Here is a 57,671-nt window from a genome sequence, read left to right on the forward strand (position 1 = left end):
AAAGCGGATGCAACGCAATTAGAACTGATCGATATCGACCTGCCTAAACAAGTCGAAGATAACGGTTTTTTTACCGATTTCTCCCGAATTTACCGCGAAAACAAGCTAACTTTACCGTCTTTACCCGCAGTCGCTCTAAAACTCAAACAAGCGATGGAATTCGAGATTGATATCCGCGAAGCCGCCAAAATCATTCAAATCGACCCACCAATCGCAACAAAACTAATCCAAGTCGCCAACAGCCCGCTTTACTCGCCGATATCGCCGGTGACCAATTGCCAGGAGGCGGTCACTCGCCTTGGCTTGAACGCTACGCGTCAGTTAGTGATGGGCATCGGGCTCAAGCAAATGTTTCGATGTCAAAACAAACACTTGCTTAACGTTATGCAATCGCTGTGGAAAAACAGCCTGTACATCTCGAGCCTTAGTTTTATATTGGCTCAGGAAAGCGGCAAAGTGAATCCTGAAGACGCCTTGCTAGCGGGGCTCATCAGCGATATCGGAATTATCCCCTTGCTCCATTTTGCCGAACAACATCCTGAGCATTATAAAAATCGCTCGGAACTTGATGAGGCTATCCCGGTATTAAGGGCGCCAGTCGGTAAATTGGTATTACATACGCTCGGTTTTTCCGAAGAACTTGCGCAAATTCCGCATCATGCCGAAGACTGGTATTATGACAGCGGCGATAAACTGACGCTGACCGACATTGTCATTCTGGCTAAATTACACAGCTATATCGGCATTGAACATGATAAAAAGCTACCCTATATCAATTCGATTCCTGCATACACGAAATTAAACAACGGCAAATTGACGCCGGACTTTTCACTGCATATCCTGCACAAAGCGCAGCAGCGCATCGATGCAGCGATGCAAATTCTTTCTTGATCGATATCCAAAACACATGAATAACCCATTACTGACCGATAACACTCTACCTCATTTTTCCGAAATCAAACCCGAACATGTCGTACCCGCCATCGAAAAATTACTGGCAGACGCGCGCGCCAAGGTCGATTGGCATCTCAAGGCCGCCGACCAATATAGCTGGGAAAACCTGATCGAGCCGATTGAAAACGCCGAAGACAAGCTCAACAAGGCCTGGTCTCCGGTTAGTCATATGAATTCGGTAGTCAACAGCGAACCGCTTCGCGAAGCCTATAATGCCTGCTTGCCGATGCTCAGTAATTATTCGACCGAAATGGGCCAAAACGAAGCCTTGTTCAAAGCCTATCAAGCGATCGCACAAAGCGACGAATTTCAAAGTCATGACAAGGCCCAGAAAAAAATCGTCGCTAATGCCTTGCGCGATTTCAAACTGTCCGGCATCGACTTGCAACCGTCCCAAAAACAACGCTACAAAGAAATCAGTCAAGAACTGTCGAAGCTGACTTCCCGCTTCGAAGAAAATCTGATGGATGCAACCAATGCCTGGAGCAAACTGATTACCGATAGCGACGACTTAGCCGGCCTACCGAAATCGGCATTGGCGCAAGCCAAACAAACCGCGCAGGCCAATCAACAAAACGGCTGGATGATTACGCTGCAATTTCCGTCATTCCAAGCCGTAATGACCTATGCCGACAGCCGCGAGCTGCGCCGAGAACATTACGAAGCCTTTGTCACGCGTGCATCAGATCTCGGGCCGCACGCAGGTCGCTGGGACAATAGCCTAATCATGGAACAAATCCTGGCGCTGCGCCATGAACAAGCGCGCCTATTAGGTTATGACAATTACGCCGAATTATCCCTGACAACTAAAATGGCCGATAACCCCGACCAGGTCATCGGCTTTCTCGAAGACTTGGCTGATAAATCGTGGCGACAAGCGCGTAAAGATTTATACGAATTGCGCGAATTCGCTTCGAAAAACTACGGAATAAAAGACTTACAGCCTTGGGATATCGGTTATTACTCGGAAAAAATGCGCCAGCACTTTTATCAACTTTCACAAGAAGAAGTAAAAACCTATTTTCCGATCGACCGAGTCTTGCCCGGCCTATTTGCAATCGTTGAAAAACTCTACGGGCTAGACATCAGCGAAATCGACAATTTCGACAGATGGCACGAAGACGTCCGTTTCTACCAGATTCTCGACCGCGACGGACAACTTCGCGGCCAATTCTATACCGATCTCTATGCCCGTCCGAAAAAACGCGGCGGCGCTTGGATGGACGTTTGCGTCAGCCGCAAGAAATACCAAGGCAAAGTCCAAACGCCGGTCGCGTATCTGACCTGTAACTTCACACCGCCGACCGGCGACGACCCTGCCTTGTTGACCCACGACGAAGTGACGACGCTGTTTCACGAATTCGGACACGGTCTGCATCACATGCTGACTCAGGTCGACCATCTCGGCGTTTCAGGCATCAGCGGCGTCGAATGGGATGCGGTGGAATTGCCGAGTCAATTTATGGAAAACTGGTGCTGGGAAAAAGACGCGCTGGAATTAATTTCAGGCCATTATCAAACCGGTGACAAACTGCCGGACAGCCTATTCGATAAAATGCTCGCCGCGAAAAATTTTCAATCCGGCATGATGATGGTTCGGCAGCTCGAATTCAGTTTATTCGACTTGAGAATCCATAAAGAATACGATCCGGCCAAGGGCGGGCGTATCTACGAAATTCTCGAGCAAGTCAGAAAACAAGTCGCCGTGGTTACGCCGCCGTCTTTTAACCGCTTTGCTCACAGTTTTTCGCATATCTTCGCGGGGGGCTATGCGGCAGGATATTACAGTTACAAATGGGCCGAAGTACTATCCAGCGACGCCTTTTCGATGTTTGAAGAACATGGCATTTTCAATGAAACCATCGGCCATGCATTTTTGACCAACATTCTCGAACAAGGCGGCAGCGACGATGCAATGGAATTATTTATCCAATTTCGCGGACGCGAGCCTGAAATCGATGCACTGCTCAGACACAACGGAATCGCTGCATGAAGTATCACGACCTGCGTGATTTCATCGCGCAACTGGAAAAACAAGGCGAATTGAAGCGAATTCAATACCCGGCCGACCCGGTGCTCGAAATCACCGAAATTTGTAATCGCACATTACAACAAGAAGGCCCTGCCCTGCTCTTCGAAAACCCGAAAGGTCATTCGATACCGCTACTCGGCAACCTATTCGGCACGCCGCACCGAGTCGCGATGGGCATGGGCGCCGATTCAGTCGAGTCCTTGCGCGAAATCGGCAAACTCTTGGCTTATCTTAAAGAACCGGAACCGCCAAAGGGTTTCCGCGATGCATTAGACAAAATTCCGGTATTCAAGCAAGTATTGAACATGGCGCCGAAAATCGTTAAATCGCCGCCCTGCCAGGAAGTCGTGCTCGAAGGCGATGAAATCGACTTAGGCAACTATCCGATACAAACTTGCTGGCCAGAGGATGCCGCACCCTTAATCACTTGGGCATTGGTTATAACCAAAGGACCCTACAAGGAACGTCAGAACCTGGGCATTTACCGGCAACAAGTCATCGCAAAGAACAAAGTCATCATGCGCTGGCTCGCGCATCGCGGCGGCGCTTTGGACTTCAAGGAATGGCAAGAGGCTCACCCCGGCGAGCCGTTTCCGGTTACGGTCGCGCTAGGCGCGGATCCCGCGACGATACTAGGCGCCGTCACACCGATACCGGATAGCTTGTCCGAATACGCCTTCGCCGGATTACTGCGCGGCAGCAAAACCGAACTGGCAGAATGCTTATGCAATAACTTGCAGGTACCGGCCAGCGCCGAAATCGTATTGGAAGGTTTCATTTATCCTAACGAAACCGCACCCGAAGGTCCTTACGGCGATCATACCGGCTATTACAACGAAGTCGACGAATTTCCGGTGTTTACGATCGAAAAAATTACACAGCGCCGGGATCCGATTTACCACAGCACCTACACCGGCAAACCGCCCGATGAGCCGGCCGTGCTGGGCGTGGCATTAAACGAAGTTTTCGTGCCGATCTTGCAAAAACAATTCCCTGAAATCGTCGATTTCTACCTGCCGCCCGAGGGTTGTTCTTATCGTCTAGCCGTGATCAGCATCAAAAAACAATACCCCGGTCACGCCAAACGGGTCATGCTTGGGCTTTGGTCGTTCCTACGCCAATTCATGTACACAAAATTCGTCATCGTCGTCGACGACGACGTCAATCCGCGCGAATGGAAAGATGTCATCTGGGCGATGACCACGCGTATGGATCCAACCCGAGATTTCACGCTGCTCGACAACACGCCGATCGATTATCTCGATTTTGCATCGCCGGTATCGGGATTAGGTTCGAAGGCAGGCTTCGACGCGACGAACAAATGGCCTGGCGAGACCAACCGCGAATGGGGGCGGCCGATCGTGATGTCCAAGGAAATTATTCAGAAAGTGGATAGTATTTGGGAAGGGTTGTTTTAACGGAAAAAAGAGCAGTTGAGAGCCTCAAACTACCGTTCGCCCTGAGCCCTTCGGCTACGCTCAGGAGAGCCCTGTCGAAGGGTGAACGGTAGCTTGAGGCTTCACCAGGCCGGTGAAAGTGTTGTAGACCGTTCATGCTTCGACTTGGCTCAGCACGAACGGTCTACAACACATGCCAACTGCTCTTTTCAGGTTTAACGCCTTCCTGCGGGACGGTTATTTACCCCGTCCCCAACGTTTCGGATTGGCCTAACCTGCACTCTTCTGCGCCCAAGCAGAGCAATTGGCTGTTATCGAACCCAATAGTGCAAAATTTGTGTAAAAGTACCGTCTCCATTGTTAACAGACTCCATTTGCCCGCTGATGCCCGAATATCGGCCTGTACCGCCAACAATCGCTATAGCTGACGTTCCTGTATCGAATTCACGCCCGGCTACCTGAATACTGCCGTTCTTCATGGTCAAGGTCCATTGACATTGGAAGCTATGGCCAACGCGCGTGCGTATGCACATGCCGCTATTGCTGCCGATCCGTGAGCCTTGTTCATCGAGTAACGGCTGATCGAATGTCAGAATATCCCCTTCGGAATCACCTGGCACACCAATGTCAATGAAGTTAGACTTATGCGCTCTAGCATCCGCGATGGTTATGACCGTTTGAGGCGCGACATATGTGCAGGCAGTGATACCAAAGAGGCTGGCGATTAAGATACGACTCAAAGAGTTAGACGCCTAATTATCCACACTATAAAAACGTAGAGAACCGAGACATAAATCGAACCTAAAATCTCGGCCAATAGCGACCAATCCGATACGTTTCAGATTACGTTGAAGAAATTTCTGTGATGTTTTATAGGCATCAAAATTAGCAAAAGGAATACGAACGGTTTGCCATTCGTCGGTCGCATGGAATTCGGCACGATAAGATTGCCAGGGGAACCAAAGGTCCGAAGTGCGAAAATGAATATTGTAGTCTTCATTATTACCGGCTACTTCGAAGACAATACCCTCAAAGGCCGATGCATCGAAGTGGTCTTCATCAGACAAAGCCATTTGCACAAAGCCACCATTTTGTTCGGTTGAAACATCGCCCTGCATACGCAGGCAATCTCTTCCTTTGTGAGTATCTAATTTTAGATTTCCCTTGGAAACTCCACCCATGACCTGATCGCTGACCAGTCGCCACTCCATACCAAGGTTGGATTTCAAATTGCCACTGCTACGATCATCGATTACAAACTCGCCTGCCAACATTGTTTTCATGACTCCAAGGCTTATTACTAGGAACAGTCTTGCGCTGAGTTTTCTAAAATTCATCCTATTTTCCAAACATTAGTCCTAAAAATGCAGATGAGTGTTTTTTTACTATGAAAGTTCGTAGATTAGGACTCTTTATCTCATTTTTCGATATGAAAAACAATTCCGGTTCCGAAGAGGGTGCGGTTACTCGACTGAGAAGCGATAGCAGATTCATTTATGATCGAATCAGTTTGATCACATGAAAGTGCCGCTAGTAAAGGATGGGCATGAAATAAGTTACGCAACTGACAGAACTTTCTGTTCGTATTCAAGACTCGCAAATAGGCGAATCACATAGACTGTGTAACGAAGAAGACGGACAAAAGAGCGCGTCAGAAATTTGAAAAAGAATCGTGCGAAGTACGATAGTCACGAGCTATGCTCATTTAACAATCTAGCTTCTAGCGGAACATGAAAACGTCTTAATGGAATCGTTGCGAAATCGGTTGCAACTGATAATGTAACAACATCAAAAGTTCACTAACTTATTGATTTAATGGTGGCGATGGGTGGACTTGAACCACCGACCCCGGGGTTATGAATCCCGTGCTCTAACCAGCTGAGCTACATCGCCATTGAAGAGGTCTTGCAAAAGAGCGGGCATTATAGAGACCCGCTCTTGTTTTGTCAAACGTTGAAGCGAAAATGCATGACATCGCCGTCTTTAACGACATAATCTTTGCCTTCGAGACGCCATTTACCGGCATCCTTTGCGCCCTGCTCACCTTTGTAAGTAACGAAGTCTTCATAGGAAATGACTTCGGCGCGGATAAAACCTTTTTCAAAATCGGTATGAATGACTCCTGCGGCTTGCGGAGCCGTGGCGCCGACGGGTATAGTCCAAGCCCTAACTTCTTTGACGCCCGCCGTGAAATACGTCGATAAATTAAGCAGCCGGTAACCAGCACGCACGACTCGATTCAAACCCGGCTCGTCCAACCCTAAATCATCAAGAAATTCTTGTTTTTCGTCTTCATCAAGCTGCACGATTTCCGCTTCGATTGCCGCGCATACCGGTACGACCATGGCACCTTCTTTGTCGGCGAATGCTTTTACTTTGTCCAATATCGGATTATTTTCAAAACCGTCGTCTTGTACATTGGCGATGTACATAGTGGGTTTAACGGTTAACAAACACAAGTCTTTAATTAGGGCCATATCGTCTTCGGATAAATCCATCGCCCTAACCGGTTCGCCGGTGTTCAAGTGTTCGTTGACTTTTTCCAATACGACTTTTTTAGCCAGTTCGTCTTTGTTGCCGGATTTCGATGCCTTAGCCGCCCGCTGCAAGGCTCTTTCAACGGTCGCCATATCGGCCAACGCTAATTCGGTATTGATGACTTCGATATCGGCTATCGGATCGATTTTTCCGGCGACGTGAATGACATTGTCGTCTTCGAAACAACGAACGACATGTGCTATTGCATCGGTTTCGCGAATATTGGCAAGAAATTGATTTCCTAGTCCCTCGCCTTTCGAGGCACCGGCAACCAATCCAGCGATGTCGACGAATTCAATCGTGGTTGGCAGTACGCGTTGAGGCTTGACGATTTCAGCGAGTTTATCCAAGCGTGGGTCCGGAACCGCAACAACACCGACATTGGGATCGATGGTACAAAAAGGGTAGTTTTCGGCGGCGATTTCCGCCTTGGTTAAAGCATTGAACAAAGTCGATTTACCGACATTAGGCAAACCGACGATTCCGCAATATAGCGCCATAGAGGCCTCTGAAGTGAATAAGCAATTGAGATAGTTGCTTTGATTGTTAAAAAAACCGGTAATTATACAATTCTCGGACGAATTGATGAAACAACATTCACTTGATATTTAAGCAGTAAGCCCTACAGTAGGCACGAACATAAAAAATGCTGCAAGAAAAAGCTCGATCTCTTATTCTTCGGTTGAACCGGTTATTTTTAGATATACGGTTAACCTTCGAAAATCGATTTCGTTCATGGCATCGTTAAATATGACCTGATAATGGTTTTTACCTTGCAATTCATAATGAAAAAAAATCGCAAGCGGCGTCAAGACCGTTGACCCGATAATCCGAATTTGAGCGAAGCTATCCCCTGTGAAAAGCTGCCAGCCGTAATCTTCGGAATATCTGAGCAAGCGTTCGGTATTGCCAATAAAATAGCGGCGGCGATAGACAATGCTACTAAAGATAACAAGCGTAATTAATAGCCATTTAACATAAGGTTCGATAGCACTGAGCGCAATTGCAAGCAAAGCTATCAAATGCATGAGCAATAGAATTTTTTTCTCACGCTTCGATATGCCGATTCGCAACGTTACCAACTCTAAATGTTTCATACAATAACAACCATGGTTTGATATTTTTTAAGCATTAAACAGACAGATGTATAATCGGAAACTTTCAATCAACTCTAGCGATAATTCATGAATCAAGCTTGGAAATCCTTTCTTATTGAACAGCAGACTCGAATTAATACCGAAACTGCCCATATAGAAAAAACCGACGACTTAGACAAACAAGCCGGGCAAGTTTGTCCTGTCATCGATCTAGCCGTGTTGAAAGTCACCGGCAAAGATGCCGCTCGATTTCTACAAGGTCAAGTCACTTGCAATATCAACGAACTCACTGAAAAAACTTGCAGTTTTGGAGCATTTTGCAATGTTAAAGGTCGCGTTATCGCCAATTTTCTTGTACTCAAGTCGAACGACGATTTCCTTCTAATCTTACCTACCGAATTACTCGACAGCATCACCGAAAAACTACGAAAATATATTTTACGAGCCGATGTGCAACTGATCGATAGCCGCGATGAGTATTGCCTAGTTGGGATTAACAAAAGCTCGTCAGACTCTTTCTCTTTTTCGCCGGTTCCGGAGCATGAACTTCACATGGTTAGCGAGCCCTTCCGCTTGCTAAAACTGCCTTCATCGAGATCACGTTATTTAGCCGTTGTACCGGCGGAACAAGCCATCGAACTCTGGTCCTTACTTACCCAAGAACAAAGCTACCATGCAAGCAACCCAGAGCAATGGCGGCTATTCGATATCGAAGACAAAATACCGTGGGTCGATAAGGAAACTAGCGAAGAATTTATTCCGCAAATGCTGAATCTCGATCAATTAGGCGGCATCAGTTTTACCAAGGGTTGTTATACCGGGCAAGAAATCGTAGCGCGCACACATTATCTTGGAAAAACGAAAAGAATGCTGTTCTTAGCCGAATCCGATGCTGCGGAAGTGCCGCCTCCGAAAACGGCTATTCTCGACGGCAGCGGTCAAATAATAGGAAAAGTGCTGCGCGCTCAAAAGGAACGAAATACCATTAAGCTGCTTGCGGTTCTTCCAAATTGCGAACTCGATAGCGAAAACATAATGCTTGATACAACGACTAAGGACAAAATCAGACTAATAACGCTATAATTCTATGGAATTGGTGCTGGGTGATTGCGTCCATGCTTGACGTTGGATGTCGAAATTTACCGATTTTCATGTCGGATAAAATGACTGGGTTATGGATTTTAAGTAAATAACTGGCGCTTTATCCTAAAAAGCTTTTTTAGGTTTATAGCTTATGAACACCAACAATTTCAAAAATATTTTGAGTTTATAAAGTGTTAACACAGCAATTTAGGATTTGGTCATAAATAACTTCTCTATTTTAATGCAAGGTAAGCCGGTTCGGTAACTCGATTGGCAGGTGTCGGCGGCAGGGCAGATTTTTGCTCCTGCAAAATCTGCATTCACGCCTTCCATGGCGTTTGCAGATTTTTGCTCCTCGGCAATTGCTGAGTTACATGGATGTAATGAATGCAGAAAATGCAGGAGCATTTTTCTGCCCTGCATCGCCTAAAGCGCCTACTGTTGGTGCCCTAATACACGGCATCCGTGGCATAATGCAAAATATGCATTCATGCCATCCATGGCAATCAGTCGCCGCCGTCAAGCCTACACGGACGTATTCACCCAGCACCTAAATTCCATAGCCCATTGGCTATGGTTAACTATCTTAGATAATTTAGGTGCTGGGTTCACGGAGTCCTGTCAAGCGAGCTACCGAACCCGCTACAAAACTCATAGCTCCGGGAAGTTATTTTTCACGAAATCCTTAGCTAAAAATGGTTTTTTCGAAAACTTAGGCTTGACGGCTGCTTTCCTACTTGGACAGCTATTTGAATTTAAACTGTAAATCTTTGATGGGAACTTGAACTCGAATGCAATTTAAATCAGTCCAGGCTTTTCTTGACCATGTTCAAAAAGAACTGGATGCCAATCGCCTGATATTGCCAACTCTCCCTGACATTGCGTTAAAGGTTCGCGACGCAGTAGCTAAAGGCGAAGCAACGGCACAGCAATTAGCAGACATGATTGTCACCGACGCAGCCTTGTCTACGCGCTTGATTCAAGTCTCTAACAGCCCTTTATATCGCGGAGTCAACGAGATCAAGAGCATTCAAATGGCGGTCACGCGTCTAGGGCTTAAAACCATTAGCTCATTGATAAGCAGCCTGGTAATGCAACAAATGTTCAGCCCGACTTCAACAGTGCTTGAGCATTACTTCAGACAGTCCTGGGAACAAAGTGTCAATGTCTCGGCCATCAGTAGAGCATTGGCAACATGCACCCGGCATCTAAATCCCGATGAAGCCATGCTGGCAGGGCTCATTCACCAAATTGGCAAATTGCCAATTTTGATGCTGGTAGAAGACATTCCGGAATTCAGAGATAGCCCTTCACGTCTTGAAAAATTGCTGGAAAAAGCCCATCCGGCCGTTGGAAAAATCATTATGGATACATGGACCTTTCCCGATGAGTTAAAAGCCGTGCCGTATCAATACGTTAACTTTGGCTATGACTCGGGTGAAAAAGCCGATTATGTTGATCTTGTACAAGTGGCTTTTTTACAAAGCATAGCCGGGACCGATCATCCTGCAACACGGGTTGACTGGTCTACCGTGCCGGCATTTGCCAAGCTGGGTCTGTCTTCCGATGCTGAAATTCTGGAAATTGAAGGATTATCCGAAGAAATAGAAATTGCACAGTCTATGTTTTCCTGATTTTCGCTCCTGCATTGCCCTACTACACAACATCCGTGGCGTAATGCAAAACCCGTACTTAGGCAGCGTCTAAATCCCATAAATCATTGTCGATGTTTCAAAATCATAGCTACTTTTGGAACAATACTTATGACGGACAATCCGGTGCCGAGATTCGGCTAGCCAAAAGTATCACTGATATCCTCTCAAAAACTTATAGATCACACCAATGATTGATATTGAAGCCGCACTCAGGTTCAGACGCATCGGAACCATTACCATTTTCGCTGTTTACTTCTTGATCCTGGTCGGAGGCATCGTTCGCGCATCCGGCGCCGGAATGGGTTGCCCTGACTGGCCGACTTGCTTCGGCAAATTGATTCCCCCAACCGACATTTCTCAGCTTCCGCCGGACTACAAAACCATCTATGCCGAACGAGGTTATCAAAACACCGATTTCAATCCGGTTAAAACTTGGACCGAATACCTTAACCGCTTAACCGGCGCCAGCATCGGCATTCTGATTTTACTGACAGCCTGGTCATCCCGTATTTATCTCAAGTCCGACAAGACGGTATTTTATCTTTGCTTAGCGGTGGTTTTTATCGTCGGCTTTCAAGCCTGGCTAGGTTCCGTGGTTGTCGCCAGTAATCTAAAGCCGCTGATGATAACCTTACATATGCTATTGGCATTGTTCATCGTGGCTTTGCTAATTTACGTGATAGCAAGATCGCAGCGGGAGTTTTTTCAAAGCCTTGATACACAGTCACTGCCCCATGTTTTTAAGGGCGTGTTGACCGCGGCATTGGCCATGACCTTAATTCAAGTCGCGATGGGCACACAAGTCCGAGAAGCCGTCGATCTAATTGCTAACGAACATGCTTATATCGACCGTCAATATTGGCGCGATGACCTACCCATCATTTTTTATGTGCACCGCTCGTTTTCGTCGATTATCTTGTTCACAAACCTATGGTTGGCCTGGAAACTGTATCGCTCGCCTGCTCAAAATAGATTATTACATACCCTCGGTATAGCCTTGACCGCCATGGTCGTCACCGCAATTCTTGCCGGTGTCAGCCTCGACAGGCTCGGTTTCCCCGCAGCCGCGCAACCGATTCATTTATTAATGGCCAATCTAATTTTCGGTACGCAGTTTTTTATTTATATCTGCTTGATCTATTCCAGGCAGAAAGGTTAAGCCGCCAGATTTAGGATTAAGCACCAACGCATTCGCCGATATCTTCAAACCAGATATGCGGCGATTGCTCGATAAAACGGCGCATTAGCTCAATACAATCGGCATCGTGCAACTCGATGACATTGACTCCTGCCTCCCTGAGCCAATCCAAATGCCCTGAAAAATTGACCGATTCGCCGACAACAACGGTGCCGATATTAAACTGTCGAATCAATCCGGAGCAATACCAACAAGGAGCCAAGGTCGTAACGAGAATTTTATCGCGGTAGTTCGTTTGCCGCCCCGCTTTACGAAATGCGTCGGTTTCGCCATGTATCGATGGGTCGCCGTCTTGAACTCGCCGATTACGCCCCCGGCCAAGCACACGACCTTCGTTATCGAATAACGCAGCACCAACCGGAACGCCGCCTTCGCCAAAGCCCGTACGGGCTTCTTCCAAAGCCACGGATAACATTTCCGAATATTTCATCATCAACTCCTAGTGAATGGTGTTTTAAGTATAGTGTTCCCACACGTTTTTTTAACCCCCTAGCGTTAGGTGAGGGGCGACGAAGCCGCTATCGCTCAAATACCAATAGCCTTTCGGACGACACAGCAATCTAGCGCTCGGTCGCTACGTTTTGCACAAGTAGGTATATTTATACTTGTGTATAACGGCGAGAGCTGAGGCTTGGGAAAGAGTGCCCTCCTTTTTCAAAAGGGGAAGAAGGTTTAGCTTAATGGCAGTGACGCAGGTTCCTGAAAACGAGTAATAACTCATCTCTTCAAACAACCGTGTAAAAATAGATCGACGGCGTGTCCGACCCATTGGTCGATTTCGGACTGTTCCGGAATCGTCGCAAGACCTAACTGCAACTTCTGAAAATGTTCGTTTCGCAGACAACTCAAATAATGATCGGCCAAAACGCGAGGATTCATTTGTGCGAAATGACCGCCTTGCTGTTTCTTTATAAAAAACTCAACCAGCGCATCCCGTGCGCGTTGCGGGCCTTGCTCGTAAAACTGCGCTGCCAATTCCGGAAAACGCAACGACTCGCCGATCAAAATCGTCCTGATACGCACCGCATCGGACCGGGTAATCAGGTGAACATAGTGTTTCGCGAAAACAGTCAGTGCTTCTTCCGGCTCGAGATTTTCGGGCAGTCTGTCGACGAACTGGTCGCTGCAACGCTTGATCACGGCGCCGAATAACCCCGCCTTATTACCGAACTGACTGTAAATCGTCCGCATCGATACATGGGCATCCTTCGCGATCGTTTCCATGCTCAGATCACCGTAACCGTGTTCCAGAAACAGTTGCAACGCGCTGTCCAACAAGCGCTCGCGGCTTTGACACTCCTGCCCTTTCGGCGGCCGTCCACATTTAACCATGCTGTCTTACTCATAAAATACATTGACAAGAACGACGATCATACCTAAATTAAACGGTAATTTGTATTACCTTTTAATCCGCAGCGATCGAGGTCGCCTTACCAATGAACCCAAAAACCGAATCAGCTCTTGCGATATATCGCCCCTCCGTCAACGAAGTTTCGCTTACAACCGGTGGAAACATTCCGTCTTTGTCGCCAAGACTACTGACATTTTGGGTCATCACGGCTATTGCGATCGCGCTGACCGGTTGCGGCGACAAGGCCGAAATCCAAGCTCCGCCGGCGGCCAAGGTCAAAATCGCGCACCCGCTGTCCCGTGATGTCACCGAATGGGACGAATTCACGGGCCGCATCGAAGCGATCGAAGCAGTCGAGGTCCGGGCGCGGGTCGGCGGCCATTTGGAGAAGGTCAATTTCTTCGCCGGCGAAAAAGTCAAAAAAGGCGATTTATTGTTCACGATCGATCCGAAACCCTATCAGGCTCAATTGAATCTAGCCCAGGCCGAATTGGAAAGAGCCAAATCCAAACGAGAACTCGCACAGAACGACCTCGAGCGCGCGGAAAACTTATTAAAAGCCAAAGCGATATCCATCGAGGAATACGACGGGCGCAGCAAGGGCCTTCGCGAAGCATCCGCCTCGGTGCAAGCCGCTGAAGCGAACGTTTACCGAGCCAAGCTCGATCTCGAATACACGCGCATTCATGCGCCGATCGACGGACGCGTCGGGCGCGAATTGATCACGGCCGGAAACCTCGTCAACGGCGGCGGTGCCGCGACGCTGCTGACCCACATCGTCTCGACCGATCCGGTCTATGTCTATATCGACGCCGACGAGCGTTCGGTATTGAAATACAAACGTCAACTCAGCGGCCGCGAGAATCTTCAAGGCATGCCGATGCAACTGAACTTGACCGACGAAAGCGATTTTCCGCATCGCGGCACGCTCGACTATATCGCGCCGAGCGCCGATACCGATACCGGCACCGTGACTCTGCGAGGCGTTTTCGAAAATACCCATAATCTGTTGAGTCCGGGCTTTTTCGCCCGCGTGCGCATACAAGGCGGAGCCCCCTATCCGGCGCTATTGCTGCCGGATCGCGCTATCGGTACCGATCAGGCGCAACGCTTCGTCTGGGTATTGAATCAAGACGATCAGGCCGAATACCGCAAGGTGATACCTGGCGCGCGCATAGACGGCTTGCGCGTCATCTCCGAGGGCTTGACGGCCGAAGACAAAGTCGTGATTGAGGGCCTGCAAAAAGTCAGACCCGGCGCCAAAGTTGCGCCCGAACTCATCACGTTTGGCGGAGAATAAAAAATCATGTACCGATTTACGCATTTTTTCATCGACCGTCCGATCTTCGCGTCGGTCCTGTCGATTCTAATCGTCATGGTCGGCGGTCTCGCGCTGATCGCATTGCCGATCGCTCAGTATCCTGAAATCGCGCCGCCGACCGTGATGGTCAGCACCGTTTATCCCGGTGCGAATGCCGCGGTCGTCGCCGAAACGGTTGCGACGCCGATCGAACAGGAAGTCAACGGTGTCGAGGACATGCTGTATTTGTCGTCGCAATCGACCAACAGCGGCAATATGGCGCTGACGATCACGTTCAAACCCGGCACCGACCTCGACAAGGCGCAGGTCCAGGTGCAAAACCGCGTCGCGCTGGCCGAACCGAAACTGCCCGAGGAAGTCCGGCGTCAAGGCATCAGCGTCAAGAAACGCAGCCCGGACCTCAGCCTGGTCGTCAACCTGATCTCTCCGGATCAACGCTATGACAGCGTCTACCTGAGCAATTACGCATTATTGCAAATCAAGGACACGCTCGCTCGGCTGCCCGGCGTCGGCGAAATACTCGTATTCGGCGCGCGCGATTACAGCATGCGTCTGTGGCTGGACCCGGAAAAAATAGCCGCGCGCAATATGACGGCAAGCGATGTCGTCAATGCCGTGCGCGAACAAAACATACAAGTCGCGGCTGGCGTCGTCGGCCAACAACCGTCTCCGGAAGCGACCGACTATCAATACACGGTCAGCACCTTGGGCCGGCTGACCGATCCGGAACAGTTCGCCGATATCGTCATCAAGCAAGGTTCCGACGGAAAAATCACGCGCCTCAAGGATGTCGCGCGCATCGAACTGGGCGCGAAGGACTACAACTCCAGTTTGTATTTGGACGGGGAACAAACGGTCGGCCTGGCCGTTTTCCAATTGCCCGGCTCGAATGCCTTGGACACCAAAAAAGCCATCGAAGCCGAGATGGAAAAATTGAAGACGCACTTTCCGGAAGGCCTCGACTACACGCTCGTCTACGACACGGTCGTGTTCATTCAGCAATCGATCGACGCGGTCGTCATGACTTTATTCGAAGCGCTGCTGCTGGTCGTCGTCGTGGTTATCGTCTTCCTGCAGAACTGGCGCGCCGCGATCATTCCGCTGCTCGCGGTGCCGGTGTCGTTGATCGGCACTTTCGCCGTGATGGCCGCCATGGGCTTGTCGTTGAATACCTTGTCGCTGTTCGGATTGGTGCTCGCTATCGGCATCGTCGTCGACGACGCGATCGTAGTCGTCGAAAACGTCGAACGTCATATCGCCGAGGGCATGAGCGCCCGAGACGCGACGCGCAAGGCGATGGAGGAAGTTCTCGGGCCGATCATTGCGACGACGCTTGTACTGGTCGCGGTGTTCATACCGACCGCCTTCATCACCGGCGTGTCCGGCGCGTTCTACAAACAATTCGCTTTGACGATCGCGGTTTCGACGCTGATCTCGACATTGAACTCGCTGACCTTGAGCCCGGCGATGTGCGCATTGTTGCTGGACCGCGCGCACGGCGACAAGGATGCCTTCACGCGCTTGCTCGACCGGCTGTTCGGCTGGTTTTTTGCCGGCTTCAACCGCTTTTTCGATCGCTTCGGCGAAGGCTATGCGCGCCTGGTCGGCCGCTTGATCCGGATGACCGCCTTGGTATTGACGCTCTATGTCGGACTGAACGGCCTCAACTGGCTGGCCTTCGAAAAAGTGCCGACCGGTTTCATTCCGCAACAAGACCAAGGCTATCTGATTCTGTACACGCAACTACCCGATGCCGCATCGCTGAGCCGCACGCAGGACGTGGTCAAGGAAGCCACGCGCATCATTCTCGATACCGAAGGCGTCGCGCATGTGATCGCGTATTCCGGCTGGTCGGTCCTCACCGGAGCCAATCAGTCCAATGTCGCGACGATGTTCACCCCGCTGGACAGCTTCAAAAATCGCGCCGGCAAGCCCGAACTGCACGCTAACGAGATCATCAAAAAACTGCAGCAACGTCTCGCGCAAATACCCAATGCGCATATCGCGGTATTCGCGCCGCCGCCGGTGCGAGGCATGGGCTCGGTCGGCGGTTTCAAACTGCAGATTCAGGACCGTACCAGCGCCGGCATCGATGCCTTGCAAGACGTCGCCAATGAGATGATCGCCGAAGGAAACCAACAGCCCGGACTTGCCGGATTATTCACGACCTTCCGGGCCAGCGTGCCGCAATTATTTCTCGACGTCGACCGGACCCGCGCGAAAGCAATGGACGTACCGTTGAAGGAAGTCTTCGAAACGCTGCAAATCTATTTGGGCTCGATGTACGTCAACGACTTCAACAGCTTCGGGCGGACCTACCAAGTCGTCGCGCAAGCCGACGCCGAATACCGCATGCATCCGGAAGATATCGCCGAATTGAAAACCCGGAACGCGGCCGGCGGTATCGTGCCGCTCGGCTCGCTCGTAGACATCCAGGAAATCACCGGGCCGGACAAAATCACGCGTTACAACATGTATCCGGCTGCCGAAATCAACGGCGGCACCTTGCCCGGAATCAGTTCCGGCCAGGCCATTGACATCATGAGCCGATTGCTCGACCAACAACTGCCGCCCGGCTTCGGCTACGAATGGACCGAACTGAGCCTGCAGCAAGTCTTGGCCGGCAACGTAGCGTTCCTGGTGTTTCCGCTCAGCGTCGTGTTCGTATTCCTGGTGCTCGCCGCGCAATACGAAAGCTGGTCATTGCCGCTTGCGATCATCTTGATCGTGCCGATGTGTATCTTGTCGTCGATGGCAGGCATCTGGCTCAGCGGTATGGACAACAACATCTTCACCCAAGTCGGTTTCATCGTGCTGGTCGCGTTGGCCAGTAAAAACGCCATTCTGATCGTCGAATTCGCGAAGCAGCGCCAGGAAAGCGGACTCGATCGCTTTACAGCCGTTATGGATGCTTCGCGCGTCCGGTTGCGTCCGATTCTGATGACATCGTTCGCATTCATCATGGGCGTGTTGCCGCTGGTGCTGGCGCAAGGCGCCGGCGCCGAATCCCGCCGCTTGCTGGGCACCGCGGTCTTCAGCGGCATGATCGGCGTCACACTGTTCGGCCTGTTGTTGACGCCGGTGTTCTATGTCAGCGTGCAGGGACTGGTCCAACGTCTGTTTTCTTCGCGGAAACCAAATCCGCAACACTCTACATCGGATTCTGAATGATGAAACAAGTCATTTTTACGAATAGCGGCCGGGCGCGGTCCAATCTCGGATTGGGTCTGACTTCGTTATGCCTGACATTGCTCAGCGCCTGCGCAGTCGGTCCCGATTATCGACTGCCCTTTATCGAAACGCCGCAAGAATTCGGCCAGGCCGTCCATCCCGAATTTTCCAAGGAAGGCATCGAGCTTAACTGGTGGACCTTGTTCGAGGATAGCCAGTTAAATGACTTGGTTGAACAAGCCGTCGAGCACAATTACGACCTGAAAACGGCCTATGCCAATCTCGAGGAAGCGCGCGCACTGTATTTGGAATCCGGTCTGGATCTTTTGCCGGCGATCACATCAAAAGCAAGCTATACCGACCAGAAACGCAGTTTCGGCGCGATGAATAACCGTAACTTCGCGCCGCGGGAATTAAAATTGTATAACATCGGTTTCGACGCCTTTTGGGAGCTTGATTTGTTCGGTCGCGTTCGCCGCAGCGTCGAAGCCAGTGACGACGAAGTCGACGCACAAGAAGCGAGCCTGCGTGATTTGAGCGTCAGCCTGATCGCCGAAGTCGCGCGTAATTATTTCGAGTTACGGGGCTTGCAAAATCAATTGGCCGTCGCGCAAAAAAACGCCGAGAATCAGGCCGAAACTGCCGAAATCACGCAGTCCAGGCTCGTCAACGGTCGAGGCACCGAACTCGACACATCGAGAGCGCTTGCCCAACTCGAATCCACGAAAGCCGGTATTCCGCCCCTAAAAAGTGCGATCCAAAAAACGATACACCGCCTGAGCGTATTGACCGGGCAATTTCCTGGCGCACTGACCGAACGATTGTCGCGCCCTGCCCCGTTGCCGAAATTACCCGAAACGATACAAATCGGCTCACCGGCAGAACTGCTGCGCCGCCGCCCCGATATCCGCATCGCCGAACGCACATTGGCCTCATCGACTGCACGCATCGGCGTCGCGACGGCCGATCTTTTTCCGCGCGTCACCTTCGTCGGTTCGATCGCACTCGAAGCCAGTTCCTTATCGGGACTCGCTACGGGCGGTTCGGACGCTTTTTCGGCGGGTCCGAGAATTACTTGGGCGGCGCTGGATCTCGGCCGCGTGCTGGCACGTATTGATGCCGCCGATGCGCATGCCGAAGCCGATTTGGCGCAATACGAGCAAACCGTTTTGAATGCCTTGGAAGAAACCGAAAACGCGCTGATCCAATACAACCAGGAGCGCGCCAGACGCAAACTGCTGGCTGCGGCAGCCGAGGCGAGTCAAAGAGCCCAAGAACTCGCTCACTTGCGCTTCAATGCCGGACTCAGCGATTTTCTGACGGTATTGGATATCGAATCCCGATTGTTGTCGGATCAAGATCGGCTAGCCCAAAGCGAAACAGCGACCGCAACCGCGCTCGCGGCGTTATACAAAGCCTTGGGCGGCGGTTGGGAAACGACTGTAGAGACTAATGATGACGATTAATTTAAAATAATTTTTACGAAGTTCATTAGACTTCGCTCATTCCCAAGCTCTTTGCTTGGGAATGCAGCACGGGAAGCTCCAGCTTCGCAAATTTGGCAAACTAGAGCTTGCGAGACTGAATACCAAGGAGTTTGGGAAACAATAAAATTTACCGCGTCTTGAACGGCGTTTGCGGCTATAGGCGTCATTGTTCGCTAATTTTCCAGGGAAATTACCTGACCGGATCGGCAAACTGCCTTCATCATTGCTCTCCTTGACTTACGACAACCATAACTAATCTGCGGTACATCATCAAAGCCATGATGAATACGCATGTTAGCCCCAACACGGCAGGGAATAGTACGGTTGTCACTGAATAGTGTTCAAGCGCCATAACAACGAATAGATTGCGGATAGCGAATAAAGCGTAAAAGTTTAACGGCTCGGATTGCGGCTGGTGATAGGCCTTGCGAATCGTAGGGCCGAAACCCAGCACATCCACTGTGGTGAGAATGACAACCGCCCAGAGCGGATCCGAGGTGAAGTACCATAGCGGTAAAGAAGATAATGCCGCCACCAGGAAAACTCAATCTGTTTTTGTGATCGTCACATCCCCTCGCTTTGCGAAAGCCAGTATGGCAATGAAGATCGTAAGAACCCCCGATACCCCGATTGGCCAAGCCCCAGCGCCGCCCTTGTTATTAAGTTGCGCCAGAAAAACCACGAAGGTGGTCGTACCCCAAATCACCCAAGAAAATACATGCGGTTTGGTTGCGCCTTTTAAAATGGAATATATGTAAGGAGCCGTCGCCAAAAACGTCAACGCGATGGCAACAATGCTCAATAGCTCTTTGTACGGTACGGCTTCCATTGTTCCTATTGCCTTAGGCCTTGCTAAAACTCGCGCGCTTTTTGTTCGTCATTTTTGAGCAATTCGTTACGCGTTTGTTTATCGAATCCGAACATGTTTGGATACTCTGCTCTCCAGTAGACGAATAAGGATGGGGTCCATGCGCTCGTAGTTATCAGGGATATCCAGAGAAATCAGCCTCTTATTTTTGAGGAGGTCGCGGTACTTTTTTTTCACCTTATTCCGGTGCGACTTTTCCATAACGAACACAACATCTGCCCACTCGATGAGATCGCCGCTCAATGGCGTCTCCGCATCGGCGTTGGTACCGCACCCAATCGCCTCGACCCCCTCGTATCGCGAGAATATCTCTTCTCCGGTTGGGCTTCGCAGCCTATTCTCACTACAGACAAACAGTAGCTTCATGTCGGACTCATGTACACGTAACGATCAATCTCAGCGACGCGGTTCGTCTTCGTCCGCTGGAACGCCTGGTCCAGGCATAGCACAGACCCAGTCATGCAGATAGCTCGTCAGCAAGCGCACGAAGCAGTTTCGCCCCATCCCCATGCCATGCGCTACCGTGCATGCATGCAAGCGTTGAAGGGTTTGTCGAGGCCAGACGCTCAAGCATCGCACGAGCATTCTTCGTGTGCGAGAAGTAGTCCATCTCGTGACGGAATGCCTCGCTCGGTCCCAGGATGTCCGACTCCGTGATAGGCGGAAGATCAGCGCCTTTCTGCGTGAACAAGTCGCCACATAGCAATGTGGACGTTAACTCTTCTGTCAAGAAGCCGCAATCCCACGCGTGCGGTAAATGCGGCGTATCGAACCAACGCACAGAGTGCATTCCCAAGGTGAGCAGTTCTCCGTCGGCAAGCGCACGGGGTGCCCGATCAGCAAGGTCATTAACCGATACCATGGCAGCAACTGCGCCGCACAGGGGTACCGACTGCGGAGAGATGGCGAGCCATTCGTTGAGCGATCCGCATTCGTCAGCTTCGACATGGGAAAACGCAATGTAGCGAAGGCTCTCGACCGCTAAAACGGTACCGACCGCTTCACGCACCAATGGAAACAATTTTCGTGGGCCGGTGTGGAAGAGCAATGGTTCATCGTCCACGATGAGGTATTGATTGAATGAGAACCCACCTGCACCTTCGATCACAATTGGCGTGTTGATGCGATAGATCCCATCGGCAATTTCATGCACGTTTGTACCGGATTGCTTGTTCGTAATGGTCATCAGATTCTCCCGGACACCGATTCAGTCACAGTGACGCTAAGCCCCAAAGCTTAATAAATAACAAAACTTCAAAAACCGCCATGAGGCGGCACGTCCCCTTTGAGCGCCATGTTAGAGCATCCGTAAGCCGCTGTACACAACGTAAGCGAGATTGGCTACTGCCAAACCGATCAGTGTAAAAATGGTAACTTGCATTCCCAGTATGCGATAACGAAGGCTTTCGGTCAGCAAGCCCCTTGCATGCAAGATGCGACTCACGAGCACGGCAATACTGCCGGAATGCACGAGGACTGCATGAGCCCCGCTTAATTCAAGCAGAACGAGCAAGATGAGAGAATTGGGGATATATTCTGTTGCATTTCCCTGGGCTCAGATCGCAGCCTGGAGTTCAGGTTCGCCTCCATCGCCGAGACGCACTTTCTTTTCCCGGCGCAACTTTATGACCCGAAGCGACAACCAGACAATTAATAGTGCCAACATCGCAGCATACAAAGAACTTATCATATTTCCTCCCAGTGATGTTCTAATGATTAAACTCAGGCGGCCGCTGCCGCATAGCGACAACAGGAGCGAGGCAGCGGGTCATCTGAAGTACCGTGTTAGCTTTCATGCTTTTCATATCCATTTTCGCCTGGCCTCCACTTGAACTGAAAACAGGCATCTTCTATTGTCTTTTGCGCTGCCTCTAGGTGCCAAGTATAGGTTCATTACTGCCAGCGAATACGCCAAAAATTGAGGCCACCGTCAGCGCGGACAATAGTATCCGAAGCGCTTGTCTGCTATTCATCCAGTTCACTTGCATCGTTGCTAAACATAAAGAAAAGCTAACCGGGCGCGGCACGGAAAACTGAAAAATAAAACCGTATTATAAACGCGCTCCGGTTAATCGTTTTGCTAGAATTAATTTTACTCTGCCCCCAGTTATTTGACCCCAGTTATTATTGTTTAATAGCGCAAGGTCATTTTCAGCTGCTGCCTTACATCAGGCAAGCGCAAAAATTTGCAGCTAACGGCGAGGGAGAGCCTCGCCATCAAGGCTGATTGACGAAATTTCTATGTATTCAGAGCTGAAATCACATTTTTACGCGCATATAAATGATAAAAACCACACTTTTACGCGCATAAAAGTGTAAAGTGATCTATAGTATTGCCCAGTTAAAAAATTATGGGGGTCAGACCTTACGTTTGACGCCAACACTTCCTTTTCCCCCTGTTTTACTGCGCGGCTCAAATCAGCATAGTTCAAATCAAAATATTCGCTCATTTGTGCAATTGCGGTAGATTATTTATTGAACACCTGCCTCTAACCGTTATATGGATCAGTGCTCTTGCAAATTCAATGCGTAAAGGCTTGACCATTTAGCTTTCTTGTTGATGTAAGTTGAGCTTAAAAATAGAACAAAAGGTCCGAACGTCAATTTCAAGGCCTGACCCCTTTCTTCGTGCAAGTTAACCGGCATACAAGGCTCTTCGGCACTAGAGCAAACCAATATCGTCATGCCTTTGTACTTTACTCAATATTTGCCGTTGAGGTGGTAACGGGTAGTAAAAGCGCGCTGCCCTTCACTGAGATGCTCAAAATCGAATTGAATTAAAGGTATCGCGTCAAGTTCGTCATTGGCGTCTAAGTCTTTGAAGAAATAGCTAACGCTCGAAAAGATTACCTTCACAAAGTCTCAACTGAAATCTGCGAAAACCCGACATAATGCGTTTGCCCTGGAAACTCCACCAGATAATTGGCGTTTTCCGCGAAACTATGGTTGCTTTGCAGGCTGGCGAGTAGCACATTCAATTTAGTCCACAGGTCTTGTTCATACTCGGCAAACTTGATGGCGGTGGGAAAGGTATTTTCGAAGAAGCAATCCGCCTTGGCCTTGCGATAGGCCACCACCAAGTCTTCGAGGGTTAGGTTCTGCCAGCCGGTAAATTTTGCCTGATAGCTCATATTCAATCCGTTGATTATTTAACTGTGACTTGGCCGTTCATTAGCATGGGGAGGAGCCAGTCGCGAAGTTGTATGAGCTTTTGACTCTCGCGAATATTGCCATTAATTGCTCTATGCAAAGGCCGAACTTTGTCATGAAATTAGGGGGGGGTCAGACCTTACGTTTGACGCCAACACTTCCTTTTCCCCCTGTTTTACTGCGCGGCTCAAATCAGCATAGTTCAAATCAAAATATTCGCTCATTTGTGCAATTGCGGTAGATTATTTATTGAACACCTGCCTCTAACCGTTATATGGATCAGTGCTCTTGCAAATTCAATGCGTAAAGGCTTGACCATTTAGCTTTCTTGTTGATGTAAGTTGAGCTTAAAAATAGAACAAAAGGTCCGAACGTCAATTTCAAGGCCTGACCCCTTTCTTCCTTTCATCTTCAGACTCAATGTGGCGCCAACAGATGTATAGCCCACGAATTTGGCAATCATCGATAAAGAACCCATCTGGCCCGGTGAAAGCGTCAATAATTGGCTTAACGCAATTATCGATGTCAGCTTTAGCATCAGTTTCGAATCTGCTTTTTGCGGGAAGAAGCCACGCTACGTTCAGTATTAGCTCGCCGGTTAGCAAATACTTGATATCTTTGAATTGGCTTCTGATCGATTGAAGATAGGCCTCGCGAACATCTTTCTTTGACTGTACGGATACCGGAGATCCCATCAGTGTGAACTCGGCTTTACCGAATGGAGACGGCGCTTCCCCTTTTTTCACCAGTTCCAATTCTTCCATTAATTCATCAGTCATTTCGGATTCGTCTTTCAGGCATAATGGCCGAGTTGATAGGCAAATTTGCGTGCATAATGGATGTAGCGTAGCGTAATCCGATTATGCAGGCCAATTTGGCCTGTCGAACGATTGGTTCTCAGGGAGCGAAGCGGACTGAGGGCCATTCGTTCGACAGGTTTCCTGTCAACTCGGCCATTCTCAGGGTGCGTAGCGCAGCGGAGCACCCTGAGAACTATTGATTCCCAGGCATATCTGCCCACACAAGTTGATATTACCGGTATTTTCAGGCACTTTTGCCTTGATATTTGAAAAACTGCGCATAGTTGCCTCGATAACTTGATATTAGCTGACAATCCATGCAGATTTGCCCGACTATTAAATTGCCGCTGACTTTAGATGGTACTGTTTTCGAAGTCAAGTTCAAGTTCGCAAGCTCTACCGGTTGTGGCGTGCGAAAGATCATGCGTCTCAAGCATTATTCCCTGTATACCGAACGGACTTACTGCGATTGGATCAAGCAATTCGTCAAGTTTCGCCGAATGACGGAAAGACAATCCTTATTTGAACACAGCGAAGCCAAATTCGAAGCCTTTTTGACTCATCTAGCAACGTAGTGTAATGTCACCGGACCTTCGTTGGCATTTAAAAGACGAAAAACGATGCCAGCATTTAGACCTACTACATCGCTTAGCAATAAAATTCCCTATTTTGAATGATCGGGTTTAAAAAAATTGGCCTTATTTCATTCTGATCAATTACGCTCGGTCATGGACAATTGCAGAAAATACTCAATTCCGATCCCGTTAACCCAAAAGCGTGCTGATTTGATTTGCCATTTAGTTACATCCAGATACGACACCATTAAACAAAAATTCAGTTAACTGTTATGAATCTTATAAGTTATGTTCCTCAGCCAAATCGCTTACTGTTGGTTTGGCAAGCGCCGGAAGGCAAGTCTCGTAAAAGATTTGTTGTCGGTGAAATACGCTTGGAGGGCAAGCATTATACGTTTCGCTATTTGGCTAATACCAAGGATTTTGCTGATGCCCGTATCGAAGGATTTGTTTGCTATCCGGCTTTTCGCAAACTTACTCAAGAATACAACGAAAGTGTTTTAGAGACGTTTTTGCGTCGTGTGCCACCTAGAAAACGGGGAGATTTTAATAAATATCTCAAGCAATGGAGGTTGTCGCCCGAAGTGGATATTTCTGACTTTGCATTGCTAGGTCATACAGGTGCAAAATTGCCTAACGACGGCTTTTCGTTAATAAGTCGATGGCATCACCGCACCCAATGAGTTTTATATTGAAGTGGAAGGTTTTCGTTATCAGAGACCAATCGCCTTAAAAGACATTTCGGTTGGAATGAATGTTGATCTTGTTGCTGAACCGGAAAATGAGCATGATCATCAGGCCGTCAGAATTGAAGCCATGGGCAACAAGATTGGCTACGTTAATAAAGTCCAGAGTCCGGCATTTATACGCTGGTTACAGGACGACAATACCATTACTGCTGTAATTGAACGTATTAATGGCACTGAAGAGCGGCCTTTGATTTACATTTATGGCCGTATTGGTGCTAAGGACATCAGTCAGATTGTGGCTTAACGAATAAGTTTAGATTTTGTGAGCAACGCGAATCATAATCTGAACCGTTTGTTGATAATAGCGAGCAAAATCTAAACGACCTTGCCTTCTTTGATAAATTCGCGCTGGATCGCGGTTTCCAGTCTTTTTAGGTCGAGCCTTGTGCTTTGCGCTGCCATGATTTCAACCGCGCAATAATGCGTGACATTTAAAATGCTTGCGCCCGACAACTCGTAACGGTTCGCTACCTGTCGCCAATCGATGTCGACATGGACCTCGAGCTGTTCGGGAATCGTTTTCCGCCAGATCTCGTAGCGCTCAATCGCCCCGGGCATTGGAAAATGAATAATAGCCTGGAAGCGACGCACGAATGCTTCATCAATATTGGCCCGTTGGTTAGAGGCCAGGATCACTAAGCCGTTATAGTTCTCGATGCGCTGCAATAAATAAGCGACTTCTTGATTGGCGTATTTGTCGTGGGCATCTCGTATGTCGGTGCGCTTGCCGAACAAGGCGTCGGCTTCGTCGAAAAACAAGATCCAATCCTTGTTCTCGGCCTTGTCGAACAGGTGCGACAGGTTCTTTTCGGTTTCGCCGATGTATTTCGATACGACGCGCGACAGATCGATGCGAAACACGTCCTTGCCGGTCTGCTTGCCGAGCAGCGTTGCGGTCAACGTTTTGCCTGTGCCGGGCGGTCCGTAGAATAACGCTCGATAGCCCGGCTTGATTTTTTTCTTCATGCCCCAGTCTTGCAGCAAGGTATCGTTGTGCTCGATCCAATGTTCGATTTCGCGTATTTGTTTTAAGGTCGACGGCGGCAATACCAAGTCGTCCCAATCCATTTCGGTTTCGATGTATTCGGCCGGAAAATCGATGCTGAAGCGAGGTTTGCTGACCGAGCCGAGCGTCAGCCATTCGACGATTTCAGGGTCCAGCACCAAGCGCCCGCTCATGATCGGCTCGCCTTCGGGTACCGGATCGAGCCGGAGAATTTTTTGTTTCGCGAACCAATGGTCGTCGCTGAAGATTTTTTGAACTTCGAGACGTTTTTCCAGATCGTCCCCGGCCAGAATGAATTGCGTGGTTTCGCCGGTCGGTAGAATGCCCCGATGATTGGCACCTTTGACGCCGCCGAATTCGGGGAAATCGCCACCTTCGGGAAGAAACTCGGAAATCAATTTGTTGAAGAAATGAGGTTGGAGGTGAGGAACGATAGCGAGTAACAGTGCAACAAACTCTTCCAAGCTCGGGTTGTATTTTTCTATGAATTCAGTCAACCACGATTCACTGTTATATAAATTCAACGATTTTATTTCAATCTCCGAGGGTTTTTTAAGGCGTGAATATAGGCAATCTTCAATAAAGGATTTCAACCATTTAAGCGCTATTTCAAGGTTAACGATGTCTACGTTCATTGAGTCATTTCATTGAATTTTATTGAGGATAAGGCCAGTAAAAAATGCCGATTTTTGCATGTGCCTAAGCACCGCATCCCTACTCAGGTCAAATCATATGGACTTGGTTAACATCGGCAGGGTTGCCATGGTACGCACAGCGTACCCTACAGGACTCGCTTCCACCGCTCCAGCGTGAGAATGCATACCGATCTTGTCTCGGCAGCGAAGGTATGGATTTCCACGGAGGACCGCTCATCGTTATACATAAGTATTGAATTACCCTTTTGCAATCTTAGCCAATGAGGCCTCGATACCATTTATTGTCGCTTAACACTCTCGGCCTCGAAATCGCGATCTGGGGATCGCTCCCACAAAGTATTCGGCCGCTTGTGGGAGCGACGCCTTCGTCGTCCCTCACCTAACGCTAGGTGAGGGAAAGCCATTGACTTTCAATATCCACTGATTTTCCAAACAGTACCGTTCCCAGGTATTCGATAACCTCTGTTCAGCACCTTTACCGGTACTTGTGTATAACGGCGAGCGCTGGACCACGGGAACTAGAAATCTTTTAGGCTATATCCCAAATTCCCGTTTGGGACATTCTGACGACAAGCTATGGATTGCCGGTTTCGATAAACTGGAGTTTCTCGGACTGCATTCCCAAGCAATGAGCAGGGGGAATTCGCGGAAGACTTATCGGAAAAAATGATTTTCTGCCTAAGCGATTCATCATGCCCCCGTTTTCACCCAAACGATCTTCAAATTTTTTGCATCAGGCCGATTTACTAGACTCTCAAGCATGGCTTGTTCATCCGGCTTTAAGTCTCTCGGACAAATTATCGTGTATTCAATTTGAGGTCCTGGCCCATATTTGCTTATCAAAGTCTCGATCGTATTAGGAATTTGAGCAAGCTTATGTCTTACCGGTCCTCCCGATTCCCCGCTAGTATCGGTCAGGTCGCGAATAGTTGTCACCTCAACCGCAAACACATGCGAAATTTTTCCTTTGCCACCCGGTTGTTTGATTTCAACACGGCCCTCCGGTCGCGGCCGCCGGCTTCCGACACGAAACGCTTTTTGAGTCTTGAATCTCGCCATATATTGCGCGGATTCCAATTTTTGATCGCTAGTCGTAATAGGAACTCCGGTTCTTTCTTCCCATTCGGGAATCAATTCTCCCAAAACTACATTTTGCATAGCGCCTCGTTCATATTCCGCCCAATCGTGTTCTGCCGGCGTCAATCTTTCCTGAACATCTTTTGAAACACCTTTTGATGTAACTTTTACCGAAGCCACTAACGGTCCGGAAGACTTCGATTTAGAAACTTTTCTTGAATTAAGCTTTGGATTAACCTCCCCACTCACATAACTGGTTTCCGAGTCTTGATTTTCCGACGCCTTGACGAGTGTTAGTGAGGTCAACTTGTACTTCTTTTTGATAGAAATTAGCTTTTTATCTAACCGTTTAGTACTAATCTTTGGGTTGTCGAGTAGAATTTCCGACTCTCGAATAGCCGACTCCAAATCTCGTTTTTTCTCATTTTCAGTACGCTTGTCATCCTTTTTCCCGAATAGTTTTGAAAACAAAGCTTTCGCCCTACCTACAATCCAGCCAATCAACTTATCGAGTGCCTTATCAATCGGCACGCGAACTTTATTGATCACGCCCAAGACTTTGTCGGCGACTTTGCCGAAACCGGCGAAGCCGGCGAGAAAACTGATCGCCAGCGACAATATGCCGGCTAGTACCGATTCGACACGCTTGGCTGCAGCGCCGATGTTGCCGGCGGCGATTTGTACGATCGAACCGATGAATGCGGCGCCGACCTGCGCGATTTTCGACAATTTCTGCACGACGACCATCACCAGGTCGTAGATGGACAAAATCGCCGATATGAAACCGGCACCCGGTATAAACATTGAAACGATTTTGGGAACAGCCTTTTTGACGACCATGTCGACAACCATGCTGATAATTCCACCGATCACGGTGTCCTTGAGATCCGAAAGCTGATCCTTGATTTTATCCCATGCAGCAGCGGGCCCCTGTGTGACCAATGTCTTGACGATGTCAAAACCGGTTTCGAGAGCCTGAACGGTTTTTTCGCCTAGCACCTTAACTAATTTGACGCGCATATTTTGCCAGGTCAATCCCAACACCGAAAATACGAATTTGGCAATCTCGCCCAGCGCGAACGAAGCCGGAATATAAACGCCCGGCAATGAACCGGTTAGCCATTCGAATAACCCTTTTTTGAGATGTCCTAGAAAATTGCCGGCGAATTGTTGGAAACCCAATTTACCGGCCGCCGCCAAATTACCGACGAAAGGTAAAGGATTTTTTAGAATCGCTTTCAGTGCACCGCCGGTACGCTTGACGATACCCATTACGCCGGGTTTAACGGTGTCAAAAATAATCTCTAGAAGATTCCAAACGGCGCTGCCCGCCCAACCGATGAATTGGCCCGCGAACGAGCCGAAGACCTTGGCCAGTTTACCGAACGCGAGCGGAATCAGAATAATATCCTTGATTTCCAATGCCTTGAACGCGGCAATAAAAAGCCCCGGAATTTGCGCCGCGAACGTTTTGACCGTTTGCATCGACTTTTTGAACCAAGCCATGCAGCGCGGTACCGCATTCGCTTCCTGAATTTTGGCCCAGACATCGCCCTGATTGATCAGATTCATGAATCCGCCAATCAACGCCTCGGCATCGTCCGGAGCCTTGTCGCCGGTAATCGGATCCTTACCGAGTACCGAACATAACAACGGATAAGCATTCGTTTGACTGCGCGCAAACTCGGCGATTGGCTTGAGGATCGCATCCTTGATTAAGTCGGCAATACCGCCGACGAGACCGGCGGCAAAAGATTTCACTCGGTCTATCGGTCCGGTAATGAGGCGCTTGCCCTGCTCCCATACAGCATCCAGGTTTTTGATATCGGTAATCGATCGCTCTTTGATAAATTGTTTAACGCTTTCCCAAATACCGCTCCCCATTTCCTTGAGTGCATCGAACTGTTGGTAAACCCAGTCGCTTATTTTCGAAAAGATTCCGTGATTATCCAAGGCCTGGTTGATAACCGGGCCGATTCCGGGCAGCAGACTGATGACTCCCCTCATGATGTTTCCCGGACTGCGATCGACAGCCGCGCCGGTCACCGGGTTCATGCCAATCACCACGGTCAACATCGGAAAGCCCGGAATCAAGGCTGCCTTTCTTGCAATGAAATCCCTCGGATCAGGCAAGAAGCCGCGCTGAAGAGCCGGCGGAGTCGCGGTCGTCGTGACCTGCGGGCTGCGCTGCACGGCGGCGCCCTGTTGTATCGTATGGGTTAGCTCGTGTGCGAGCAGTTGCTTGCCTTCGCCGGTACCGGGCCGGTATTGGTCGTGGGAAAAGAATATGTGATTACGGAAGGTGAATGCCTTAGCGCTCAATTGATTGCTTAAGCCCCCGGATTCAGCATCTCGATGAATCCGGACATTGCTGAAGTCGGCACCGAAGCGCGGTTCCATGAAGCCTCGAACATCGCCGGATAACGCCTCGCCGCCTGTGGTTTTATTATGAATCGCCGATTGGACTTGACTACTGACACCGGGCGCGCCGTCACCTTTGCGCTGCAGTTGTTCTTCTTCTTTTTTCCGGATCTCTTCGTCGGGTAATTCGGCTTTCTGCAGTTCTTCTTCGGGAGCTTTAGCCCTTTGTAAGGGCTTTTCCTCTTGCTTTTGCAACTTGTCTTCAGGAGCCTCCGCCTTTTGTAGTTTGTCTTCAGGCCTTTCAGCCTTTTGCAGTTTTTCGTCTTCTTGCTTTTGTATCGCTCGCTCGGGCTCTTCGGCTTTTTGGAGTGGTTCTTCCTCTTGTTTTTGGACTTTTTCTTCGGGAAGCTCGGCTTTTTGCAGTGGCTCTTCTTGTTTCTGAACTTTCTCCTCCGGTAATTCCGCCTTTTGCACTCGCTCTTCCGGCGCCGGCATCTTCATGACCTTATCGGCCATGTTATCGGCCTCATTTTCGAATTTGTCGCCGGGCTTGTTGGCCGTCATTTTCAATTGCACGGCCGGCGCCTTCGGTTCGTTCGCGGCCGCAAAAAATCCGCTCGAACCGGCCTTGGCAAAAAAAGCTTGATTGGCCGGTTTCGAAACAGTGCCGGATGATTTTTTTACACCGGTTTTCATAGGCTCCACTCCACCCAAAGCAGGTTTTGCATCCACGGCAGCTTAATCGTTGCAATGTTCCAAGGCAGGCTATCGAGTAAAATATCGCAGCTTCGATATTCGACATGCAGTTGCCAGTCGCCATCGCCGCGCCGGAGCAGTTTTCCGGGCCTCAGAATAAACGTTGCTCGTAAACTGTCGATCGAGGTATTTCGTAATACGTCCCAATGTTTCACCACGGCAGTCAATAATTCATCGGCTTCGCTTCGTTCTTCGAGATTCAGCTTCGTAAGTGTTTCAACCGGCACCGGCAAGTCGATATTGCACAGTACTTTGGGTAATACCAAGTCGTATTCGTGTGCAACCGTTTCTGCGGTTGACAGATAATGCAAAAGCGCCAAGGCCCTGCCGGTTTTAACGATTTTATAGTCTTGCAAACAAGCCGATGCGGTAAACAGTTGCGGCAAAAATGGATGCAACAGCACCAGACCGGCATTATCGACATAAACGCCTTCGGCGATGTCCGAATCATCGACCGGAAACAATGAATGTGCTAGCGGCTCGACTTCCTGCCGATGTGTCGCAGGTGTTTGAGACCGTGACGCCGAATCGCTTCGCCGAGAGTCTTGATGTTGCCACTTTACTTCAATATGTCGATCCGGCGCGTAGTCTGCGTCGTATCGGTCTTTAACAATTGCGCCTATTTCGTTCAGCATCGTTTGACTAACGGCTTGACCCGATGACAATATGACCAACAGATTCTGCACAACCGTTCTTAAGCGGTCGTCTTCGGCAATCGCGGGCGGTACGGAATCCGTTAAGCCTTGCCGTATTTTCTCGAAAACGACTGCGGTTTCCGGAAAATAGCGAACTAACAAGCGGGCAACGAAACCCGTCGAAAACTGCCGAAGCAAACGGACTCTAGCTGCATCGTTCCGTAAAACTCCGATCAGCGCCTTGCTGAAATGCCGGCCACCCAAGGCGGACTCGTTATCACGCCAGTTTTCGGTCAAAACCTGTTCCAAATTTTGACCGGCCGGCAAACGGAACGACCAAGGCAAGCGGCCGGTCATCAAAAAAAACAACAGGGCATCGTTTACGGTTTGTTGTCTCGATTGCCGATAATTTCCGCCGCCGGCAATTAGCGCCCTCGAATCGTCGACATTCGAAGCGCTAACATCGGCTAAGGCTCGTTCCAGATTGGCAGCGATTCTTTTCGGTAGCTCGCTTTCCAGTTGCGCCAATTCGAGGCTTCCGACATCGATCGACAAGCGGTCGAGATACAGATAATCGTTCGGCGACGAACAACGCTCCAAAACACTGTCGATGGTTCGAACGATTTGGTCGTGAGTCAAGCGAGTCAATAGGCGTTGTAATTCGACGCCGTCCGACTCGGAGCCGGTCGTTTCGGCATCGAGCGCATAGCATCGAATCACCGCGTTCATCAGAGCTATAAGGCCCGTTCGGCAACGTAATGGCAGCCGTTCGTCGTAATTACGGTAAGTCTTGCGCTAGGTCCTAGCTTCTCGAACTCAACCTCGACTTCCTTGCCGGCATACAACGGTTCTGAGGGCTGAGCAGACGGAAAATCCCATATCCAGGCAATGATTGGAGACGATGCACTGCCTTCGATGCTTCCCGAAAAACTCATGCGATTCGTACCGATCGACTCGAATGCTATCGATGGTCGTATATCAGGGCCATCGCACAGTCTTCTAAATTCGCCGTCCACGCATTGGTTGCGTTCGCTGCAGTCGAAGGCCGGAACCCGGGTTTCTGTATTGCGCCTTCGGTCTCGTATGATCACACCGTTGAATGTATTGCCGTTAGGCAACGGCTCATTGCTATAGCGCACGCTAATTTCGAAGACCGGCGCCGGTTGCGCATAGCTCATACTCCATTCCAAACTGAAACGTTCGCAAACAAAATGCTCGATTCGCAATACCGCGAACGGTTCCTTCTCGTCCGGCTCGTATGAGACGATCACGCGTCCCCTACCCGCCTCGCCGAATTCGTCGACCAACTCTTCTTCTATCAATGCGTTCAGTATTTTAATGGCTCCGCCTATCGTATTATCGAAAGTTTGATTCAAATTCGCCGCAGTGACATCCGCAAAGACTTTTTCCGCGCCTATCTCGAAATCTTGATCATTGAAGCGGAAACGGATCAGGTTGCCGCTTAGTCGAACCACCTCATAAGACGTTTCCGGGCCGGGCGGTTGCAGCCATAAACGATAAGCGCAACGCCGCGACAAACCTCCGCACGGTAAATCGCATTCCGCTTCGCAAACGAAAACCAATTCGGTCGCGACGCTGCATTGATTACGGTCGATGACCTCGACCGGCAGCACTTGACCGCTCGCTGTCGGCGGCGAAACGAACGCATTGCCGCTTAACAATTCTCCGTTTACCGAATACGGAGGCGTGCCGCCGGTAATCTGCACCGTCGCGATATAGGCATCGGCATCGGTGCATCGATAATCCGGTTCGAGCAAGCGCAAAGGCTCTGCGATGACGATATCGCGCACCGTCGATTCGCTATCGTCGGCATCGATGATCCGAATGCGATGAACGCCCGCGTTCAATATCAGCGGCTTATCGGTCAAGGGCTCATAGGCTTGATCGTTCAATTGCAATCGATAAGGCGCTTTGCCGCTCAGCGGTATCACGGAAACTTCCGCTTGATTGTTAGGATTCGTGCAGCCCACTTCGATATCGAAGGTCGGCGGCGATTTCGGCAAGACGAATTGAATCGGCGCGCAGTCCGAACAGCACAAATAAGGCAGATAAAAATCGGCAATGACCGAACCGTCCGGCAATTGTCCGACAACCGCATCCAACAGTTTACTCCAGTGCGACGGCCCCCCTATCTCAGGGCGAAACGGTCTTCCGGTCACGGTTTCTAGTAGCCATTGCAAATCGTTATCGGCAGCCAACGCGGGATTGCTTCTCAGCCTTTCGGCAGCCGCCAAGGCTCTCGCATTCGTAACGGATGCCGGTATGCGTTCAATGTTTGAGGCAACGGCGGCAACATTATTCACTGCCGATACCGCAGGTTTCGCGTCGGTTATGGACGTCTCGTGATAGACCAATACGAATGTGCCGCCTATGGGTACGCCGGCTTTATGGCGAATACCCGGGTGTTTTTGTAAAAAATGGCTCAGAAAGCGTTTTTTCTTGACTTCGCGAATGCGCCGCAACCACTCTTCTTGTATTAGTTCCAAGGCTTCGAGCTTGCATTGATCGAGCATCGACTTCAAAACAAGAGCAAGCGTATTCCAATCGAGTTCGCCCGCAGTTTCATCGCCTTTCTGCTGTTTTTCGATTTCGGCCGTCCATTGTTTAAATCCCGCCGTGTTTTTCTGCAATGACGACCAGTCGATTTCGGCGAGATCCTCAACCAATAGTTGTTCGAATTTGTAGAGATAACCCACCGACCGAATCGCGGCATTCATCAAAGGCGGTTCGCCGATATCGACTAAATCGCACACATCCCGTCCCTGATATTTTTCGGCGAATAAAGCGCCCAAGGTACCGGGCTGCCGATCGAGCATCGCTATGCGGCTTTCGGCGGCGAGAGCTTGCCGGCCGATGTTTTTGTTCAACAAGGCCGATAGCGCCTTAGAAGACGCACAGGAAATTTCCCGCTTGTAGGCTCGGTAGAGCGTCAGTAAATCCTCGAAATAACAAGCATGCTCTTTAAGATCGACGCTTTCGGATTCGTCGAACTCTCCGGTACGCAATGCCATGATTTGTATCGGCAATCGGTAACGCTCTTTTTGCCGCAGTAGATTTTCCAGTACCTCCTGATAGGGTTTGCCTAAGTGTCCTTCGATGCGCAAAAAATTGTAGGGCTCAAGATCGAAACGTAGCGGTTCGAGCACGAACGCTTGCGACGCATATTCAAAGGCGCGATAGCCGAGATTTTGCGCGGCCCGGCCGCGCCGTGTCAAAACCGGATTCCATAAGCGATACAGCGGTAAATTGCCGGTTTGCAAATAATAGTAAGGGATCGCCTTTTCCGACAATGCGACTGCGCCCAAACGGCTTGGCGTTATCTTGATCTGCTGCGTTGCATCGTTCGTTAATGGCGGATTATGCGAAAAGCGCTCGACCATCTCGACCAAACGCGCGAACAACTGTTGTAGCGTTCGGGCTTGCTCTGTACAGGCGCCGACCGCAGGAGACGGCAAAAAACGATGCCGGTAATGGCCGGGGTCTGCGACGGCTTCGGGAAACAATAAACCCAGCATTAAATGCCGTGGAAACAACTCTGCCGGCGGGCCGCATAAACAAATCAACTCAGCCGCTTGCCAGCGGAATTCGTCGTAAGCGGCCAGTAAGTCGTCGAAGCAATCGTAATAATACGGTAGAAACAACACTTGTTCGGCCGAATCGGGTTGGCTATTCAAAAAGCCGAATTTCGCATCGAAGCCTTCGAAAGGGTCGTTCGGATAATCGTTCTCGACGAGCGGTTTAAAGGCTCGATACGCGGCCGATAAGGCATCGCCGACTTTAGCGGCCAAGCCGGAGGACGAAAAAACGGCGTGAAATGCAGCCAAGACCTGCTGCGAAGTCGCCAAGGACGTACTCGGCACGCTGATGTTCGGCAAACGAAAATCCGGCAGATTGAAACGTTCGGCCAATTGATTTTCCAAATCGGCGGAACTCAGACCCGCGTCGAGGCCATTGAGCGAGGCAATGATGTCGGCTAGGTCAGTGCGTTTGATCAACAAACGCCTAAGCGTGACCGTCACCGACGATCCCTTGTCGTCGCAATTATTCGGACTGCAATTGCGCAGCGGGGCCTTTTTCAACTCCAAAAAAAACAGCAGCGCCTTATCGTTCAGGAAACCGGACGGTTGATTCAAGGCTTGGGTGTTCGGCTCGCCGTTCGGGAACAGTTCCCAAAGCGGATAGCCTTCAAAAGGTACATACTCGATATCGTTGGGCAGCGTGTAGGGGCGATAGGCGCTCAGCTCGATATCGTCGGCTTCGCAGATCAAATAGCCTTCCGAAGTGATACCGATGCCTTTCGATAGCCGAATAACCGCTTCCGGAGCCGTCGTGTAGTCGAGTTCAAACCCGCACACGATACCGATACCGATCAGGTTCGAGCGCGTCAGCCGGTTTTGCTCGTCCAAGTAATTAAATACCTGATTCAGATGCCGGTTGCTCAGTACCTGATTGGCTTCGAAAATTGGAAATTGATCGTGTTCATGGGTTTTCAAAGGGCCGTGGTACGGCATTGAGCGAACCGAGGGCCGTTCTATCGAGCAGTACCGGATTATGATCGCTGCCGTCGTCGCAGTCGTGTAGAGTCGCTTCGGGATAGATAGATTTCAGATCGGCCAGCAAATTGACTACGATTCTCAGCCGGTAAGACACTTCAATGTAGTGTTGGTAATGCTTATCGAGCAAGGCTTTCAATTCGGTTTCGGTACCGGCTTTAAAGTGAGCATCGGAACATAACACGATCGGTGCCGGCTCGATCAACGTCAAATCTTCGGGCGGTTCAAAGCCATTTTCGACATAGCCGTTCAGCCAATCGGAAAACGACGTGCCGTAATCGGCAAGAATGCCGGCGGCGCATCGGCACAACAATGTTTGGTCTCCATCGAGCAAGGACTCGGCCAACAAAGCTTCGAGTCTTTCCTGCAGGCGCTGTTCGGTCCAATCGATCGAGGCGTTCGCTTCAAGCCACAAGCACCAAGCCGTTTCGAACCGTTCGAACTGCCGGCCGTAACGGGCGATTTCAGCAAAATGCTCGGCCAACCGCGACACGATAGCGATCCATGAAACGGCGCCGATCGCCAAGTTACATTCAATACCGCCGGGGTTCAGATTGGACTCGAATTCGCTTGCCAATTGCGCCCGCAAGACGTCCAGATCGAAATAATCCAAGGTTTTACCGTGATACCAGTCCTTGAATACTCGGCTGAAATCACTGTAAATCACTTTTGCACAGTCGCAGGCCTCCTCTTCCGTGGCCTGGTTTTGTTCGAGCAATAGCGCGGCCAACTCGTCAACGGCCGGTTCGCAGGGATTGTCGATAATACCTTTATTGCCGACCCAACAGATTTTGCTCAATAAGTGCGCCGGCGTTTCTTGGCGTATCGTGCGTTCGGCAAACGCTCGCAAGTCCAAGTTGACGTTATACGGCGAGGTCCAGCTCGGCATGACCCAGGTCAAACGAAACGAATAAGGGTCTTCATCGCCGCAGGTTTTGCAGACATCTTCGGAGCAAGCCGGATAAAGCGCGTCGCCCGGAAACTTGGGTCTGAGCAGCACATGTTCGACCAGAATCGTTCGTTGATGCGCGCTCCAATTCAGCAAAATAGCCTTGATCGTTTCCGCTTCGGCCGCTGTCGCCAAATCATCCGGATAAGCGGCACGCAATACGTTCGCATCATCCTCAAGCGTTAATTGATGAGTCTGCTCATTTATCCGATAAGCGTTAGGGTCGCTCATTTGCTTGACGACCGTGCGGTAAGCGGCGGTATTGGATGCAGCGTATGCGTCAAGCTCAAGCGTGCCGGCCAGCCAAGGTCGATTGTTCCAGTCCATCAATTCCAAGGCGATTTCGGTCTTGCCGGCAATGGTTTCCAATGGCGACAATGCCAAATTCAGATCGGCAATGCCCAGCAGAAGGTTCACGCGTTTTTTCAGAACCGGATATTGCTCGGGCGCGCAGGCTTCGCCGGTGTAATCGAACGACCGGTAACGGTACCGGCTAATTTCCGGAAGTGCTTTGAGCAGGGCGAGTTTGGTGTCGATCAAGGATGCTTGCGCTTTTTGGCGGCCGGCAAGGTCGGTGAGCAACAAGGTGTAGTCGGATAACTGTTCGCCGAAGCGGGCCAATAAATGATCGAGAAAACGGTTACGCCGCTGCAAAAATTCCGGTTCGGACTCGATCAGCTTTTCGAGTTTTTCCTTGTCCAAACCGGCGACCAGATCGTCGTAACCGTCGATGATATCTTGCGTTAACTCCTTGATAAAATAGGTTTGATGTATGCCGGGGTCCAACGAAAAACAATCGGCACTTTGCGCTAGCTGTGCTAGTTGATTGGCTAAGAATTGCTCGAATACCAGCAAATAGGCTTTCAATTGTTTGGCCTGAGCCCGCCGTATTTTGGACGCATGGCTGGGCAGGCCTTCGGGGCCGATGCCATAACTCTGCGGAAATTCATTTTGTATCGGAAAATAATGGCCGGGATTTCGGTATATTCCCTTCGGCAACGGCAGGTCTTTCGGCGTATTTTTGATCTTCGGGCGCTCTGCCTCGCCGCGTAATTGATGCAAGGTTGCAATGGCTTCGTCGTAGCGCGCTTGAAAAGGCAGGCCGTTTTTAAAAAATAAAAACCTCGATGCTTCGCGGTAAAATCGCGGCTGTTTGCGATCGTCAAGCATCAGCAACCAGGCCGCGCTGATTCGATCCGGATCGAACAAAGGTGTGCCGTCGTTTTGCCAAATCGGGTCGGCCTTGCCTTTGACGATTCGGCCTTGCGGATCATAGAGGGTTAACAGCAGGTTGTTGACCGCCAGAACGCCGTCGATCGCCATCAAACGTTTGACGATATCGGAGGTTCTGATTTCCGATTTCAACTTTGCTCGCTGCAGGTCTTCGGATTTGATGAAACCGTTGTCGAGCGCCGGTCCGTTAAAAATGTCTTCGACCGCCAAGCCTTCATCGCGCAATTCCTGCAAACTGTAAAACGGGATCGGCGGATTCAGGTAATGTTCGATTTCCTGCCAGATGCGCGCTTGCACGCGATCGATATCGGCATCGGAGGCCACTTCGACATCGGCGCATAACGCAATTTCGGCCAACGCTATGCCTTCGATACGGCAATAATCCTCATCGAGATTGCGCCTCTGATGCAATGACCTTTTGGCCTGTTCGACGGCTTGAGCAATCTTGAGTGCTTTGCGCCGGTAAAGCCCGACGATTCCCGAATCCGAAGCGTCCAGCAGCAACTCCACCAGTTCGTCCAGCGTCGTTTCCGCCTGTGCATCGGCATTGCCGAATACGCGCAGCGTAGCATTGTCGATTGCCAGCGTTAATGCTTCCGATGTCAGCAGAAAATCCACATGGAACAATTCCCGCCAATGTCTCTTTAAATAACGCTCCTTGCCGGCCTGATCCAGCGTCGCATCGGTCAAGACATCGTAGCCTTTGGCCGCGCCGATTCGGACGCTGATCTCATAATCGTGGAAATCATCTAAAAAATCCTGCCATTCGTCCGCTGCGGACAAGGATAAATCAGGGAAACGCACTTCGACGACCCGGGTCTGTACTCTGCCTTCGGCGTCATAAAAAAGGCGTGTTTTCTGAATTTTGCGGGCATTCAAGTCGCCCAACTCAGGATCGGATTCCAGTTCTAGCAGGACCTCGTATAACCCAGATACCGCCACTTTTTTCGGGTCTAAATCGCCTTGCTCGGGCTTCCGGTAGGACAAAACCAAACGATCTTCGTCGCATAGTGCGTAATAATCGGTTTCGCAGGCGCATTGTTTACAAAATACCCAAGCATTGCGCACCGGCTCCAAATCGATTAGCACGCGCCTGAAATCGTCCGGTGTGACGGGACCGCTCGTTAGTATCTCGCGTGCAGTATAAAACGCTTGAGCCGGGAACGGGTCGGCAGCGGTCGAGAATTCTCGGGTCAACAGGTCCTTGATATCCCAACCGCTTCGGTATGCGATATCGGTCAATGTATAACACAAGGCTTCCAGGATCGTGATGCCCGGATCGTGGGTGTTATAATCGGTCCAATGCCGACTGCCGGCCTGCTCGATATAGCCGATGCCTTCGCGGCGCAACGCAAAAAAGTCCTCCCTAGGCTTTTGCGAATCCAGTCGAGGTAAGAAAACGGCTGGCTCTTTCATGGCTCGCACGGACAGGTTTCGCCGAGTTCATGCACTGCGGCGGGTTTAATGACATCGATTTGGTGTTCGCCGGCCGGCGCCGAAACCAAAATCGATGCCGCAGTCGAACCTGCCGCATCATGGACCGCGACGTCTCCTGCCGCCCCGCCGCTATCGTGATACAACACAAAGTCGGTCAAATAATCGACATAAGTCTGCTCTTCGACGAAACGAATCAATACCGATTGATGAATTTTTCCGCCGAAAAAGGGCTTTGCATCGTTCGCAAAAGCCCAGGGCGACAAAAACCGGGTAATCGCTTGGCGCAACGTATTGCTATAAAATGTCTCGTCGAAGCCTTCATGAAAACGGACTTTACACGAGCAACGCACGGTCTCGAAGAGCGGATTACGGACATGCAAGTTGACGAAACAAGACACGCGCGCGCTCAAAAAATCCTTGATTTCATCGAGCAAGCCGAGACTCGTATAGGGTTTGAGAGGATCGCGAAACGTTTGGAATTCCAGGTTGGGAATCGCAATCAGCGTAACATGGCCCGGTGCGAGTTCCCGGTAGACGAAATCGCCGTTTTCGCCGGGCTCGTACTGAGTATGATTCAGGCATTTGACGCGATAAATTTGCGGAAAGGCTTCCAAAACCAGGTGCTCGTAATCCCAAAGCGCGACCGCTCTGTCCTTATGACGCAGACGTTCGCTGACGCGCGCATAAAAAGCCGCCGGCGTCTCGGCGCCGCGTCCGCCGAACGAGGAAAAAGGCTGCTCGATCTTTTTGACGACCGCATCCGGCCGCTCCAACTGACTTATCGTGCCGGCTTTTAGCGGTTTCGCCGAGAAGCCGGGATTGTTGCCTCGGTCACTAAAGGTCGCCTGTAAGGCTTGCGCGGCAACGGCTTGCAAACGGCAAACCGCTTCGCTGTGCGATGCCACCGCCGCCCTTAGCCAATGCATGCCGGCCGGTAGAATCGAGTTGTTGTTATCGGCGTCGTTCGGCAGTGCAAACCTGATGATGCCGGAGTTCAATAAACCGCCCGTGCCGTCTTCGACTTCGTCTGTCTTGAAAGCGATCCATTCGTTGCCGCGTAGATAGCTCCAATGGATATGCGGGTCGGGTTTGATCGTCAACGGATCGGCCGTGCCGTCCGCGACTTGGAACAGCAGCGACAGGTTTTGCGGCGGAACTAGCCCTGTTAGACCGATGTAGAACTCGGCGCCGCTCATTATTTCGCCATGGTCTTGTTGGAAACGAAAACCCGGTATCAAATAAACCTTACGCGTCGAATTAAGAAACGGATGTTGTTCACATTGACCAAACGGCGCCAAATGAAAGAAAAAGGCTTGCCTATTCCGCCAAATGCCTGAATCGGTGCTATCGAGCGCAATCATTTGCTCATCCGTGGCGTAGTCAAGAGTCAACTCGGTCATCCATGGACCGGTCGGCGGCTTGGGCTTGATAGGCTCGCCACCTAAGACTTCGCCTATTCCCTCAACCATCGTCGAGACACCGGCGACAAGGCCGGCAACGTTATTATTGAATTGAACGATTTGGGCACCGAAATTCTCAATAAGCTGACTACCGGCCGACATAACGACCGATGTCTTTTCAGTGACCCATTTAGCGGCATTATCGAGCTTGATCATTTCACTCGCTATCCGATCGATATCATCATAGGTATTGTCTACGAGACTCAAGAAAGTATTGACTGTTTGAGTTAGATTGGCGACCCCCGTTTTTTTTTCTATTTCTTTCGCGATATCAACGACCGTATCTTTCAAAGTGGAAAGCCTGATTACCGTTTGATTCAATCGACCGATGAGACTAGGAACTCCCTCACTAGCATCGTCGGGAATAGATAACGCTGTGAGATTACTCCAGCCATTGACGACATCCAGGTCTATTCCTACGTCAGGAAATTGTTGCAGTAAATTATTGATAACAGTTTGGATTTCCGTTTCCGCTTCGCCATAAACATGATTGATTTTTTCAAAAACTTTCTCCGTGTTTTCGATCACTTCAGGAACCTTTTCAATCAAATCATTGGTAACTTCAGCCATCTGAGTGGGTAATTGACTGAGATTTTCAATGACCGAATTGTGCAAATCATTGAATTCTTGCACCCTAGTATTGATTTGGCCGATAAAATCGACTGAAGCCTGAACACCCTTTGCCAATTCCTTATCGTTATCCATCAGCTTTCTGATGTAATCGATCAACGCTTTTTCATACTTGTCTTGCCCGAAACTTTCGCTCGTCGAAAACCGCACAAAGCCATGACGCGAAGCGGAGTTATAAAACACAGGCTCATTGAAGTCGGCGGCATCAACTATGGTTTGATTGATTTCGCTATCAAGCGTATAGGAATCGCTTGTAATCGCTTTGGTTTCGCTAGTCGCTTGTTTCCACGTTCCCGACTGTAAATAATCGACGTTGATATTGACCTGGGTATCGAAAGGCTCGGGAGGATTTTGCCATTGCCAATTGACTTTCGCTGAAAGCAGTTTTTTTTGAAAGGCTTCTTTGGAGCCCAAGATCAATGAACTATTGGCCACAGGAGATGGGCCGAATGGCTGGAAAGGCTTAGAGGTGACTACCGAACCGAAATCATTGGAAACCTTTAAGCTTCTGAGTCCTTTGACGGCAACGTTCAATCCGATTTTATCGAGCACCGCGTTGGCGAGTAATGCCGCCGGATAAAGGCGGTCGCTTTGATGCCGAAACTTAACTAATAAAATCGGCAAGTTAGATGAAAAACCAAAGCCATGAACTTTAGGGCTATACGCCGTTATTGCAGGATCGGCCCCGGAAAGTTTGATTTTCAATTGAAGCCTGCCTTGCACGCTTTCAAATTTCATTGCCGACTTTTCGAGCCAACCTTCTTCGGTAGACAAAGAACAAACAAGATCCGCTTTCAAATCGCCGGGTAATGCATTGAAAGCAATATCACTCAGATAAAATTCGACCGTCACGGTCCGCTCGCCTTCGGCCAACCATAAATAGTGCGAAGCAATCGCAAAACCCAGTTCGGCCTCGGGCATCGCAATACTTTCCAGTTGCGTATTGCTATAGCGTTTATTGAAAAACGGATGCCAGGATTGTTCTTCGTTCGCCAGTTTCGCGCCTAGTCCGTCTTCGGAATCGGCAACCGGCGATGCATAGTAACGGCCCGACTGTTTAGCCGCGTTGACACCCAATCCGGTGACCGCTTCGCCGTCATGACGGTATACAGTTTTCAGCGCCGCAACCTTCGCTTTATTGGCGATGAAGTCGCGTTCGCTCGTGAAAAAGGCCTCGATGCCTGAATCGTCCTTTCCTGCCTTGAACGATACGCCGCTATCAAACCGGTGACTGTCGGCATGTTTAGCCAATTCGGCCAATAAATGGACCCGAGGCGGTTCGGCGGGTTTTTCCTTGAGCCGTAAAATGTCCCGGTAATAAAAATCCAGGTGCCGGCCTGTCAAGGTGTTGATCTCGGCCCGAGTCCCTTCGAACAAACGTAAGAAAGCGATCAGCAGCGCATAATGCGGTTCATGATTGCCGTTTTGAATGAACGAATTTTCCAATTCTTGTTTGGCTTCGATGACGATGCGCGCATAGATTTTCAATAACTCATCGAATAGCGATGTAAAAAGGTTGTGGCTCGCGACCGGATTCAGGATTGAAAACCAATAGTTCGGATCGGACGGGTCAAGCAGCGGGCCGAAAACCCCCGCATCCTTGACGATGCTGTCGATGTAATGCGGCCAATCCGGAAAGTCGCCGATGATCCAATCTTTCGAAAAGGGGCTTCGATAGATATCGCCGAAGGCTTGGGCTTCTTGACCGAATATCGTCAATTCCGCAGCAACGTCCAGCTCGTCGTCGGTCAATCCGAAATCGCTCTCATAAGCCTTGTAGTAAGCGATAAGCCGTTTGAAGCCCGGCGCCGACTGCGATTGTATACGGCTTTGCAAAAGATTTTTCAGCGCCGTATCGACCGGCAAGTTTTCTTTCAAGCGGTCTAGTTGCTTGGCCATGGTCGCCGCGATACTGAACAAGAAACCCAAGCGTTGTTTGAGCGCTTCTGCTTGCGATCGATTATTGCTATTGTTCAAAAAATCGAAACAGGCTTTGACTGCCGAGCGATACGCGTCGACGTCTTGTATCGCGGCGACAGCCAACAACACCGAGACATCCTTATCGAAAAAACTTTGCCAATCGCCGGTGACGCTGTTGTTCGGGTCATAATAATTGAGATAGGCCGAATAGGCTTTTGCAAACACCAGGCCGTATTCCGGTCCTCGTTCATTGACCGGCACATGCCCCGGATCCAAAGCCTTAGGCACACGCAAGTCTTGGCTGCTGCCTTCATGCATTAGCCTCGAGGCATCGGTGTTTTGTTTGCATTCGCTCGAATTGGTCATGATTCAATCGCTATCGGGCAAGAGGTTGACGGCTGCGGTTAGATTAATATCGGTACCCTCCGATTTGTAATAGGGATAAACGAAATTGAAACGCGAGTTCGTGGCCTTGACGCGGTAGATCACCTCGATCAATACCACGCCCACCAACTCCAAGCTATCGTCGAGCCGAACGCTTTCCAGTTCGACACGCGGCTCATGATATAAAATCGCCGATTCCACTTTGTCCGCCATCAAGGTTTTCATGCGGGTATCCAAACTTTCGAACACCAACTCCTGCAAATTGCAGCCGTATCTAGGCAGCATCGTGCGCTCGCCTTGCGCGGTACTCAGCAGAATTTCGAGGCTCGAAGCGATGTCCGCTTCGGCTTCGAGCATCGTAACGCCGCCGATTGCCCGGTTGAATGTCGGTGGAAAAGACCAGCCGCGTCCGAGAAAACTCATGTCATCCTCCTATCAATACTGTCGGCATGCCGGGCGGCAGGATCGCGCCGCCCGAAGCGCTTGAATCACCGACACGCGCGGCCGGCATGCCGCCGATCATGACCGTCGCCGAGCCTTTGATAATCGCATCGACTCCGCACGAATCTCCCAAGCGCGCCGCCGGCAAACCGCCGATTAAAACGGTCGGTTCGCCCGGCGGAATAATCGGCACCGGTGCGCCTTGCGTCGCGGTGCTGACGATCATGTCGGTGATTCTGGCTGCCGGTAACATCGCTTCATCTCCTCAATTGATCTGCACGACGCCGCCCTGAATCGTGGTGCTGGCGCTGCCCTTGACCGTGGTGCTGGCGCCGGAAATTTCAGCCGAACCGGAACCCGAGGCCTTGAATTCGGCTTGCGCGCTCAGTTCGGTATTGATGCCTTCGATCTTGACGTCGCCGGCAGCTTTTAATATCAAGTCTTTGATACTTTCGAGCTTGATGCCGTCGGCATTCATGGTGACTTTATTGCCGCTCTGATCCTCGATCACGACAGCCTGCTCGTCTTCAGACAAAATCAGGCGGTTGCCGCCCGGCGTTTCGAGCACGACGACTTTGTTTTCATCGTCGAAGGTCAGAGTCATCTTTTCGCGGCTGACATAGCCTTTCAAATGATTGTCGTCCTTCGCGGGCTCCGGCGCCGGTTTCGCGCTGCTGTGACACATGCCCAACACGACCGGATAACGCGGATCGTCGCCGAGAAATCCGACCACGACTTCATCGCCGATCTCGGGCCGAAAAAACGTTCCTCGCCCATCGCCGGCGTCGAGCGTTGCAAGCCTTGCCCAAATGCCTTCATCGGCCGTGCCGACCAGCGGCAGCCGAACCTTTATTCTGTCTTCGCCTTTAGGATCGTTTTCCAATACCGTCACGATCCCCATTTGCAGTCCGCAGACCGACGGCAATAATCCCGCCGCCGGCAACGGGCGTAAGTTGTAGGTTTCGGCGAATAGATCGGGGTTTAGGCCCAGTTGCGCATCGGTTTCCCAGTTGCCGCCGGAAACGCAATGCCGCACGCCGGACACATAAAACAGTCCGGCAAAGCGCTCGCCGATGCCACTGACTTCGATCACGGTCCCCGGCATGACCTCGGCAATGCCTTGAAATTTCGCCCGACCTCTGATTCTGGCTAGACGCTCCTTCAGCAAGCGTGCATCGGCCCAGGTTTTCAATTCCGGCTGACTCAAGCCGCCGCCATGGCGTAGTTCATGTATTTCAGTACCCAGTATCGCCGCCAATGTCTCAGCATCGATATTGCCGGCACTGGCGGATTCCGGTTCGGAAGCTTCGGCTTCGAGCAATTCCTGATCGGCCGCATGCCAGGCCGTGGCCTTGATTCCGGGACTTTGCAAACGCGCATCGATTTCGGCGTCCAGTTCCAAAAGAGTCGAACCGTAAGCGACCTTCACGACCGATTCTTCACCGGTTGCGGGTTTGCCGACGGCAATCGCATCGTCGCCGACATTGACGACGAAACCGTTCGCTTCGGCCCGGCATAGCATAAAATCCCAATCGGTCGATTCGAATTGCACGACCTCTTGTAAATCCGGTTCGGTCGTATCGCTCGTGCCAGTCAAGCCGTAACCGCCGAATAATGTTTCGATGATGTCGCCGTCTTTTTGTTCGGTAAAGTAGCGGCTGTGTATGCCGGACGTCATTTTGACCGCTTCATGCCGGCAGTCCAGAATCAAGAGGCTTTCGTTTTTTCTGAGCTTGATACTATGCTTGACGATCATACCTTTAAATACCGTGGCGTTTTGCGAGCGGTAACCGAACTGAATTTCGATCTTTTGACCCGGAATGAACAATCCGGTATTACTGGCGGGAAAGTCGGCTTGCGCCGCCTCGCCATCCTTGATGTGAATCGTCGCCGACGGAATCCGGTTCAATTCTTTATTGACGCTGACCGAGAGCACCTGAAATTGTCCCGGAATTTCGGTGCCGTCGATTAATAAGGTCACCGTGCAAACATCGGGAGTGGCCGGCGTTGGAATGGCGGATTCGTTTCTCATGATCGAGCCGTTTTGCTGACCGGAGGAAACACGATTTCACGGCCGGGTTCGAGCGACCTGAAGTGATCCAAGCGGTTGATTTTTGCAATTTCCAAGTAATAACGCGGATCGCCGTAGATTTTGTAACACATCAGAGGCAATGTATCGCCGGCCTTGACTTTGCGGCTGTGGCTCAAGTCCGGTGAGCTTTTGTTTTCTTTCGCGGCGCGTTTTTCTTCCTCGATACTGCTTTTGAATTTAACCTTGACCAATGCCCGTATCGGCGTGCCGTCCGGTCTGAATAGTTTGTAGGAAATGCCGACTTCGACGACCCGCCCCTTAAAAATCGAATGCTCGCCCCAGACCAGCTTAAAATGACGCGGTTCGTGGGCATCGCCTTTATAGCCGGTCAACATGTCCTTGAAGGCTTTGATGTCGCCGGCGATCGAGTCGCGCGGTTTACCGTCGATGATGCCGGTATTGTCGAATAAAAATTCGAAAGAAATCTCTTCCGGTTCGGTATATTCGTATTTTAATTGTTGACCACTGGTACCCTGCCCTTGCCCGGATTCGGAAAACTTGAGCTTATAGTCGAGCGTATAGTTCTCCGGATTGATCAAGGCCTCGACGCTTTCGTCGGCCTCGAGCAAGCCGCCGCTTTCGGCTTTTTCCGAATCGGAGAAAGCCAGTATCAACATCTTTTCCAGTTTCCCGTTCTCGGCCATCAGCGCTCCGTCTTATTCTGTAGAATTTGCAAAACTTGTTCGACGCATTCGGCAATCAAGGCCTCTTTATCGACCGGTTTTCCCGCCGAGCCTCCCCTGCCGCCGTTATCCGGTTCTTGCCGTAGGCTCCCTGCTTCGGGCGGGTTGACCGTGACTTTGATATGCAGCTCTTTGATTTCAATCGGCATGGCGGGCTCAGGTTTGCACCGTGAAATAACGGTAGGTCAATTCGATCGTTTCGATGACGACCGCGCTTTCATTGGCGTTGAAATCGCCGATCTGCCATTTTTTCGGTATCGCCTGGGCGACTTTCCAAGTCCGTAGCGGCTCGCTTTTTTCATTCATCAAGATCACATTCACCGATGCGGGCTTAAACACACGGTCGCGAAAGGCATCGAGCAACCAATCGATCACGTCGGAATCGGTCAACATACCGCGTTTCAAGACCATGTCGGCATACTTGGTTCGGACCGGCAATTTATGCTCGAAGCGGTTTTCGCCGCCTTCCTTGAAGCTTTCATAATCGTATTCCACGGTGAGACCCGAGACCGACTGAAACCGGACGTCGTTACTCACTTGGCTGATGCCGAACTCCACTTTGTAATAAAAGCCGAGCGGCGGATAGTAATCGGCCATCGGCGTTATACTTTCATTAGCTTGAGTCCTTCGTGCGCGACCTCGATGGTTTCGATCGCGACTTCATTGGCGTCGGATTTCAAATCGGGCGCGGTCACCTTGACCGGAAAACAACGTGTCGCCGACCAAGCCGCAACCGGTTCGTGTTTTTCGTTCAATAAACGAATCACGACATCGCGGCGGCCTTCGACGCGTTCGTTAGCGATTTCGCCGAGCCAATCGTTATAATCGAAGTCGCCTTCGAATTTGCCGCGTTTCATCGTTATATTGCTCAGTTTGATCAGTCCGGGCATGCTGATTTTGCTGAAATCCTTGCTGTCGCTATGCCGGTATTCGACCTTTTCACGCTCCATCACAAGCCCCGTGACTTCGGTAAAACTCAATTTTGCACCGCCCCAATCCACTTGAAAGTGAAAACGCGGTAATGGATAGACTTGCGCCATGATGATTCCCTCTTGTTTGCTAAAGTATGTCGGCCTCTAAAATCAGGATTCGGGCATTTTGTGCGAGAATCTGAGAATGATGAATTCGGCCGGCCTAACCGCCGCCATACCGATTTCGATAATCATTCGGCCTTCCAAAATATCGAGCGGCGTCATCGTTTTACCCAAGCCCACCGCGACATAAAATGCATGCTCCGGCTTGATGCCTTGCAACGCGCCTTGCCGCCATAGCACAGTCAAGAAGTTTTCGATCATCGCCTGAACCTTGACCCAAGTATTCGCATCGTTCGGTTCGAAAACGAATTGTTCGGTCGCCTTTTTGGTGCTTTCTTCGACCATGTTGAAAAAACGCCGCACACTGACATAGCGCCATTCGTTGTCGTTGCCGGCCAAGGTTCTAGCCCCGAAAACTAATGTGCCTTTACCGGTAAAAAAACGGATGGCATTGATCGATTTGCCGCTATTGACATCGATATTGAGCGCATCGAGCTCGGATGCCCGAAACGAGTCTTTCGGGCCGATGATCCCGGATACGCTGACGTTTGCCGGCGCCTTCCATACTCCTCGGGTTCGATCGACATAGGCATAAATTCCGGCAATCGCACCGGAAGGAGGGATGCTGGTGTTGGTGTTTTGGATACCGGTCAATATTGATTTATATAGAGGAAAAGCATTGAGCAAGCCGTCGTGCTTTTGATTCTCTAATTCGTGAGCGATACCGACTACGCCGCTAAGCCACGCATTATTGATCGAGTCGAATAGTCCCCTTGCCAACGGTAATACGCTGTCCATTTTTGCCGCGTTGGTCGTTGCGCTACCCGGTATTACCGTTGAAGCATCCGGCGCGCCGGCGCCGAAAATGTCATCCCACTCAGCGGCGGAAGGCGGAGTGCCTGTTTGGAATTGTGGATTGTATGTACCAATTTCGTCGTCGAGTTCTTTATCGTAAGCGATCAATTCTGAATAGAATCCTTTCAGCGTCGAGGCAATTAAGTTTTGTAAACCGGTTTGTAAGTCGGCATTTTCCAGTGCATTACTGCCGGCACCTACCAACACATCGACAGAACGCGCAACCGAAAACAAAAAGTTAATCAGCTGCATGAAATTAGCGGGTGTCTTGTTCTCTAAATAGCCTCCTTCCAGCGAGGTAAATCGTTCTCTTAAGGTTTGCGCAGGATTGGCAAGGGCCGCATTTTCCGAAACGATCTTATCGACATCGTCGATGACTTGTTCAAATTCATCGAGCAAAACCTTTATCGCCGTATCGTCGGTTAAATCAGCCAAGTCGAAATGCGTGGAACCTTTAAAGATGACATCCTTGAAATGACGTAACTTGACATTTTTAGGGAAATTGACGGTAAGCCAAGGCGTATAAGCCGCGCCGTATTTTAGGTCCTTGATGCCTACCCCGGACCGAAATTCCGCACCTTTCGGGTCGTCGTCTTTGAGATGAAACAGCCCGACGCGATCCATTAAATTACCGCATTGTTGCAGTGCCGCGTCGTAGACTCCGTAAAAGTCGTTGCCGGTCGTCAATAAGGAATTATCGGGAAAAACTAAGATCGTCGGCTCATCGACTTTGTTGAGCGTATCCATGCCTTTTCCCGGCCCGGTAAAATCGCTGACTATCTTGCCGGCGGTCTCGTAAGTTCCGGTCGCAACAATAAAACAATCTCCACCGCCGTTCGTATAAAACAAGCGCAAACTGTCATACATGAAAAAACGATTATTAATATCGGCCGATTCAAAATTCTTGTTGTCATCCAAATTGACGTTGGCAATCGTCGATTCCGCGCCAATTCCGAAATAAGCCTCATATTCGGCAATCGAACCGATCTTCGTCGGAACATTGAGCAAATCGCCCGGCTTGATTTTATCCGCCTTTTCGGTGTAGCCGATAAACGCGGGAATCGCTGTTTCCACGGGAGCAATGGACGGAGGGAATTTCGGAATTTCCTCGATATAAACGCCTGGAGTTTTATACGCTGTAGCCATGATAATTACCGATTCCTATTAAAGATTACTCATAAATCTCCGAAACGAGTTTAATCACTCTATCGCCGCTTAAAACCGGCTTGACTGAGTTTTCGGAGGGTTTGCGGCGATTTCCGGCATTGCCGAAATAAGTTGAGGGCAACGGCTCGGCGGTTTCGAATTCCAAAGAACCGTTGTCCTGGTTTAAATATTGCCAAAATGTCGAACGATTTTTCAGTCGTACATGAAACGAAGGCGAGGCTTGTTTTGCCCTGCCCTGACTATCGATCAAACTGAATCGACCATCATCCAGTCTTTCGGCATGCAAACGAATCAGTGCAAATACATCTTTCGGAAGACTTGAATCCAAGGCAATACCGCGAAAAATTGCGCCCTCCATCTCCGGCACTTCCAGAACCGGAACATCGCCTTGGTGCACATAAACCGGCCAAAGCCCGGCTTGATCGGTAATCGTATGAAGTCGATCGCCCGGCTGGTCTGCGATAAGCTGTGTCAAAGAATTGCCCGATAAGCCCATCGCTTCCACGAGATCGTCATTGGCGACAGCTGGAAATTCCTTGGATAAAAACAGGACTTCATCGTCGCCGGAACCTCGGGAGGCACCGGTCAGATTCGATAAGACCGGCACGTTTTCCTTGTACAAATAACGCTTGCCTAGGTCGGCATCGTAAAGATCCATGATGCGCTGCCGTCTCAGCATCAACGCAGTGTAATTTATGAACACCGGGTTGCGCACGATAACCGCGAACTCGAAAAGCGCATCGCTTGCGATAATCGCCTCTTCCGGAACTGCCGCGATCAGGCCCAAAGCGCTATTGATCACAATAGCGCGATAGGCTTCCAGTTGTTTCTCCGTCTTTGAGGTCGGTCGAATCTCAAGGAAGGCGCGGACGTCATAAGAGGATAAGCGTTGTTGCTTTTTCAGCGGGTCATCGATCGAATCGAATAGGGTTTCGCCTTCGTCCAACCAATAGTGATGCAACACCTTCACTTCAAAGAGACGCCGATATTTAATGCGAATTTGTTCACTCATTGGCGACCGCCAACCCGGTTTTGTGCCGGAAATCGTGAACGACTTCGGTAATGACGCCACTTTCGCTTTTAACCGCACGGAATTTCAAATCCAACATGCGCAGTACGTAGATCGCGAAAGGGTATTGTTTACCGCCTAAGGTTCCCCAGAGGTGATTAACTTCCTCCATCGTCGGAGAATACAGATCGAAAATAAGTTTGAAAGACTGGAGTTGATCGAGCGGATTGGCGGGCGAGTTATTCGAAATCGACGCGGGGTCGACTGTATCCTGCGTAAAAACATTTTGCGCCTGAAAAAAGCGTATCGCCCGCGACAGCATCAACAAGGCATTGGTGTAATTACTGTGAGAGGCGACGATCAGTATTTGAAAATTGAGAAAGGTCGGCGGGTTTTCATACACGGTACGAAGCGTAACGTCGTTACGCGTGAAGTGCGGTACGTTCTTCAAGGTTTTTTCTTCCTTGATGTTGACCAGCGATAAATAAAGCACATCCCGCGGATTCGCGCCCGCACCGTTACCAAAGCCGTCGGCCAAGTTCCCCAAACGCCCGACATTCATGACGTCGGACCCGTAATGGTCGGTTAAATGCCGATTGAGTTCGTTCAAGACTATCGTCAGAGCATGTGCGATCATGCGGCGCTTCCTATTACCGAATTTATTCATGGAACAGCTTTTTCATGAATAAAAGGCAAAAACGGTGCCATACTCGACGAATCGATTAAAAATACAAATTGTTGATAAATATAAGAAAATATTAGATTGAATTAGTCACGTTTCGCTCTCTGTAACAACAGCCTGTTACAGAGAGCGAAGGAAGGCTTATCAATTAAATAGAATATGCTTTATTAACAGAGACTTGAAATCTGTAACATTAAGGAGTTACAGACTGTGACAGTTGTATTCGAAATAGGACTTAGTAACTCAGCCCCGAGCATTTCGAACAAAGCCTACGCAGATCTAAACGTTTGGAGCGGTTTGAACAACCCGCTAGCAATTCCCAATTTGAGGATAAAAAAGGGTGTGGAGCATGCTTGGCGAGTATGTCGGCGGCAGGGAGCCGCCGTCAAGCCCCATGGACGGGTTCACGGCGTTCCTCGACAGGCATGCTTCACATCCTAAACTGTGAAAATATCTTCAAACTGGGAATTGCTGACAACTCGCTCCATGAGTTGATTTTCAATAAAAAAATTTGTCCTGATATCGTACCTTTGGACAATTGACAGAATCTTTATTTAATCTCTATGATCTCATGAAGGATTTGGCCCGGGCGTTTACTAAGATTTAAATTTGTAACAATAACTTCGATTGAAATAAAGCGCCTTTAGGATGGTAAAGATTGTTAACAACCTACGATTATTTATAAACACTTACACCCCCCATTTCAGGGACGAAGTAAACTTTTTGGCTTTTTTTGAGAGGCGTAAACTATGAACCGAATAACCCAGCTTAAAGTTTCCTCCCGATTCGCAGCACTTAATTTAGGCTTGCTGTTAGCGATTGCTCATTTTCCACAAACGGCCGACGCGGCGTAGCTATAGCAACGATTGGGATACTGCTGGGCATACTCTTCCCAGAGCAATTGTTTGGTCACGCTTTTTTTCTTCAACTCCAGATGCACGTCAGTCCATACCGGTTCCTGGAATTTGGTTGAAGGCTGAGCATCCGAGCGGGGATAAAATTTCAGGACTAAAGTTTGATCATCCCAATCTTCCGGTAGCGGCCAGGATATTTTCAGTTGCTCGGCCAGTTTTAAGATGTTTTGAATGCTGCCGACACTGATTTTGGTGCTGGCACTGATTTTTCGGATGCTTAATCCGGTGCTGTAGCTAAGTCTGAGTACTTCTCGTAATTTTCGCATTGCTGTTCTCTTCGCTGACATTATCTTCTCCACAATAAGGCGGGAAGCATAATCTGATTAGATAAACAATGCGTTAGATGGGATTCTGGCAACTTGAACACCGATTCTGGAAAATCCAGAAAAGTGTTCAGCTTGAAACCAGAATCAGTGTTCAGCTTGAAACCAGAATCAGTGTTCAACTTGAATCAGAACTAGTGTTCAGATTGCTCCACAATGGGTGTTCAGGTTGGGTCAGAATATGCAAGAGTAGGATTTAATCCTATTCTTAAAATGAATAACACTTATGCGTACCACAAAACAACTTAGCATCACGCTTCCTACAGAAATGGCCGAGGTTATAAAATCTAAGGTCGCTGCCGGGGAATATGCAACAGAAAGTGAAGTCATTCGAGATGGATTGCGAGTACTTATAGCCCGTGACCGAGCAGTAGAGAACTGGCTGTTAGAACAAGTCGTACCGGCCTATGATGCCCTGAAAGCTGATCCTGCAAGGGCTGCCTCAGTGGAACAGGTTCAGGCAAGGCTTGCTGCTGAACATAAGGCTGCCATTGCCAAAAAAGTTTGAAAACATATCAGGTTATTTTCTCACCAGAGGCAGAAGAGCAGCTGGCTTCGCTTTATCGCTACCTCGCTTTCGAAGCGTCACCAAACATTGCAGAGCGATTGCTGACTATGGCTCATTCAACCATTTATGAAGAATCGGCCAAAAGCGGTCAGACGCGACTGGCCGCTTTATGGCGATGAATATTGCTGAATGAAGTTCGGCAATAGTGTCATGGGCAGTCAGTCGAATTACAATATTTGCAAGAAAAATCTTCAATGATTGGCGATCTAGCAATCACAATTCAAGATAAATCCAAAAGATTAATGATATTCATCTTAATGGCTAGGCGAGTCAACTCGATATCACTGGCAACGCCCAGTTTTCGCTTGATCATATAATGGCAGTTCGATACGGTTTTTGGACTGATATTGAGTGTTTGAGCAATATCCTCTGTTGAACGAGCATCGACTAACATTCGCAGAATATCGAATTCACGTACCGTTAATTCTTGTAGCGCAATACTATCGCCGCCTAATTTTTCCAGGGCCAGGACTTGTGCAATGTCGGCGCTCAACGTGACTCGCCCTGCATAGACATCATAGATAGCCCGAATCAAAACATCCGGCGCACTACTCTTGGTAACATAACCCAAGGCACCTGCTCTGATTGCCTGAACAGCAAAGCTTGGATTCTGGTGCATACTGAAGACCAGTATCTTCGCATCCGGGCATCGTTGTTTAATACGCGTAATAGCCTCCAGCCCCCCTTGACCTGGCATTGAAATATCCATAACGGCTATATCAGAATCGCAATCCTTAAAACGTGAATAGGCTTCTGCTCCATCAGCTGCTTCAGCAACCACTTTCATTCCGGGTTGCTTCTCCAAAAGTGAGCGATAGCCTTCACGCACAACGGCATGATCATCAACCAGCAAAATTCTGATACTTTCCGAGTCTGTCATATCTGTGTCCCTGAAAGGGATTGAACGGGAAGCCATACATGGACGGCAAGGCCGCTGGGATTACCCGTTTTTAATGTCAACCGGCCTTCAAGTGCGGATACTCGTTCACGGATACCGAGCAGCCCAATTCCAGGGCTGTTTTCAAACGGCAGTTTACTGGCCTTGCCGTCATCTTCGATACTGAGTTCAATGGCTGTTATTGAATTATTCACGGAGACTGTTTGGAGTGTTACTGTCGCATTATTAGCGGCTGAGTGTTTGGACACATTGGTCAGACATTCCTGAACAATACGAAAAATAGTAATGGGAATAGGCTCGGGTAACCGGTCAAGGTCGTCATGAACAGCAAGTCTATAATGAATCTTGCCGCCACTGCTGGCATTCCAGCCAGCCACCAGGCTTTTTAAACTGACCGTAAGGCCCAGTTCATCAATGTCAGAAGGGCGTATGCGCAATAATAATCCACGTAGCGATTCCATCATATGCTGGACAATTCGACTGATTTTTTTCCCTTCCGGAACTAGTTCCGGGCATTCGTTTTCTGCGGTTTGTGAAATGGAAGCTGCGACCGCATTGATCGCAGCCAGGCATTGGCCAAACTCGTCGTGCAGCTCTCGTGCCAAGTAACTGCGTTCATCCTCCTGAATATTCATCAGCTTTAATGCTAATTTCTTACGCTCGGAAAAGAGCTGTTCCAGACTTGCCGCCAGTTGATTGATGGCTTTTCCGGTTCGCTGCCATTCATCTAGCTCGAAAGTGGGTAGCCGAAATGACAATTCACCCTTTTCCATTTTCTCCAAGCCTGCAACGATAATTTGTGCCGGATATAAAGCTCGACTCAAGGCGAAATAAACCAGCAAGCAAAGGGCCAGAGTGGAGCTGGCAGATAAACCCATTAAGTTACAGATATTCTGCCAGGCGCTTGCTATTTCCATCTCAGCGTTAGGCGCAACGATTACTGAACCATGAATCCGGCCCTTGAATGCTACTGGTCTCACCACTTCCAAGCCGGGATGGAAAGCCCATTGGTAAAAGCTTTCAAACCACATAGGCCAGCTTCGTGACGTTATTTTAGCACCATGGCAAATGTTGCGCCTGAGACTGTTATCCGCTGATAGGTAACTTATACAAATGCCGGACGCGGTACTGGTCTCTTTCCATAAATTAAAATCAGGGAAACGTTCCGGTTGACCAAAACCCGCATCGATACGCATCAATTGAAGCTCCAATTGCTTATCGATTGACTCAGCCGTTACTTGTGTATCAAGAATTGCTTGCTGATCAGCTTGATAAAGAACATAGGCTGCTGTTGCAATCAGGCAAGCGACAGCAATAAGGACAATACGTGATAGGAGGTGAAGTTTTAGATTCATGGTAAGCGCAGGCTTCAGTGAGAGACTTTGCCGACGATTCAGCGTCGGAAATTATTCATTTTTTAAATCATTTTAAGCCTGAATTCCGAGACTGGAATAGGGGGCGCAGGAAGGCCGGGCAAATTGCCCGACTTTTGCGGGCAAATATAAGGTTACGGACTTACATTAACTCACTACTCTACTGACCAACTATAAAACGAATATGATGAAACAATTAATAATGGTGTTACCGATGACTTTTTTTCAACGAGATACAGTGTACTTTTATTATGAACCTTAGAAAAAATGCAGCATTACGTCACCTGTTTGGCGTATTCTTTTTATGCCTGTTCAGTGTTGGTGTATTTGCTGAAACCAGCATCGCCATATTGGATTTTGAATTAAAGGATTTAACTCTGGCACCTCGAATACCTGCGGAAATTGAAAGAACAGCGGGCATAAAGGCTATGCTAGAAGGTGAATTAAAAAGAGCTGGCTATAAAATCATCGCTGTTGATTTGGATGCTCAACGTGAGGCCAACGCCGGTTTTGGGTATCTTTTTGATCACAGCGACATTGCCGCAGAATTGGCGAAAAACGCCGGAGCTGAGTATATATTGGTAGGCAGACTGCATAAACCCAGTTTCTTATTCGCTTATATTATGGGGCATTTAGTCAGGGTTAGTGATGGCCAATTAATCGGTAATTACATTTCAGAGACAAAAGGCGGTGATAAAAAATTAACCTTAAAAGGCGTCGAAAGTCTTGCCGATAAAATAGACAACGATTTAGATAACATCTATACGCCGCCGTCACCGTCTAGGAAAGTCGGTCTCTCCGATACCTCTGCAGCGGCAGAAGCACCATCCGAGAAGCCGCACACCCTTGCCTTTGGCGATGCACAGCTCAAGTGGGGTTCATGCCCACCACTCTTTCCAAAAGGGTGCGAGATCGCCGTCCTTCACGGCGACCTTGCTAAACCCAACGCGGACGTGTTCCTCAAGGTGCCGGCGAACTACGCTATTCCGACCCATTGGCACTCTTCAGCTGAACGTATGGTCCTTGTTTCTGGAGAACTTCGCATCGAATATACTGGACACAGCCCGTCAGTTCTCAAGCCCGGCACTTACGCATACGGGCCGATTAAAGCTCCGCACAAGGCTTCGT

Annotated in this window: 48 protein-coding genes, 1 tRNA gene and 1 pseudogene (2 of these 50 cut by a window edge); 15 read left to right on the forward strand and 35 right to left on the reverse strand. The window is 49.7% G+C overall.

Features of this window, described 5'->3' with window-relative positions; genetic code table 11:
- The 3 genes in view from ACINK7_RS10860 to ubiD are tightly spaced (at most 16 nt apart) and all read left to right on the forward strand, a layout consistent with a single transcriptional unit that may run on beyond the window.
- Positions 1 to 891, forward strand: the 3' portion of a protein-coding gene (locus ACINK7_RS10860; protein WP_404361364.1) for an HDOD domain-containing protein. It extends 267 nt beyond the left edge of the window; the window shows 891 of its 1,158 coding nt (coding positions 268-1,158); its start codon lies off the left edge, out of view; its stop codon occupies positions 889 to 891.
- Between the two features lie 16 nt (positions 892 to 907).
- Positions 908 to 2,947: an oligopeptidase A gene (gene prlC, locus ACINK7_RS10865; RefSeq protein ID WP_404361365.1), complete on the forward strand. Its 2,040-nt coding sequence runs from the start codon at positions 908 to 910 to the stop codon at positions 2,945 to 2,947.
- Positions 2,944 to 4,404, forward strand: coding sequence for a 4-hydroxy-3-polyprenylbenzoate decarboxylase (gene ubiD, locus ACINK7_RS10870; protein ID WP_404361366.1), 1,461 nt, complete (start codon positions 2,944 to 2,946; stop codon positions 4,402 to 4,404). The genes prlC and ubiD overlap by 4 nt, the downstream gene beginning before the upstream one ends.
- A gap of 290 nt (positions 4,405 to 4,694) precedes the next feature.
- Here ubiD and ACINK7_RS10875 read toward each other — a convergent pair whose 3' ends face one another.
- From ACINK7_RS10875 to ACINK7_RS10895, 5 genes are all read right to left on the reverse strand, one after another.
- Positions 4,695 to 5,123, reverse strand: coding sequence for a dirigent protein (locus ACINK7_RS10875; protein WP_404361367.1), 429 nt, complete (start codon positions 5,121 to 5,123; stop codon positions 4,695 to 4,697).
- Positions 5,124 to 5,135: 12 nt separating this feature from the next.
- The gene (locus tag ACINK7_RS10880; protein WP_404361368.1) at positions 5,136 to 5,666 is read right to left on the reverse strand and encodes a CIA30 family protein; all 531 of its coding nucleotides are present in this window, start codon (positions 5,664 to 5,666) and stop codon (positions 5,136 to 5,138) included.
- 533 nt (positions 5,667 to 6,199) lie between these two features.
- Positions 6,200 to 6,276: transfer RNA gene (locus tag ACINK7_RS10885), tRNA-Met, on the reverse strand.
- Between the two features lie 53 nt (positions 6,277 to 6,329).
- Entirely contained in the window at positions 6,330 to 7,421 is a 1,092-nt protein-coding gene (ychF, locus tag ACINK7_RS10890) for a redox-regulated ATPase YchF (protein WP_404361369.1), read from the reverse strand.
- Between the two features lie 171 nt (positions 7,422 to 7,592).
- A complete protein-coding gene (locus ACINK7_RS10895; RefSeq protein ID WP_404361370.1) occupies positions 7,593 to 8,018 on the reverse strand; it encodes a protein YgfX in 426 nt (141 codons plus the stop codon).
- Between the two features lie 87 nt (positions 8,019 to 8,105).
- Between ACINK7_RS10895 and ACINK7_RS10900 the strand changes: the two genes are divergently transcribed.
- On the forward strand, positions 8,106 to 9,101 hold the full coding sequence (locus tag ACINK7_RS10900) for a YgfZ/GcvT domain-containing protein (RefSeq protein ID WP_404361371.1): 996 nt from the start codon (positions 8,106 to 8,108) through the stop codon (positions 9,099 to 9,101).
- Between the two features lie 207 nt (positions 9,102 to 9,308).
- Here ACINK7_RS10900 and ACINK7_RS10905 read toward each other — a convergent pair whose 3' ends face one another.
- Positions 9,309 to 9,524: a hypothetical protein gene (locus tag ACINK7_RS10905; protein WP_404361372.1), complete on the reverse strand. Its 216-nt coding sequence runs from the start codon at positions 9,522 to 9,524 to the stop codon at positions 9,309 to 9,311.
- A gap of 368 nt (positions 9,525 to 9,892) precedes the next feature.
- Here ACINK7_RS10905 and ACINK7_RS10910 point away from each other — a divergent pair, with 368 nt between their 5' ends.
- Entirely contained in the window at positions 9,893 to 10,735 is an 843-nt protein-coding gene (locus ACINK7_RS10910) for an HDOD domain-containing protein (RefSeq protein ID WP_341328792.1), read from the forward strand.
- 208 nt (positions 10,736 to 10,943) lie between these two features.
- Positions 10,944 to 11,915, forward strand: coding sequence for a heme A synthase (locus ACINK7_RS10915; protein ID WP_404361373.1), 972 nt, complete (start codon positions 10,944 to 10,946; stop codon positions 11,913 to 11,915).
- Positions 11,916 to 11,931: 16 nt separating this feature from the next.
- On the opposite strand, the gene ACINK7_RS10920 is transcribed toward ACINK7_RS10915, so the two are convergent.
- Positions 11,932 to 12,384, reverse strand: a complete 453-nt coding sequence (locus tag ACINK7_RS10920) for a nucleoside deaminase (RefSeq protein ID WP_404361437.1) — start codon at positions 12,382 to 12,384, stop codon at positions 11,932 to 11,934.
- A 287-nt stretch (positions 12,385 to 12,671) separates the two neighbouring features.
- Positions 12,672 to 13,286: a TetR/AcrR family transcriptional regulator gene (locus ACINK7_RS10925; protein ID WP_404361374.1), complete on the reverse strand. Its 615-nt coding sequence runs from the start codon at positions 13,284 to 13,286 to the stop codon at positions 12,672 to 12,674.
- 104 nt (positions 13,287 to 13,390) lie between these two features.
- Here ACINK7_RS10925 and ACINK7_RS10930 point away from each other — a divergent pair, with 104 nt between their 5' ends.
- Genes ACINK7_RS10930 through ACINK7_RS10940 form a run of 3 tightly spaced genes read left to right on the forward strand, consistent with a single transcriptional unit; the run spans position 13,391 to position 19,263 of the window.
- Positions 13,391 to 14,605, forward strand: a complete 1,215-nt coding sequence (locus ACINK7_RS10930; protein ID WP_404361375.1) for an efflux RND transporter periplasmic adaptor subunit — start codon at positions 13,391 to 13,393, stop codon at positions 14,603 to 14,605.
- Positions 14,606 to 14,611: 6 nt separating this feature from the next.
- Positions 14,612 to 17,797 (forward strand): efflux RND transporter permease subunit, encoded by a 3,186-nt coding sequence (locus ACINK7_RS10935; protein WP_404361376.1) that lies wholly within the window; start codon positions 14,612 to 14,614, stop codon positions 17,795 to 17,797.
- Positions 17,794 to 19,263: an efflux transporter outer membrane subunit gene (locus ACINK7_RS10940; protein ID WP_404361377.1), complete on the forward strand. Its 1,470-nt coding sequence runs from the start codon at positions 17,794 to 17,796 to the stop codon at positions 19,261 to 19,263. The genes ACINK7_RS10935 and ACINK7_RS10940 overlap by 4 nt, the downstream gene beginning before the upstream one ends.
- 241 nt (positions 19,264 to 19,504) lie before the next feature.
- On the opposite strand, the gene ACINK7_RS10945 is transcribed toward ACINK7_RS10940, so the two are convergent.
- The 8 genes and pseudogenes from ACINK7_RS10945 to ACINK7_RS10980 form a co-directional block, all read right to left on the reverse strand.
- Positions 19,505 to 19,819 (reverse strand): hypothetical protein, encoded by a 315-nt coding sequence (locus tag ACINK7_RS10945; protein ID WP_404361378.1) that lies wholly within the window; start codon positions 19,817 to 19,819, stop codon positions 19,505 to 19,507.
- A 9-nt stretch (positions 19,820 to 19,828) separates the two neighbouring features.
- On the reverse strand, positions 19,829 to 20,113 hold the full coding sequence (locus tag ACINK7_RS10950) for a hypothetical protein (RefSeq protein WP_404361379.1): 285 nt from the start codon (positions 20,111 to 20,113) through the stop codon (positions 19,829 to 19,831).
- Positions 20,114 to 20,191: 78 nt separating this feature from the next.
- A complete protein-coding gene (locus ACINK7_RS10955) occupies positions 20,192 to 20,518 on the reverse strand; it encodes a low molecular weight protein tyrosine phosphatase family protein (protein WP_404361380.1) in 327 nt (108 codons plus the stop codon).
- Between the two features lie 91 nt (positions 20,519 to 20,609).
- Positions 20,610 to 21,338, reverse strand: a complete 729-nt coding sequence (locus tag ACINK7_RS10960) for an MBL fold metallo-hydrolase (RefSeq protein ID WP_404361381.1) — start codon at positions 21,336 to 21,338, stop codon at positions 20,610 to 20,612.
- A 111-nt stretch (positions 21,339 to 21,449) separates the two neighbouring features.
- Positions 21,450 to 21,695, reverse strand: a pseudogene (locus ACINK7_RS10965) (MAPEG family protein); the annotation flags it as partial.
- Between the two features lie 12 nt (positions 21,696 to 21,707).
- Positions 21,708 to 21,842 carry an MAPEG family protein gene (locus ACINK7_RS10970; protein WP_404361382.1) on the reverse strand — a complete coding sequence of 45 codons (135 nt, stop codon included), beginning with the start codon at positions 21,840 to 21,842 and terminating at the stop codon, positions 21,708 to 21,710.
- Positions 21,843 to 23,004: 1,162 nt separating this feature from the next.
- Positions 23,005 to 23,283 (reverse strand): hypothetical protein, encoded by a 279-nt coding sequence (locus ACINK7_RS10975; protein WP_404361383.1) that lies wholly within the window; start codon positions 23,281 to 23,283, stop codon positions 23,005 to 23,007.
- Positions 23,284 to 23,682: 399 nt separating this feature from the next.
- Complete coding sequence (locus ACINK7_RS10980) at positions 23,683 to 24,081, reverse strand: RusA family crossover junction endodeoxyribonuclease (protein WP_404361384.1); 399 nt, start codon at positions 24,079 to 24,081, stop codon at positions 23,683 to 23,685.
- A gap of 338 nt (positions 24,082 to 24,419) precedes the next feature.
- Between ACINK7_RS10980 and ACINK7_RS10985 the strand changes: the two genes are divergently transcribed.
- The 3 genes from ACINK7_RS10985 (at position 24,420) to ACINK7_RS10995 (ending at position 25,670) form a co-directional block, all read left to right on the forward strand.
- On the forward strand, positions 24,420 to 24,677 hold the full coding sequence (locus ACINK7_RS10985) for a phage integrase N-terminal SAM-like domain-containing protein (protein ID WP_404361385.1): 258 nt from the start codon (positions 24,420 to 24,422) through the stop codon (positions 24,675 to 24,677).
- 272 nt (positions 24,678 to 24,949) lie between these two features.
- Positions 24,950 to 25,360 carry a hypothetical protein gene (locus ACINK7_RS10990; protein WP_404361386.1) on the forward strand — a complete coding sequence of 137 codons (411 nt, stop codon included), beginning with the start codon at positions 24,950 to 24,952 and terminating at the stop codon, positions 25,358 to 25,360.
- A 7-nt stretch (positions 25,361 to 25,367) separates the two neighbouring features.
- A complete protein-coding gene (locus tag ACINK7_RS10995) occupies positions 25,368 to 25,670 on the forward strand; it encodes an HIRAN domain-containing protein (RefSeq protein WP_404361438.1) in 303 nt (100 codons plus the stop codon).
- Between the two features lie 71 nt (positions 25,671 to 25,741).
- On the opposite strand, the gene ACINK7_RS11000 is transcribed toward ACINK7_RS10995, so the two are convergent.
- The 17 genes from ACINK7_RS11000 to ACINK7_RS11080 form a co-directional block, all read right to left on the reverse strand.
- Entirely contained in the window at positions 25,742 to 27,067 is a 1,326-nt protein-coding gene (locus ACINK7_RS11000) for an ATP-binding protein (RefSeq protein WP_404361387.1), read from the reverse strand.
- 711 nt (positions 27,068 to 27,778) lie between these two features.
- A complete protein-coding gene (locus ACINK7_RS11005; protein ID WP_404361388.1) occupies positions 27,779 to 31,222 on the reverse strand; it encodes a DUF4157 domain-containing protein in 3,444 nt (1,147 codons plus the stop codon).
- Positions 31,219 to 32,646: a contractile injection system tape measure protein gene (locus ACINK7_RS11010; protein WP_404361389.1), complete on the reverse strand. Its 1,428-nt coding sequence runs from the start codon at positions 32,644 to 32,646 to the stop codon at positions 31,219 to 31,221. Before ACINK7_RS11010 ends, ACINK7_RS11005 begins: the two co-directional genes overlap by 4 nt.
- 5 nt (positions 32,647 to 32,651) lie before the next feature.
- A complete protein-coding gene (locus ACINK7_RS11015; RefSeq protein ID WP_404361390.1) occupies positions 32,652 to 36,449 on the reverse strand; it encodes a hypothetical protein in 3,798 nt (1,265 codons plus the stop codon).
- Positions 36,418 to 40,089 carry a hypothetical protein gene (locus ACINK7_RS11020; RefSeq protein ID WP_404361391.1) on the reverse strand — a complete coding sequence of 1,224 codons (3,672 nt, stop codon included), beginning with the start codon at positions 40,087 to 40,089 and terminating at the stop codon, positions 36,418 to 36,420. The genes ACINK7_RS11015 and ACINK7_RS11020 overlap by 32 nt, the downstream gene beginning before the upstream one ends.
- Positions 40,086 to 44,486 (reverse strand): baseplate J/gp47 family protein, encoded by a 4,401-nt coding sequence (locus ACINK7_RS11025; protein ID WP_404361392.1) that lies wholly within the window; start codon positions 44,484 to 44,486, stop codon positions 40,086 to 40,088. Before ACINK7_RS11025 ends, ACINK7_RS11020 begins: the two co-directional genes overlap by 4 nt.
- 3 nt (positions 44,487 to 44,489) lie before the next feature.
- Positions 44,490 to 44,927, reverse strand: coding sequence for a GPW/gp25 family protein (locus tag ACINK7_RS11030; RefSeq protein ID WP_404361393.1), 438 nt, complete (start codon positions 44,925 to 44,927; stop codon positions 44,490 to 44,492).
- Position 44,928: 1 nt separating this feature from the next.
- Positions 44,929 to 45,198 (reverse strand): PAAR domain-containing protein, encoded by a 270-nt coding sequence (locus ACINK7_RS11035; protein ID WP_125219690.1) that lies wholly within the window; start codon positions 45,196 to 45,198, stop codon positions 44,929 to 44,931.
- 12 nt (positions 45,199 to 45,210) lie between these two features.
- Positions 45,211 to 46,977, reverse strand: coding sequence for a type VI secretion system tip protein VgrG (vgrG, locus tag ACINK7_RS11040; RefSeq protein WP_404355096.1), 1,767 nt, complete (start codon positions 46,975 to 46,977; stop codon positions 45,211 to 45,213).
- Positions 46,974 to 47,681 carry a LysM peptidoglycan-binding domain-containing protein gene (locus tag ACINK7_RS11045; RefSeq protein WP_404355098.1) on the reverse strand — a complete coding sequence of 236 codons (708 nt, stop codon included), beginning with the start codon at positions 47,679 to 47,681 and terminating at the stop codon, positions 46,974 to 46,976. The genes vgrG and ACINK7_RS11045 overlap by 4 nt, the downstream gene beginning before the upstream one ends.
- Positions 47,681 to 47,869 carry a DUF5908 family protein gene (locus ACINK7_RS11050; protein WP_404355100.1) on the reverse strand — a complete coding sequence of 63 codons (189 nt, stop codon included), beginning with the start codon at positions 47,867 to 47,869 and terminating at the stop codon, positions 47,681 to 47,683. The genes ACINK7_RS11045 and ACINK7_RS11050 overlap by 1 nt, the downstream gene beginning before the upstream one ends.
- A 7-nt stretch (positions 47,870 to 47,876) precedes the next feature.
- A complete protein-coding gene (locus tag ACINK7_RS11055; RefSeq protein WP_014148651.1) occupies positions 47,877 to 48,317 on the reverse strand; it encodes a phage tail protein in 441 nt (146 codons plus the stop codon).
- A gap of 5 nt (positions 48,318 to 48,322) precedes the next feature.
- Entirely contained in the window at positions 48,323 to 48,760 is a 438-nt protein-coding gene (locus ACINK7_RS11060; RefSeq protein ID WP_404355102.1) for a phage tail protein, read from the reverse strand.
- 42 nt (positions 48,761 to 48,802) lie between these two features.
- Entirely contained in the window at positions 48,803 to 50,755 is a 1,953-nt protein-coding gene (locus tag ACINK7_RS11065; protein WP_404355104.1) for a phage tail sheath family protein, read from the reverse strand.
- A gap of 25 nt (positions 50,756 to 50,780) precedes the next feature.
- Positions 50,781 to 51,788, reverse strand: coding sequence for a hypothetical protein (locus ACINK7_RS11070; RefSeq protein WP_404355106.1), 1,008 nt, complete (start codon positions 51,786 to 51,788; stop codon positions 50,781 to 50,783).
- Positions 51,781 to 52,422: a DUF4255 domain-containing protein gene (locus ACINK7_RS11075; protein ID WP_404355108.1), complete on the reverse strand. Its 642-nt coding sequence runs from the start codon at positions 52,420 to 52,422 to the stop codon at positions 51,781 to 51,783. The genes ACINK7_RS11070 and ACINK7_RS11075 overlap by 8 nt, the downstream gene beginning before the upstream one ends.
- Positions 52,423 to 53,290: 868 nt before the next feature.
- Positions 53,291 to 53,647 carry a hypothetical protein gene (locus ACINK7_RS11080; protein ID WP_404355110.1) on the reverse strand — a complete coding sequence of 119 codons (357 nt, stop codon included), beginning with the start codon at positions 53,645 to 53,647 and terminating at the stop codon, positions 53,291 to 53,293.
- A 283-nt stretch (positions 53,648 to 53,930) separates the two neighbouring features.
- Here ACINK7_RS11080 and ACINK7_RS11085 point away from each other — a divergent pair, with 283 nt between their 5' ends.
- Both ACINK7_RS11085 and ACINK7_RS11090 read left to right on the forward strand, forming a co-directional pair.
- On the forward strand, positions 53,931 to 54,212 hold the full coding sequence (locus ACINK7_RS11085) for a type II toxin-antitoxin system ParD family antitoxin (protein WP_404355112.1): 282 nt from the start codon (positions 53,931 to 53,933) through the stop codon (positions 54,210 to 54,212).
- On the forward strand, positions 54,209 to 54,391 hold the full coding sequence (locus ACINK7_RS11090) for a type II toxin-antitoxin system RelE/ParE family toxin (RefSeq protein ID WP_404355113.1): 183 nt from the start codon (positions 54,209 to 54,211) through the stop codon (positions 54,389 to 54,391). The genes ACINK7_RS11085 and ACINK7_RS11090 overlap by 4 nt, the downstream gene beginning before the upstream one ends.
- Before the next feature lie 101 nt (positions 54,392 to 54,492).
- Here the strand turns inward: ACINK7_RS11090 and ACINK7_RS11095 are convergent, their stop codons facing one another.
- Positions 54,493 to 55,152: a response regulator gene (locus tag ACINK7_RS11095; protein ID WP_404355115.1), complete on the reverse strand. Its 660-nt coding sequence runs from the start codon at positions 55,150 to 55,152 to the stop codon at positions 54,493 to 54,495.
- Entirely contained in the window at positions 55,149 to 56,525 is a 1,377-nt protein-coding gene (locus ACINK7_RS11100; RefSeq protein ID WP_404355117.1) for a histidine kinase, read from the reverse strand. Before ACINK7_RS11100 ends, ACINK7_RS11095 begins: the two co-directional genes overlap by 4 nt.
- A gap of 269 nt (positions 56,526 to 56,794) precedes the next feature.
- Between ACINK7_RS11100 and ACINK7_RS11105 the strand changes: the two genes are divergently transcribed.
- A protein-coding gene (locus ACINK7_RS11105; protein ID WP_404355119.1) for a DUF2380 domain-containing protein crosses the window boundary here: on the forward strand, positions 56,795 to 57,671 show its 5' portion. The gene runs 83 nt beyond the window's last position; only the first 877 of its 960 coding nucleotides appear in the window; the start codon lies at positions 56,795 to 56,797; its stop codon lies beyond the right edge, outside the window.

It is taken from the genome of Methylotuvimicrobium sp. KM1 (assembly GCF_044788715.1).
Taxonomy (GTDB): domain Bacteria; phylum Pseudomonadota; class Gammaproteobacteria; order Methylococcales; family Methylomonadaceae; genus Methylotuvimicrobium.

Bases quoted from the DNA above. Each gene is read 5' to 3' on its own strand.
- prlC (WP_404361365.1), top strand. From the start codon at position 908: ATGAATAACCCATTACTGACCGATAACACTCTACCTCATTTTTCCGAA.
- ubiD (WP_404361366.1), top strand. From the start codon at position 2,944: ATGAAGTATCACGACCTGCGTGATTTCATCGCGCAACTGGAAAAACAA.
- ACINK7_RS10880 (WP_404361368.1), bottom strand. From the start codon at position 5,666: ATGAAAACAATGTTGGCAGGCGAGTTTGTAATCGATGATCGTAGCAGT.
- ychF (WP_404361369.1), bottom strand. From the start codon at position 7,421: ATGGCGCTATATTGCGGAATCGTCGGTTTGCCTAATGTCGGTAAATCG.
- ACINK7_RS10895 (WP_404361370.1), bottom strand. From the start codon at position 8,018: ATGAAACATTTAGAGTTGGTAACGTTGCGAATCGGCATATCGAAGCGT.
- ACINK7_RS10900 (WP_404361371.1), top strand. From the start codon at position 8,106: ATGAATCAAGCTTGGAAATCCTTTCTTATTGAACAGCAGACTCGAATT.
- ACINK7_RS10905 (WP_404361372.1), bottom strand. From the start codon at position 9,524: ATGCAGGGCAGAAAAATGCTCCTGCATTTTCTGCATTCATTACATCCA.
- ACINK7_RS10910 (WP_341328792.1), top strand. From the start codon at position 9,893: ATGCAATTTAAATCAGTCCAGGCTTTTCTTGACCATGTTCAAAAAGAA.
- ACINK7_RS10915 (WP_404361373.1), top strand. From the start codon at position 10,944: ATGATTGATATTGAAGCCGCACTCAGGTTCAGACGCATCGGAACCATT.
- ACINK7_RS10920 (WP_404361437.1), bottom strand. From the start codon at position 12,384: ATGAAATATTCGGAAATGTTATCCGTGGCTTTGGAAGAAGCCCGTACG.
- ACINK7_RS10925 (WP_404361374.1), bottom strand. From the start codon at position 13,286: ATGGTTAAATGTGGACGGCCGCCGAAAGGGCAGGAGTGTCAAAGCCGC.
- ACINK7_RS10930 (WP_404361375.1), top strand. From the start codon at position 13,391: ATGAACCCAAAAACCGAATCAGCTCTTGCGATATATCGCCCCTCCGTC.
- ACINK7_RS10935 (WP_404361376.1), top strand. From the start codon at position 14,612: ATGTACCGATTTACGCATTTTTTCATCGACCGTCCGATCTTCGCGTCG.
- ACINK7_RS10940 (WP_404361377.1), top strand. From the start codon at position 17,794: ATGATGAAACAAGTCATTTTTACGAATAGCGGCCGGGCGCGGTCCAAT.
- ACINK7_RS10950 (WP_404361379.1), bottom strand. From the start codon at position 20,113: ATGGAAGCCGTACCGTACAAAGAGCTATTGAGCATTGTTGCCATCGCG.
- ACINK7_RS10955 (WP_404361380.1), bottom strand. From the start codon at position 20,518: ATGAAGCTACTGTTTGTCTGTAGTGAGAATAGGCTGCGAAGCCCAACC.
- ACINK7_RS10960 (WP_404361381.1), bottom strand. From the start codon at position 21,338: ATGACCATTACGAACAAGCAATCCGGTACAAACGTGCATGAAATTGCC.
- ACINK7_RS10970 (WP_404361382.1), bottom strand. From the start codon at position 21,842: ATGATAAGTTCTTTGTATGCTGCGATGTTGGCACTATTAATTGTCTGG.
- ACINK7_RS10975 (WP_404361383.1), bottom strand. From the start codon at position 23,283: ATGAGCTATCAGGCAAAATTTACCGGCTGGCAGAACCTAACCCTCGAA.
- ACINK7_RS10980 (WP_404361384.1), bottom strand. From the start codon at position 24,081: ATGACTGATGAATTAATGGAAGAATTGGAACTGGTGAAAAAAGGGGAA.
- ACINK7_RS10985 (WP_404361385.1), top strand. From the start codon at position 24,420: ATGCAGATTTGCCCGACTATTAAATTGCCGCTGACTTTAGATGGTACT.
- ACINK7_RS10990 (WP_404361386.1), top strand. From the start codon at position 24,950: ATGAATCTTATAAGTTATGTTCCTCAGCCAAATCGCTTACTGTTGGTT.
- ACINK7_RS11000 (WP_404361387.1), bottom strand. From the start codon at position 27,067: ATGAACGTAGACATCGTTAACCTTGAAATAGCGCTTAAATGGTTGAAA.
- ACINK7_RS11005 (WP_404361388.1), bottom strand. From the start codon at position 31,222: ATGAAAACCGGTGTAAAAAAATCATCCGGCACTGTTTCGAAACCGGCC.
- ACINK7_RS11010 (WP_404361389.1), bottom strand. From the start codon at position 32,646: ATGAACGCGGTGATTCGATGCTATGCGCTCGATGCCGAAACGACCGGC.
- ACINK7_RS11015 (WP_404361390.1), bottom strand. From the start codon at position 36,449: ATGCCGTACCACGGCCCTTTGAAAACCCATGAACACGATCAATTTCCA.
- ACINK7_RS11020 (WP_404361391.1), bottom strand. From the start codon at position 40,089: ATGAAAGAGCCAGCCGTTTTCTTACCTCGACTGGATTCGCAAAAGCCT.
- ACINK7_RS11025 (WP_404361392.1), bottom strand. From the start codon at position 44,486: ATGACCAATTCGAGCGAATGCAAACAAAACACCGATGCCTCGAGGCTA.
- ACINK7_RS11030 (WP_404361393.1), bottom strand. From the start codon at position 44,927: ATGAGTTTTCTCGGACGCGGCTGGTCTTTTCCACCGACATTCAACCGG.
- ACINK7_RS11035 (WP_125219690.1), bottom strand. From the start codon at position 45,198: ATGTTACCGGCAGCCAGAATCACCGACATGATCGTCAGCACCGCGACG.
- vgrG (WP_404355096.1), bottom strand. From the start codon at position 46,977: ATGAGAAACGAATCCGCCATTCCAACGCCGGCCACTCCCGATGTTTGC.
- ACINK7_RS11045 (WP_404355098.1), bottom strand. From the start codon at position 47,681: ATGGCCGAGAACGGGAAACTGGAAAAGATGTTGATACTGGCTTTCTCC.
- ACINK7_RS11050 (WP_404355100.1), bottom strand. From the start codon at position 47,869: ATGCCGATTGAAATCAAAGAGCTGCATATCAAAGTCACGGTCAACCCG.
- ACINK7_RS11055 (WP_014148651.1), bottom strand. From the start codon at position 48,317: ATGGCCGATTACTATCCGCCGCTCGGCTTTTATTACAAAGTGGAGTTC.
- ACINK7_RS11060 (WP_404355102.1), bottom strand. From the start codon at position 48,760: ATGGCGCAAGTCTATCCATTACCGCGTTTTCACTTTCAAGTGGATTGG.
- ACINK7_RS11065 (WP_404355104.1), bottom strand. From the start codon at position 50,755: ATGGCTACAGCGTATAAAACTCCAGGCGTTTATATCGAGGAAATTCCG.
- ACINK7_RS11070 (WP_404355106.1), bottom strand. From the start codon at position 51,788: ATGAGTGAACAAATTCGCATTAAATATCGGCGTCTCTTTGAAGTGAAG.
- ACINK7_RS11075 (WP_404355108.1), bottom strand. From the start codon at position 52,422: ATGATCGCACATGCTCTGACGATAGTCTTGAACGAACTCAATCGGCAT.
- ACINK7_RS11080 (WP_404355110.1), bottom strand. From the start codon at position 53,647: ATGCGAAAATTACGAGAAGTACTCAGACTTAGCTACAGCACCGGATTA.
- ACINK7_RS11085 (WP_404355112.1), top strand. From the start codon at position 53,931: ATGCGTACCACAAAACAACTTAGCATCACGCTTCCTACAGAAATGGCC.
- ACINK7_RS11095 (WP_404355115.1), bottom strand. From the start codon at position 55,152: ATGACAGACTCGGAAAGTATCAGAATTTTGCTGGTTGATGATCATGCC.
- ACINK7_RS11100 (WP_404355117.1), bottom strand. From the start codon at position 56,525: ATGAATCTAAAACTTCACCTCCTATCACGTATTGTCCTTATTGCTGTC.